A 57,671-nucleotide genomic window follows, 5' to 3' on the forward strand; every position below is an offset into this window, starting at 1 on the left:
ATTTCACTAATAAATTCTACAAGCAAAGCAAGCTGGGGATCGGGGCCCCAGCAAAGAGAATTTCACTAATAAATTCTACAAGCAAAGCAAGCTGGGAATCGGAGCCCCAGCAAAGAGAATTTCATTAAGAAATTCTACAAGCAAAGCAAGCTGGGGATCGGGGCCCCAGCAAAGAGAATTTCACTAATAAATTCTACAAGCAATGCAAGCTGGGGATACAGAAATAGTCAGTCTCTACTCCCCACTCCTTAATATAAACCAATGTCCTTTTAAGTAATCCTCTAACTAAAATTAATCATTACTATAAATACTTAATTCTTTTAAGCTCTTGGGTGGAATTGATTATACATCTGTCTAATTTGAGTTTTAGAAACATGCGTATATAATTGTGTAGTCGAAATATCTGAATGACCTAACATTTCTTGAACTGCACGTAAATCTGCACCATTCTCCAATAGGTGTGTTGCAAATGAGTGTCTTAACGTATGAGGTGTCAATGTTTTATTGATATTTGCCTTTAAACCATACTGTTTAATTAGTTTCCAAATACCCTGACGTGTCAATGGTCGTCCATGCATATTTAAAAAAAGCACGTTAGTGACTGTTTTTTTAAGTAATTGAGGTCTAACAGTATTGATATATGTGTCTAGGTATTCGATTACAGTATCGCCTAATGGGATGATACGTTCTTTGTTCCCTTTACCAAACACTTTCACAAACCCCATAATTAAATTAACATCATCTATCTCGATTTGTATTAATTCAGTCACACGCATTCCAGTCGCATATAATAATTCGAGAATTGTACGGTCGCGGTATCCATTATTTTTATTTAAATCTGGTGTTTCAAGTAACTGAATCACTTCTTCAACATCTAATACATCTGGAAGTTTCTTCTCGTACTTAGGCGTTTCAATAAGAACTGTGGGATCTTTCGCTGCATATTTCTCACGTAGCGCAAATTGATGGAAACTGCGAATCGTTGAAATAAATCGCGCAATAGATTTAGCAGAAGCGCCCTGATCTATTAAATGACCTAGACATTCTTGAATCGTTTGTCTATCAATAAAATCAATATGCGCAATTTTGTTTTCTTGCATATATATGTGATATTTTTTTAAGTCTCTGCGATAGGCACCTATCGTATTCTCGCTTAAGCCTTTTTCGATTTGTATAAATTTTAAATATTCTTCAATAATTGTTTCCATTACAACACCTCTATTTGAATAGACTCACATTAAACTATGATGTGATATTAAGAAAGACTAAGACAATCATTTGAAATTGTCCTAGCCTATTATTTGTTTATTTTCCTTTTGCTTGGCATTCAGCACAAACACCGTGAAACGTTAATCTGTGATCTAAAATTTTGAAGTTATATTCTGTTTCGACTCTTTCTTCAACTTGTGGTAGTAAATCTTCATGGATTTCATCTACTTTACCACATTCCATGCACACTAAATGATGATGGAAATGTTTAGCGCCCTCTTTTCTTAAATCGAAACGAGCAACACCATCACCAAAATTAATTTTATCGACGACTTTTATTTCGGCTAGAAGTTCTAAAGTTCTATAGACAGTAGCTAAACCTATTTCAGGTGCTTTGTCTTTTACTTTCAAATATACATCTTCAGCACTAAGATGGTCTTTTTCATTTTCAATTAGAACACGGACAGTAGCTTCTCTTTGTGGTGTTAATTTATATGAAGATTGTTGTAATTGTTGTTTTACGCGATTTAATCGTTCTTCCATGGGAGCGACACTCCTCTATTAATAATTATAATCATTTTAAATTGAAAATATTTCAATTACTAAATTACCAATATTTTCAATTAAATGCAAGCTATTTACAGTACTTAATTAGAATGATTATAATTTAATAATATATGCTGCAACCCAATGATTGTTTTAGCATCCTCGATTTCATGATTATCAAGTAATGCTTTTATTTCTGAAATAGGCACTTTATGCAATTCTACAAACTCATCTTCATCTAAATTAAGTTGACCTTCACTTAGGTTACTGCTGAAATAAATCGTAAGTTTCTCATTGGTAAACCCAGGGCAACCATACATGTCAGTAACAAATTCTAAGTTATTTGCAACATAACCTGTTTCTTCTTCTAATTCGCGTTTAGCAGCTTCTTCACGTATTTCATCTTGTTCTAATTTTCCAGCTGGAATTTCTAATAATGCTTTTTCAACTGGTTTACGAAATTGTTTAACAAGTAATACCTCATCATTTGGCGTTATTGCACAAACTGCTACCGCACCGTTATGATAAACTAATTCTCTTCTAGATGTATTCCCATCAGGCAATTCTACATCATGTATTTCTAAATCAATAATTTTACCATTGTAAATAACAGTTCTATCGAAAGTTTTCTCATTAAATTCCAAAAAATTCACGTCCCTTTTAATTCAGTATATAAATTGGTAAGATGAATGCGTTACTTAAAGTGTATCGAAAGGAGATTGGACATGCAAAAGAATATTTTAAAGAGTGGCATCGAAATTTCAGAATTAGGATTAGGATGTATGAGTCTAGGCACAGATTTTGCCAATGCTGAACCTATCATTGAAAAAGCAATTGAAAGTGGTATTACGTATTTTGATACTGCAGATATTTATGACAGAGGCATTAACGAAGAAATTGTAGGCAAAGCTTTAAAAAAATATCAAAATCGGGATGATATTATAATTGGAACGAAGGTAGGAAATCGTCCTACTGAAGATGGCGGGACTACATGGGATCCATCTAAACAATATATTAAGGAAAGTGTTAAAGGTTCCTTACAACGATTAGGATTGGACCATATCGATTTATATCAATTACATGGTGGAACGATAGATGATCCATTAGATGAAACGATCAGTGCATTTAATGAGTTAAAACAAGAAGGTATTATTAAAGCCTATGGTATTTCTTCAATCCGTCCTAATGTTATCGATTATTATTTAAAACATAGTGAAATCGAGACAATTATGTCTCAATTCAATTTAATTGATAATCGACCAGAACAATTATTAAATGATATACATGCCAATGGTGTTAAAGTATTAGCACGTGGCCCTGTGTTTAAAGGGCTGTTAACTTCTAATAGTATTGATGCCCTAGATCATAAATTCAGTGAGGGCATATTTGATTATACACATCATGATTTAGGCGAAACGATTGCTTCAGTTAAAGAAATAGAAAGTAATCTTAGTGCTTTATCTTTTGAATATTTAAAATCTCACGATGCACTTGGTGCAATCATCGTTGGCGCTAGCTCACCACAACAATTAGAAGAAAATGTTAATAATTACAATAAACATGTAAGCCTTGATCAAGTAAAAGCAGCTCGTGACAGAGTGAAAAACTTAGAATACACACAGCATTTAAAATAATGTAGTTATAATACAGAAGCGTTTGAGACATAAATGATGTAAAAATACTGTTTTGCTAAACCACAGTGCGGGATGGGTCTAAGAATTCATAAAAGAATTTTGACCCACTCCCGCCTTTTTATTACAACTCAAATATAACTCTAATACTGCTTATAGTAAGTGTAATAACCATTGTGATTTTCGTCTTTGATAGTCACATTCATGATCTCACCTCTCAAAATTAATTCATGAAATTTGAAATCTATGAATGATTGTTCGTCAGCATTTAGTAAGTCATAATTATTCTCCCTTATTAAATCTGCAATTGTAAAAATGGAATGTGGTGGTAATGCATTCATATTCTCAATACATTGTTTAACGTTATGGTTTACACAACATAACATACAATCACTCCTATCTATTGTTTGTTTTTGAATAAAAATGGAAAAAGTGATTCAAGCAACCTAGGGAATAATTGATATACTTTTAAAGTGGTGTGCATCCATTTAGGTTGATTGATTTCACATTTACGTTCAATTATCCCTTTAATAACATCATTAGCTAATAAAGTTGGATCTAACATCATTGCGTCATACTTGTGTGCATAAGCGAGACTTGGGTCTGCCTTTTTATGAAATGCTGTTCTAATAGGACCAGTATTCACAGACATTACATGAAAAGAAGGGTGTTCCAGTCGTAGTGCATTTAATACCGCATTCAGTGCCGCTTTAGATGCACCGTAATGCGCGGCATTAGCTTGTGTGACAAAGGCAGCTTGACTAGAGATTCCAACAATACTCGCGTGTGGAGACAATTGGTTCATTAAAGTATGTAATAATAAATTAAACCCGATAATATTAACTTCATATGTTTCAGTCATTTCATCAGGTGTGTGTTGGTTGATTGATTTAAAATACCCTAAACCAGAACTATAAATAATGCCATCTATTTGCGTATCGATATATTGAGGTAATTGGCTAATTGCATGTTTGTCTTGCATATCACACGGAATCATTTGGACATTATGTTCATATGGTGAGAAGTCAATGTGTTTATATTTTTGTTTGCTTCTAGCAAGTAATGTAACATGCGCGCCCTTTTGAATAAGTTGTTTAGTGATTTCGAGACCTAAGCCACTTGTACCACCAGTTACAACATAGTGTTTACCTATCATAGACATTTCCTCTCTAACTTTGAATAATTTTATATTACCTTAAAATATTTAGTGTATAAAGTTTTCTAGTAATTGAGTTTAAATCTAATTGCATGCACTAACTTTTTTTTAAAAATCACCCTAAGGATCACCTAAGCTAAAGCTTATGCGTAAAAAATGAAGATATAAATGATACAATGATACTATTTTGATATTCGCAGTAGCTGACTGAACTGAAAAGACGCTTAAATCAAGCTTTTTTCAGTCCTAGTCATCCTTGCGGGGGTGGGACGACGAATTGTAAAAAATTCTGTCCCACTCCCTTATATGTTACTATGGGTTTATAAATTAAAGAGTGAGGATGATGTTGTCAATGAAATTAGTTTTTTATGGTGCAGGTAATATGGCACAAGCAATTTTTAAAGGAATTATTAACTCTAAAAAATTAAAGTCACATGATATCTACTTAACGAATAAATCTAATGAGGAAGCTTTGAAAAATTTCGCTGAAGAATTAGGTGTTGAATATAGTTATGATGATGAAAAGTTACTCCAAGATGCCGATTATGTATTTTTAGGATCTAAACCTTATGATTTCGAAAAAGTAGCTCAACGTATTCAACCGTTTATTAATGAAAACAATCGTTTTATTTCTATCATGGCTGGTTTACCTATTAACTATATCCAAGAACAATTACAAGTTGAAAATCCAATCGCTCGAATCATGCCTAATACGAATGCTCAAGTGGGTCATTCAGTGACAGGTATTAGTTTTTCTGGAAATTTCGGACCAAAATCAAAGGAAGAAGTTATTGATTTAGTTAACGCGTTTGGTTCGGTAATTGAAGTAAACGAAGACCATTTACACCAAGTAACAGCCATTACAGGAAGCGGTCCAGCTTTCTTATATCATGTTTTTGAACAGTATGTTAAAGCAGGAACAGATTTAGGGCTTGGAAAAGATCAAGTTGAAGAATCAATTAAAAATTTAATTATCGGTACAAGTAAGATGATTGAAAGATCAGATTTAAGTATGGAACAATTACGTAAAAATATTACCTCTAAAGGTGGAACGACACAGGCAGGTTTAAATGCCCTAGCACAACATGATATTGAGGCAATATTTAAAGATTGTTTAAATGCAACAGTTCAACGTAGTGTTGAATTATCAAAAAATGAAGATAATTAAATATATATATAGTAAAAAGACTGAGGCATTACATTGCCCCAGTCTTTTATATAAAATAAAATTGCACCTAGTATTTTAAAAATATATTGTTTTAAATTTTGAAAGTATCAAAATCTTTAACAAATTCAAAGTGAGGGACATTTTCATTAGCTTTTAATTGATGTCTAATAGTATCTATCTCATCATAATTATAACGATTACTCAAATGCGTAATTAAACTTCTCTTAACATTAGCTTGCTTTATCAAACAAAATACATCATCAATATGACTATGGTGATAGTTATTGGCTAATGTTTTTTCGCCTTCAATATAAGTAGCCTCATGAATCATTACATCAGAATCTCTTGCTATGCTTAACTCTGATTGACAAGGTTTCGTATCTCCAAAGATAGAGATGATTGGTCCAGGTTTAGCTGGTCCTTTGAAATCTTCAGAATTGTAAATTTGGCCTTCATGTTCAAAATTATCATAAGCTTTTACTTCTTGGTACTTAGGCCCAGGATATAAACCTATTGATTTGAGTGCTTCGACATCAATAGTCCCTGGCGTTGTTGGTGATTCAATGCGATAACCATAAGAAGGAATACCATGATTTAATAATTTGGCACTAACTGTAAAGCCTTTATGATGATATGTAAACTGATTATCAATTTCAATATATGTGATTGGATAATTTAGATGAGATTCGGATAATCTTAAAGAAGTCTCAATGTATTGTTGTAATCCTTTAGGGCCAATAACTGTTAATGGTTTATCTTCCCCACCTTGAAAAGAACGACTCGTTAATAAACCAGGTAATCCGAAAATGTGATCTCCGTGCATATGCGTTATAAAAATGTGGTCAACTTTTCCAAGTTTAATTGAATGATGTAAAATTTGATGTTGTGTGCCCTCTCCGACATCAAATAGCCATATACTATTCGAAAAAGGTTCAAGGTTTAAAGCAATCGCTTGCGTATTTCTCTCTTTAGTAGGTAACCCCGCACTTGTTCCGAAGAATGTAACTTCCATGCATATGCCTCCTCTTCTTTCATTATATTTTATCATATGTGATTTATTTTGCTATAAAAAGTCATAAAATAAATGCATGTGTTTCATTTTGAGTTATAATGATATTAAATTGTGCATCATTCCATAATTCAAGTGCCTTTGTAGAAACAATAAAATTAGGCAAATAAGTTTGAAGCGGTGCAAATATATTTTATAATAATACAATCATAGTATTAAAAGAATTGAGGTTTTGAACTTGAGTAAACATTCTAAATATATTCCTTGTTTAATTACTATTTTCGGTGCAACCGGAGATTTAAGTCATAGAAAGCTATTTCCATCATTATTTCACTTATTTCAACAAGATAATTTAGACGAACATATCGCTATCATTGGAATTGGACGTAGAGATTACACGAATGAAGTATTTCGTGAACAAGTTAAAAGTTCTATTCAAAAGCATGTTAAAGATACATCACAGATCGATGCCTTTATGGAACACGTATACTATTTTAAACATGACGTAAGTGATGAACAAAGCTACAATTCATTATTGAACTTCTCTAATGAATTAGATTCAAAATATCAATTAAAAGGTAATCGCTTATTTTACTTAGCAATGGCACCTCAATTCTTCGGTATTATTTCAGATTACTTAAAATCATCAGGTTTAACTGATACAAATGGATTTAAACGATTAGTCATAGAAAAACCATTTGGCAGTGATTTGAAATCAGCTGAGCAATTAAATAATCAATTAAGACGATCATTTAAAGAAGAAGAAATTTATAGAATAGACCATTACTTAGGTAAAGATATGGTGCAAAACATTGAAGTTTTACGTTTTTCAAATGCGATGTTTGAACCGTTATGGAACAACAAATATATTTCAAATATTCAAGTAACGTCTTCAGAGGTGCTCGGAGTTGAGGATCGTGGAGGTTATTATGAATCTAGTGGTGCATTAAAGGACATGGTTCAAAACCATATGTTACAAATGGTTGCGCTTCTTGCGATGGAAGCGCCAATTAGTTTGAACAGTGAAGATATTCGTGCTGAAAAAGTTAAAGTATTGAAGTCACTTAGACAACTAGACCCACAAGAAGTAAAACAAAATTTCGTACGCGGTCAATACGATGAAGGGTTTATTGATGGTCAAAAAGTGATCGCTTATCGAGATGAAGATCGTGTTGCTGAAGATTCAAACACACCTACATTTGTTTCAGGCCGATTAACTATTGATAATTTCCGTTGGGCAGGCGTACCATTCTATATTAGAACTGGTAAACGTATGAAGTCGAAATCGATTCAAGTTGTAGTTGAATTTAAAGAAGTGCCAATGAACCTGTATTATCAAACAGATAAGTTATTAGACTCGAACTTATTAGTTATCAATATTCAACCTAATGAAGGCATATCTTTACATTTAAACGCGAAAAAGAATATTCAAGGTATTGATACTGAACCTGTACAACTATCTTATGCTATGAGTGCTCAAGATAAAATGAACACAGTAGACGCCTATGAAAATTTACTTTTTGACTGTTTAAAAGGTGATGCAACAAACTTTACACATTGGGAAGAATTAAAATCAACTTGGAAATTTGTGGATGTTATTCAAGATGAATGGACAATGAATGAACCTAATTTCCCTAACTATGCGTCTGGTACAAATGGCCCATTAGAAAGTGATTTATTGTTAAGTAGAGACGGTAATCACTGGTGGGATGATATTCAATAAATTATCAATTTATAACTATGACTATGCGTCTGGAGCAAAGATAATATTTTGACATTTCTGAGCAAATACTCAGAGTTGAGAATGTACTTAAACTAGGCTTTTTCTCGGTTCTCAGCAACTGTGCGCGCGAGAGTTTAGGCATATAGCCATTTATTTAATAAGCAAGTTGGGAGTGGATGAATGAATTTATCTAGAATTCTGTCCGCTCCCCTTTTCTATTCTTCTCAAAAAATTTTTTATATAGCACATGTTAAGATGTATATTTTCAAAAAATAAGGTAAAATAAAAGTTAATGATTGTATATTTATTGGAGTGAGAGTTTTGGACGTTATCAAGCAGATACAACAGGCAATTGTATTTATCGAAGATCGTTTGTTAGAGCCGTTTAATTTGCAAGATTTGAGTGATTACGTTGGTCTTTCTCCTTACCATCTTGATCAATCATTTAAAATGATTGTTGGACAATCACCTGAACACTATGCGCATGCAAGAAAAATGACTGCAGCTGCTAAAGAAATGGTTCAAAGTTCTTCAAGGTTAGTAGATGTCGCAAAAAAGTATAACTACAATAGTTCTAATGATTTTGCGAATGACTTTAGTGATTTCCATGGCATTTCACCAATTCAAGCATCTACCAAAAAAGATGAATTAAAATTACAAGAACGTTTATATATAAAGTTAACAACGACTGAACGAGCGCCTTATCCATATAGACTAGATACTACAGAAGATATAGCATTAGTAGGTTACGTACGTTATATTGAAGCAAACGATTTATCTAATCCTTATAAAGTTCCCGATTTTTTAGAAGATTTAATTCTTGATGGTAAAATTAAAGATTTGAAAAGGTATAATAATATAAGTCCATATGAGTTATTTGTAATTACTTGCCCATTAGATCGTGGTTTAGAATTATTCATAGGTGTTCCAAGTGATAGATACCCTTCTCATTTAGAAAGTAGAGTGTTGCCTGGTAGACATTATGCAAAATTTAATCTTCAAGGCGAAATCGATTATGCTGTAAATGAAGCTTGGTATTATATTGAATCCAGTCTACAACTCACTTTACCATATGAAAGAGATAGCTTATATGTAGAGATTTATCCTTTTGATATCTCATTTGAGGACCCATTCACTAAAATTCAATTATGGTTGCCTATTGAACAAGAAACTTATGACATGTAAGTAATGCGATGATAAGTATTAATGAGTACTTTTTATCTACTTACATTTCTTAAATAACGAGGAATATAGTCTAATTAAAAAGACGAGGAAAAGACAGTATACTATTATTGTCTTTTCTTCGTCTTTATTAAATTATATTTCTGCGACAAATGCTTCAAATGGTTTGAGTGCTGTTACGTCTAATTGACTCGTGTAATTGTGTAGTTTGATTGCTTCGTCATCGATAGCAAAAGGTAATGTTAATGAACTTTGTTTATCAGTTAAATTACCTGCAACTACTACAGTTTTGCCATCTAATTGTCTTGTATATGCAAATACATTTTCATTATCAGCATCAATCAAATCAAATTGGCCATACGTATAGATATCATGAGATTTTTTTAATTGTATTAATTGTTTGTAGAAGTTAAGTACAGAGTCCGCATCTTCTAATTGCTGAGCGACATTGATTTGTTTATAATTCGGGTTAACTGGGAACCAAGGTTCACCTTCCGTGAATCCAGCATTTGGACTATCATCCCATTGCATAGGTGTACGTGAGTTATCTCGATTTTCCATTCTATATTTATCTAGTAATTGATCAACATCTCCACCTTGCGCTTTGACAATTTGATATTCATTTCTAACAGCAACATCATTAAATGTTTCAATACTTTCGAAAGGATAATTAGTCATACCGATTTCTTGTCCTTGATAGATAAATGGTGTACCTTGTTGTAAGAAATAGACAACTGCATGACTTGTAGCAGATTCAAACCAGTAATCTTTATCGTTACCCCAAGTAGACACACGACGAGGTTGATCATGGTTTTCTATGAAGAGTGCATTCCAACCAATTCCTTCTAGTCTCTTTTGCCAACGATTTAAAACCGCTTTATATGATTTAACATCAAATTGAGAATCACCAGTACTCCACAAGCCTAAATGTTCAAATTGGAAAATCATATTGAATTTCCCTTTATCTTCTCCTACCCAGTCTTCTGCATTATCTGGATTAACACCATTCGCTTCTCCAACGGTCATAATGTCATATTTACTAAGTGATGCATCTTTCATTTCTTGTAACCAATTCTGAATACCTGGTTGATTCATATCTACATCAAAGGCTGGAGCATATGTCTTTCCTTCTGGTACAGGTAAGTCGCCAGCTTCAAATGTTTTCTTAATATGGGTTATAGCATCGACACGGAAGCCGTCAATGCCTTTTTCAAACCACCAATTCATCATGTTAAATACGGCTTCACGAACATCTGGGTTATCCCAATTTAAGTCTGGTTGTTTTTTACTAAATAAGTGGAAGTAATATTGGTTCGTTGTCTCATCAAATTGCCAAGTTGACCCATTAAAGATACTCTCCCAATTATTAGGTTCAGAACCATTCTCTTTAGGGTCTGCCCAAATGTACCAGTCTCTTTTCGGATTATCTTTACTAGATTTAGATTCAATAAACCATGGATGCTCATCAGATGTATGGTTAACGACTAAATCTAATATGAGTTTCATACCACGATCATGTACCCCTTTTAATAAGCGGTCAAAATCTTCCATTGTACCAAATTCATCCATAATATCTTGATAATCACTGATATCATAACCATTATCATCGTTAGGCGATTTATACATTGGACTTAGCCAAATAACATCTATACCTAAGTCTTTGAGATAGTCTAATTTTTCGATTACACCTGGTAAATCACCAATACCATCATTATTACTATCATTAAAACTTCTTGGATAAACTTGATACGCTACTGCTTCTTTCCACCAATTTTTTGTCATAAGTATGCTCCTTTATCGTTTAGTAGTTGATACCCCTTCAACTATTTGAGTTGAAATCATTTTTGCAGTAAAAGAAATAGCTTTATTTCCTAATACATCAATGATTGTATTACCTGCTGTTAGGCCTAATATATCTGGGTTAATGTTTACACTTGTTTGTGATGGCGTTGCATTTTCAGTGAGAAAAGATGTATTAAATGTAGCAGTTTGTATATCATCTGGAATGCGGATTTGATATTCATACAGCACATTTAATAATTGCATATTTAACATAGCATCAGACGTTATAATCACTGTAGGCTTATGACGAACATCAATACAATAGTGTTTTATACAATCACGCAAATCTTTCATAGACGCTATTACGGCGTAGTTAATAGGAATGTTAACGTCGTTACAGTATTGTTTAAATCCTTCTGTACGATCTTCTGTAACTGCATAATGTCCAGATTCTTGTAAAAATAACATTGACCGATGACCTAATTGATACAAATACTTTGCTAATTGATAAGCTGCATCGACATTATCATTATCGATGTGTATGACTTGATCATAGTTTAAAGATTTCCCAATGATCAGATAAGGCACATTAAACTCATGAAGTAGGCGTTCTACAGGATCATCTTGCAAAGAATACAAAAGAATAAAGCCATCTACACTTTTAGATTGAATCATTGTCTTTACTTCTTCGTATAGGTCAGCGCTTTTCTCTGATACAGTCATTCTAGTTGAATAACCTCTTCTATTACATGCCTGATTGATACCGTTGAGAACATCGCTATTAAAGGGATTTTGACGTATTTCAGGTGCAGAACTTTTTTGTATTAATCCAATAGTCAATGTTTTATTTGTTATTAATGTTCTCGCCGCTTGATTAGGAATGTAACCTAATTTAGCCATAGCTGCTTTAACTTTAATAGTAGTCGAATCACTAATTTTCGGATTGTTTTGAATGACTCTTGATACTGTAGATGTAGCTACATTAGCCTCTTTTGCAACGTCTTTAATTGTAACCGTCGTATATCACCTCACTAAGATTTTATAGTAAACGCTTTCATATTCATCTATATTTTTATCGTATAGAATTCATTATTGGAAGTCAATCATTTTGTGCAATCGTTTGCACAAACTGCAAAAAAGAAGGGAGTGAAACAGAAATAGTATTGTTTCAAAATTTATTTCTGTCTCACTCCTAGCTTGCTTAGCTTGTCGCATATCTTGATGAAATGCTATTTTCAAGAGCCTCGAGTTGGTTTGAAAGAAGCGTGTTACAAGTTCATTGTTAATACAGTCAGCTACTATGAATTTGCAAAATAGCATCATTATATTATATATGTCTTAGGCGCTTCTCTAGAGCATTAGTGGTTATTCCTCAACCCATTGTGTATGGAAGATACCTTCTTTATCTTTACGTTCATACATATGTGCACCGAAATAGTCACGTTGGGCTTGAATTAAGTTTGCTGGTAAATCTTCAGAACGATAACTATCATAGTAGTTTACGCTGGCAGAGAAGCCGGGTGTTGGTACACCGTTACGCACACCTGTTGCCACTACGTCTCTCAACGCATCTTGATATTCTGTGACAATACCTTTGAAATAAGGATCTAATAAAAGGTTTTGTAATTCTGAGTTATTATCATAAGCGTCTTTAATTTTTTGTAAGAATTGAGCACGAATAATACAACCCTCACGCCATATCATTGCTAAATCGCCCAATTTTAAATTCCATTCATTTTCTTCGCTAGCTTTACGCATTTGCGCAAATCCTTGTGCGTATGAACAAATTTTACTCATATATAAAGCTTTACGGATTTTTTCTAAGAATGCTTCTTTATCACCAGTAAATTCTGCTTTAGGGCCATTTAATTCTTTAGATGCATTCACGCGTTCTTGTTTAATTGATGAAATGAAACGCGCAAATACAGATTCAGTAATAATTGTTAAAGGAATACCTAATTCTAAAGCATTGATAGAAGTCCATTTACCTGTACCTTTTTGACCTGCAGTATCTAAGATTTTTTCAACAAGTGCTTCATTGTCATTGTCTAATTTAGTAAAGATATCACCTGTGATTTCAATTAAATAACTTTCTAACTCACCGGCATTCCATTCTTTAAACGTTTTAGAGATGTCTTCATGTGACATGCCTAATAAATCTTTCATCATTGCATAACTTTCTGCGATAAGTTGCATATCTGCATATTCAATACCATTATGAACCATTTTAACATAGTGGCCTGCTCCATTAGGTCCTATATATTCTACACATGATGCACCATCTTTAGCTTTTGCAGCTATGGCATCTAATATATCACTTACTTTATTGTAAGCTGCTTCTTGACCACCTGGCATTAACGAAGGACCAGTAAGGGCACCTACTTCACCACCAGATACGCCCATACCGATAAAGTTAATACCACTTTCAGCTAAGGCTTTATTTCGACGGATTGTATCTTGATAATTAGTGTTACCACCATCAATTAAAATGTCATCATCATCTAATAATGGCAGTAAACTGTCAATTGTTGCATCTGTTGCAGGACCAGCTTTGACCATTAATAAAATTTTACGTGGTTTTTCTAATGAATTCACAAATTCTTCCAAAGAATATGTTGGGTGGATTTGTTTACCTTTAGATTCATTCACCATCTCATCTGTTTTTTCACTTGAACGGTTGAATACAGATACACTATAACCACGTGATTCGATATTCCAAGCCAGGTTTTTTCCCATTACAGCTAAACCTACTACACCTATTTGTTGAGTCATATTACTTACCTCTCTCATTCAATTTTTCAATAGTATTGTATCATAAAACTAGAATGTACTTCACTAAACTAAATTACGATTTAGCTACTAATTCAATAATTTTGACAATTTGTGTTGCTAAGTCGTTGAGAGACTTAATTGAAATGCGTTCTGATGTAGTGTGAATGTCTTCATAGCCCACACCTAAAATGACTGTAGGGATTCCAAATGTGTTAATAATACTACCATCTGAGCCACCTCCAGCAATAACAGTATTACCAGTTAATCCTAATTCTTTCGCACTATTTATAGCATATTGCGTAACTTTTTCTTCATCATTTAATTTAAAGCCAGGATAGCTTTTCTCAATTATTACTTTGGCTTCTCCACCAAATTCTTGCGCAGTTGACTCAAATGTTTCTTTCATATGTGCTACTTGTTGTTCAATACTTTGATCATTATGAGAACGTGCTTCAGCTTCTAACACGACTTCATCTGCAACAATATTAGTTGCAGAACCACCGTGAAATTTACCTATATTTGCAGTTGTATATTGATCAATTTGACCTAATTTCATGCGACTTATTGCTTTTGCAGCAATATTAATTGCACTAATTCCTTCTGAAGGCGTACTAGCATGAGCAGTTTTACCTAAAATAGTCGAATTGATAACCATTTGAGTTGGTGCACCTACGACTGTTGTACCAACAGGTTGACTAGCATCGACAGCATAGCCAAATTCAGCGTCTATGAGTGATTTATCTAATTCTTTCGCACCTTTAAGACCTGACTCTTCACCAACAGTAATTATGAATTGAATTTGACCATGTGGTATTTTATTGTCATTAAGATACTGTATTGTCTCAATAATTGCTGCTAATCCTGCTTTGTCATCCGCACCTAAGATGGTTGTTCCATCTGAGTATATATAGCCATCATCATTAATTTGAGGTTGAATATTTAAGCCTGGCACTACGGTATCCATATGGCTCGTGAAATAAATTTTAGCTACATCTTCGTTATCACTTGTTGCGGGCAATGTACATATAAGATTATTAGCACCTAACCATGACTTTTCTGAGGCTCTGTCTTCAACAACATGTAAACCTAATTCTTCAAATTTCTTTTTTAGAATGGGTTGGATGACTTCCTCATGACCTGTTTCAGAATTTATTTTCACTAATTCTAGAAATGTTTCAAGTAATCGTTGACTGTTTATCATTGTGATAAAACCCCTTTCTTATTTGATTTCTATTTTAACTAACTTTCTACAATATCAAAAATAAATTGATTGCCATTTGTATTAAAATCATTTATGGTTAATTTATATATTTGGTAAAGTACATGTTACTAAGTACTTTAATAAGGAGCGTCAAATAGTGAATAATAAAGTACTAAGAATTATAATTATTGTAATGTTAGTCGCTATTATAGCAGCATTACTACTTACAAGTTTAGTGCCATTGATGCATTAATCTTTAAAGAAAAGAGGCTAAGACGAACATCTCGTCTTAGCCTCTTTTCTATTCAATAACTTATTATAATTCATTATGCAATCTTAATGAACCAAACTGAGATTTAATATTTAGATATTCTTCTAACTCATTTAATATTTGCATCATACTTGAACGTGATTTTAAAGATTGATGAGATTTAGGAAGTGGTAATTCATCTAATGACAAACGGATTTCATATAATGAATGTAAACGGAGTGCAGTATAGTCGTTACTATTTACATTATTACCAATTTCTGTCATTAAATGTGATACATCTGCCAATAGAGGATCGTCGACAGTAACTTGATTTAATAAAGGTTTAATTCTACGAAGTAATTCAAGTTGTTCTTGTCTCATATCAAAGTAGTGATAATAAGAGTTTTCATTTCGAATATAGTGATTTTTAACATCTCTAAATGCAATAGATTTCGCTTTACGAATATCCAACTGAAGTTTCTCGAAAGATAATGACAAATCATTACTATAATCCGAGCACGCTTCACTGTATGCCATAAATATGTCTTTAAATCCTTTTTCAATTTCTTTCTTGAAAGAAACGAGTGTTTTATCTAAACTCGGCATAATTAAATTCATAATGAATGCAATTCCTAGCCCAATAGTTAATAAGAGTAGTTCGTTGATGATTAAATGTAAATTAATCGTTGTTGCATTAAAAACATGTAATAATATAACGCAACTCGTTACAACACCCTCTTGAACCTTGAGCATGACAGTTATAGGAATAAATAATAAAACAATTAATCCTAGAACAAGTGCACTCTGGCCTAATAGGCTAAATACAAGTGAACCGAATAGTAGAATTAAAATACAAGATACAAATCGTGATACGATAGCTTGTATTGAATGAACTTTTGTATGTTTGATACACAATACAATGAGGATAGCACTTGATGCATAATTATCAAGTCCTATCCATTTGGCTAAAATGACACCTAGCGTTATACCTACCGCAGTTTTAAGTGTTCTAAATCCAATCTTATACGGATTTAACTTTAGCATCGGTAAATCCTCTTATCTTTCGTCGCAATACTTATCAAATAGGCTTTGTAATTGATTAATAACATCCATTACATCATGGCCTTCTATTTGATGACGTTCGATCATTTCGGTAATTTTACCATCTTTAATTAGAGCAAAAGATGGGCTTGAAGGTGCATATCCTTCAAAGTAATCTCTAGCCTGTTGCGTAGCTTCTTTATCTTGACCAGCAAATACAGTAACTAATCGATCTGGTAACTTATCATAATGTAATGCATGTGATGCTGCTGGACGCGCAATTCCACCTGCACACCCACATACAGAATTAACCATTACTAATGATGTACCATTTTGTTGTAAGACTTTATCAACGTCTTCTGCTGATGTTAATTGCTCGTATCCTGCACTTTCAATTTCGTTACGAGCTTGTTCAACCACACCATTCATATATAAATCAAAATTTAAATCCATTTTGAATCACCTTTCAATCTTTTATTTATTCAATGTTATTCTACTAATTTAAACGATAGAGTTCAAATAGGTTGTCCAAGGCTATGCCATCTTATTAAATACTAATAAATACTTGTATTATCAACTGTAAATTGCTCAATTCGTTGTTTTACTTGCGACATGAAGCGACCTGTTTGGACACCATCTAATATACGGTGATCAATCGAAATACATAAATTAACCATGCTTCTAATTGCTACCATGTCATCAATCACGACAGGTTTTTTTACAATTGATTCTACTTGTAATATTGCAGCTTGAGGATGATTAATAATACCCATTGACGAAACAGAACCAAATGTACCAGTATTATTAACCGTAAACGTTCCACCTGACATGTCCTCTTGAGTTAATTGTTTATTTCTAGCTTTTCGTGCTAATTCATTGATTTCTCTAGCAATGCCTTTAATAGATTTCTCATCAGCATGTTTGATAACTGGAACATATAATTTATCTTCATCTGCAACTGCAATCGAAATATTAATGTCTTTATGAAGGATAATTTCCTCACCGTCCCAACTACTATTTAAGAGTGGGTTTGATTTGAGCGCTTCTGCAACTGCTTTTACAAAGAATGCAAAGAAGGTTAAATTATATCCTTCATTCTCTTTGAATGTGTTTTTATGATGGTTTCTCGTTTTAACCAAGTTAGTTGCATCAACTTCAACCATCATCCATCCATGTGGAATTTCAGTAACACTTGTTACCATGTTTTGGGCAATTGCTTTTCGTACGCCTTTTACTGGAATAGACTGACCTGATTGCGTGTGATTTGAATCAGTGCTGGCCACTTGATTTTCAAAAGATGGCTCTGGTTTTTTATTAAGTTTAGAATTTTGTTTCTCAGAATGCACATAAGCTTCAATATCTTTTTTAGTTACTCTTCCTTCGAAACCTGTACCACGCACACGTGATAAATCAACATTATTTTCAGAAGCAATTTTAAATACGACAGGAGAATAGCGACCATTATTAAGTGGTGTTGATGCTGATTCTGTATTTAATTGTTCATTTTGACGAACGTTCTGATCAGTGGGAACACTTGAGTCTGATTTTGACGTTTTATCAGTTAAGGCATCCATATTATTTGTATTTACAGTTGTTTCATTCTTATTATCATCTGTTCCTTGTTTATTATTATGAGTGTTCGTTGATTGATTTGACTCAGTAGATTCAATTTTACATATAACATGATCTATTTGAACTGTTTCTCCTTCAGAAACTAAGATTTCAGTAATAGTACCAGAAACCGTTGAAGGTACCTCAGCGGTTACTTTATCAGTAACTACTTCACATAACGGCTCATATTCGTCTACATAGTCTCCTACAGAAATAAGCCATTGCTCGATTGTACCTTCATGAACACTTTCGCCTAGTTTAGGCATTTTAACATCCATAATTTTGCCTCCTTAAAATTGTGCAAGCTCTCTCATTTTTTCTAAGATTTTATCAGGATTCATCATAACTTCATTTTCTAAATTCGGAGAAAATGGCATTGAAGGTACATCTGGTCCAGCTAACCTCATAATCGGTGCATCAAGTTCAAATAAACAGTTTTCAGCAATAATTGCTGAAACTTCTGACATGATACTACCTTCAAGATTATCTTCAGTAACGAGTAAAATCTTGCCATTGATTTTGGCGCGTTCAATAATTGTTTCTTTATCTAAAGGGTAAACTGTTCTTAAATCGACAATTTCTACACTGATACCATCAGCGGCTAAAATATCAGCAGCTTGCATACAATAATTTACACATAATCCATATGTAAATACTGTAATATCGTTGCCTTCTCGTTTAACATCAGCTTTTCCAAGAGGAACTGTATAATATTCTTCTGGTACTTCTTCTTTTAAGAAACGATAGGCCTTTTTATGTTCAAAAAATAATACTGGATCATTAGATTCAATAGAAGATAATAATAACCCTTTAGCATCATAAGGTGATGAAGGAATGACGATTGTAAGTCCAGGTGTAGAAGCGAAAATACTTTCGATACTTTGAGAATGGTATAAACCACCATGAACACCACCACCAAAAGGTGCTCTTATTGTAATCGGGCATTGCCAGTCATTATTTGAACGATAACGCATTTTTGCTGCTTCACTTATAATTTGATTAACTGCTGGTAAGATAAAATCTGCAAATTGAATTTCTGCAATTGGTCGTTTGCCAATCATTGCAGCGCCAATAGCAGTGCCAACGATATTAGATTCGGCTAACGGGGTATCAATTACTCTTTCAACACCGAATTTTTCTTGTAAACCACGTGTAGCACCAAATACGCCACCTTTTTTCCCAACATCTTCACCAAGTATAAATACATTGTTATCTTGTTCCATGGCTAAATCTTGTGCTTGTTGTATCGCTTCAATATACGTCATTTTACTCATTGCCAATACCTCCTTCTGGATCATACACAAATTGATATGTTTCATCTACAGATGGATATGGCGCTTGCTCCGCGTCTTTTGTGGCTTTGGTAATAATTTCTTTATGTGCTTGCTCTAATTGATCTAACCATGCTTGATCGATGATACCTTGTTCGAGTAAATAATCTTTAAATTTAAGATTGCAATCATACGTTTTTAAAGCTTCTCGCTCTTCTTTAGTACGATATGTATCATCGTCATCCGATGAATGTGGTGTCATACGATTTGTAACAGCTTCAATTAGGGTAGCACCTTCACCATTTAATGCACGTGTTCTAGCTTCTTTCATCGCTTTATACATAGCAATAGGATCGTTACCATCTACAGTTTCACCGTGGATACCATAGCCTAAAGCTCTATCAGAAAGTTTTTCGGCGGCATACTGTAGTGAATTTGGAACTGATATCGCGTATTTATTATTAATAATGACACAAACAAATGGCAGTTTGTGTACACCTGCAAAGTTTAAGCCTTCGTGAAAATCTCCTTGATTTGAACTTCCTTCACCTACAGTGGCTGTAGCGATATTAGGTTTTTTATCCATTTTCAAAGCTAAAGCAGCACCTACTGAATGCGGTATTTGAGTTGCAACAGGAGAACTTTGAGATAATATACCTTTTTCACGATGACTGAAGTGAGATGGCATCTGCTTGCCACCAGAATTAATATCATCCTTTTTACCGAATGAAGCTAGCATTGTATCATAAGGAGAAATACCCATATAAGTTACAAATGCTAAATCTCTATAATATGGAGATGAAATATCTCCTTCTTTCATAGCATAAGCCATTCCTATTTGAGTGGCTTCCTGTCCTTGTCCACTTACGACAAAGGGAATTTTACCCGCACGGTTTAGTAACCATAATCGTTCATCTACTTTTCTGCCTAAATCCATCCATTTATAGATTTCTTTGAGGTCATCTTCTGAAAGTCCGACAGATTTATAATCAATCATTTTAAATATTCCTCCTATTAAACATGTATCGCTCTATTTTCTACTTTCAATCCCAATTCCATTAATACTTCAGATATTGAAGGATGTGCGTGTGTTGTCAGACCTAATTCAATTGCAGAGCCATTCATAAATTGTAATAATGACGCTTCATTGATTAATTCAGTAACCTGTGGTCCTATCATGCTAATACCGATAATTTCATTTGTTTCTTGATCAATAACCATTTCGCAAAATCCTTTATCCTTAGCATTAGTCTCTATCACAGCTTTACCTATTGCATTAAACCCTACTTTAAATGATTTAGATTTAATATTTTGTGCTTTGGCAGACTCCTTATTATAACCAATTGAAGCAACTTCTGGATGTGTATATATACATTTTGGCATTTTGTCATAGTTTAAAGGTAAGCTAGATCCATTAAACATATGTTCGACAGCTAAAATACCTTCTTTTGAAGACACATGAGCTAATTGTAATTTGCCTATACAATCACCGGCAGCATAGATATGTTTATCTTCTGTTTGTAAGTATTCATTAACTAAAATGTTACCTAATTGATCTGTTTGAATTTTAGTATTATTCAACCCAATATCATTGGTGTTAGGAGTACGTCCAATCGCTACTAAAACTTTGTCTAATTCTAACGTTTTTTCACCATTGACTTGAATGGTTACGGAATTAGCATTAACGGTTACTGATGCATCACTTAAGGCACAATTTTCATAAAATGCAACGCCTCTTTCGCTAAGAGCGGTTTTAAGACATTTTGCAATTTGAGCACTTTCAGCAGGTAGAATTCGTTCGCCAGCCTCAATTACACTAACCTCTACACCTAAGTCTATTAATAAAGAAGCAAATTCAAGTCCAATCACACCACCGCCTATGATTGCTATCTTTGAGGGTAAATCAGTGAGTTCGAGCATGTCACTGCTAGATAATACTGTTTTATGATTGAAAGGTAAAAATGGTAATTGAGTTGGGTATGATCCTGTAGCAATTAAGACATATTGATTAGGTAAAAGATCAGATTCACCATCTTCGTATTCAACTGAGATTGTACCACTTTGTGGTGAAAAAATAGATGTACCCATTATTCTTCCAGTACCATTAAAAACATCAATGTGATTTTTTTGCATTAAACTATCTATACCATGATGCATTTGGCTAACAATATTGTCTTTACGTTCCATCATAGTTTTTAAGTCAAATGAAAAATGATCTATATTTACCCCAAAGTCAGCGGATTCTTTCACCGTTCTTAATACTTCAGCAGATTTTAATAATGCTTTTGTAGGGATACACCCTTTATGTAAACAAGTTCCACCTAATAATGATTTCTCTACAATAGCTACCTTTTTACCCAGTTGAGATGCTCGTATGGCCGCCACATATCCAGCGGTTCCTCCACCTAAAACGACTAGGTCATATTGCTTTTCACTCATTTTTTTACTCCTAACGCATTTACAATTTATTTATCAATAGTATGATGCAACAATATTCAATATAAATAGATTTTAAATGTCTAATGTCATTTATAACGCAATGAGCATAGCTCATAAAAATCAATTTATTTAAATTAGTGATTTATTATACATTTTACATCAAAATTTAATAGTAATAAAACTAATGAATTACATAAGAGGTTGGGACAAAATATAAGTCTCAGCCTAATTTATTATTTTAGCAGTAGCCGACTCGTTTGAAAACGCGAGAAAATCAAGTTTTTTTCAAACCTAGACATTCTTACCTATGCGTTGCCAAGCAAAGAGAATTTTATCAAAAATTTCTACAAGCTAAGCATGCTGGGGCGGGACAACGATTAACTTTAATTGCTGTACCGCACCCTATTTTTTTCTTTGATTTTGGCTAATCATTTCTTTTGCATTTTCTCTAGTTAATTCCGTCACACTAGCGCCAGAAATCATGCGTGCAATTTCATCAATTTTATCATCATCTTTTAATTCTTTAACTTGAGTTGTTGTACGGTCATCATTGGAAGCTTTGCTTATTAATAAATGATGATCACTCATTGATGCGACTTGTGGTAAGTGAGAGATACAAATGACTTGGATATATTCTGCGATATCTCTCATTTTTTCAGCCATTTTTTGGGCAGCTTGACCAGACACACCCGAATCAACCTCATCAAATAGAATTGCTGTTTGTCCTCGTGATTGTACAAATATACTTTTTAAAGCGAGCATAATACGAGATAGCTCACCACCAGAGGCAATTTTATTTAAACTCTTAAGTGGTTCTCCTTTATTTGGACTTATTAGGAACTCAACGAATTCTATACCATCAATCGTTGGCTTTTCTAATAATTGGAAAGAAATTTCTAAATTAGCATCTTTCATTTGTAAATTTTGAATTTCGGAAACGATATGGTCTCTTAATGTGCGTGCTACGGTACGACGCGCCTTAGATAATAACTTGCCTTGAGACATGACTTCTTCATATAATCGATTAATTTCCTCACGTAATTGAGATGTACTTTCCTCATAATTTTCAATTTTAGCAATTTCATTTTGGAGCTTGTCTTTGTAAGTCATTAATTCATTAATATCTTTGCCATATTTTCTTTTGAGATTATTTAATAGATTCATTCGGGATTCTAATTCATTGAGCATTTGTTCATCAAATTCGTTGTTCGACATTTCATCATATATCTCGTGTTTAGCATCCTCAAGCGTATAATAAAATTGGTCGATATCCTCTTTAAGTTTACTATATTTATCCGGCAGAATTTCATCAATGGATTGTAAATGATTACTTAATTCGTAAAGTCTATCTGTAATCGCGTGTTCATCGGTTAAAGTAACATGGGCATTATTGAGCGCTAAGCTTAGCTTCTCAGAATTTTGAATTCTACGAATATCAACTTCTAATTGTTCAATTTCGCCTTCTTTTAAAGAAGCTTCTTCTAGTTCTTCATATTGAAATTTCATTAAATCTAAACGTTGAAGTAACGCTTGATCTGCAGACTCTAGATCTTCTAATTCCTTTGTTTTACTTTTATATTGATTAAACACGTTTTGATATTGTTCTTTTGTAGTTGAATATTTATCCTCTGCATAGTCATCTAATAATTTTAAATGGTATTTTTGTTTAAGAAGTGTTTGAGTTTCATGTTGACCATGAATATCTAATAACTCTTGCATGACTTTACGTAAATCTTGAAGTGTTACGATTTGATTGTTTAATCTACAAATACTTTTACCAGTACTAAAAATTTCTCTTTTTACTAATAAAAAGTCTTCATCAATATCTATATCTAGGTCCTGAAGGATATGAATAACATCTTTACTTTCGTCTATGTCAAAGATACCTTCAATAATTGCCTTTTTTTCACCATGTCTAACATAGTCTGATGAAGCACGTACCCCAATTAACTGGCCAATAGCATCTATGATGATTGACTTGCCTGAACCAGTTTCACCACTCAGTACTGTAAGGCCATCTGAAAAATGAATTTCTAATTCATCAATAATTGCAAATTGTTTTATTGATAAGGTTTGTAACATGAATTCATCGCATCCTTATAATAAATTGAAAATTCTAGTTTTAATTGTATTACTTGCTTCTTCATCTTTACAAATTAAAAGACAAGTGTCATCTCCACAAATAGTACCGAGCACTTCGTCCCAATCGATTTGGTCTAATATAGCACCTATAGATTGAGCGTTACCTGGTAATGTTTTTAAGACTAATAAATTTCCAGTTCCTTCAATGTTAACAAATGAGTCCATAAGATAACGTCCCAATTTTTCAAGTGGATGATATTTTCGATCATTCGGCAAGCTATAAACATATTGACCTGTTGGTGCGGGTACTTTGATTAATTGTAATTCTTTAATATCACGAGATACAGTTGCTTGAGTCACATTAAGGTCGTATTCATTTAGACGTTTGACGAGTTCGTCTTGCGTTTCTATCTTTTCGCTTGAGATAATTTCTCTTATTTTTATGTGTCTCACTGATTTTTTTGCCATTATGAACACTCCTAGTTTCGAATAATTATACAATGATTTTAACACAACATAATTTTTACTACTACTATTGCTATTATGCATAAGTAACTGATAACTCAATAATCGTAAATTGTTTAAATTAATGACATAGCGCTATTATTGAATGATTTTGTTTGAAAAAATGTATATATTTATAAATAATTATGTAAATTTTTAATAATAATGATAACGAGCGCCTAGTCATTAAAATAAAGTATTAAAACACCCTTCAAAGCTGCTGTTTAAAACAATAACTTTAAAGGGTTCTTATTCGTTCAACTTAATGATCACGAGTGTAAAATAAATCAACGACATCTAGTAAAGGCTTAATATCGTATTGCTCAGAGAGCTTTTCAATTGATTCAGTGGCAGCATTTTTATGAAAATCAAGTTTTTCTTCTGCACCTTGTTTTCCTAATAATGAAACATAAGTGCTTTTGTGATTTTCAATATCACTACCTACTTTTTTACCTAACTTAGATTCATCACCATACACATCTAGTAAATCATCTTTAATCTGGAACATTAGACCTAGATGATCGCTAAATGATTCAAGTAATTGTGACGTCGATTGATCGACTTTTGCAATATCGGCAGCACTTAATATCGCAAATTTTAATAATGCACCTGTTTTAGCTTTATGTATTTGTTCAAGGGTTTCCAAATCAACAGGTTTATCCTCGCTTTGCATGTCTAATGTTTGGCCACCCACCATACCTAAGTGACCGCTATTGTGAGCTAATCTTGAAAGCACCTTTACTTTAACCTCTGGTTCTAATAAATCGTCGTCAGCAACGATTTCAAAAGCCTTCGTTAAAAGTGCGTCTCCAGCTAAAATAGCTTTCCATTCACCATAAACTTTATGATTTGTTAATTTTCCACGACGATAATCATCATTATCCATAGGAGGTAAATCATCATGTATTAAAGAATATGTGTGAATCATTTCCAATGCTAAAGCCGTTTGTTTACCTTTGATATAATCTTGATTTAATACATCCAACGTTAAGAAAACAAGTAGTGGTCTTATTCTTTTACCACCTGCATTAAGTGAATACTGCATACTTTCTTCAAGATTGGTATTTAATGGTGAAGGTTTAATTACACCGTCAAGAGCGCTATTAATTTGTTCAATTAACTCATTCATTGACATCTTTGTCATTATCTTCATCCTCTGCTTCATCTTTAATAAGTTGATTAACTTTATTTTCTGCATCTTTCAGCGTTGCATCACATGTGGCTGAAAGTTTCATTCCTCGCTGATATAACTCTAGTGATTCTTCAAGAGATACAGTTTCATTATCTAACTTTTGAACGATTTTTTCCAATTCTTGCATCATTTCTTCAAAACTTTGTTGATCTTTACTCATGTTCACACCTAACCTTTTTAACAATAGCATCAACGCTACCATCTTTCATTGCTAATGTAATTTCATCATTTTCATTTAAGTCTTGTGTACTTGTAACCACTTGGTCGTTCTTATTAATAATAGTATAGCCTCTTAGCATTGTATTAGTCGGACTTAAGTTATTTAATAGTTCAATTTTATTTTTGAGCTCTAATTGATTATTTTGAATACTTTTCTTGGTTAAGTTTGTTAATCGACTATTAATGTTCATTAAGTGTTTATTATTTTGCGTAATGGATTGCTTTAAAGCTTTTAAATTAAAATTTTGACGAAGTACTTTAATTTGATACTTTTTACTTTCAATTTTAGATGATATTAATTGAGATAATTGCTTTTCTAAATCATCTTTTCGTTGAATTTGTTGATCATATAATAATGAGGGTTGTTTAAATTTATAATACGATGATAAATGGTCGAGCTGTTTATGTTGTTTTTCAAGATATTGTTTTATATATCTTGAAAGCGAAAACTGATATTGTTTAATTTGTTGCATCAATTCGTACTGATCGGGTGTAGCGATGACCGCAGCTTGAGTAGGTGTTGCTGCCCTTACATCAGCGACAAAATCACTTAAAGTAAAATCAGTTTCATGTCCGACAGCTGAAATAATAGGTGTTTGACATTCAAAGATTGCTTTCACAACATCCTCTTCGTTAAAGTTCCATAAGTCTTCTATAGAACCACCACCACGACCAACTATAATGGTATCGACGCCAAGCGCGTCAGTGTGTTTTATTTTTTCGATAATATCTTCTTTTGCTTGAGTTCCTTGCACCAAAGTACTTAATTGAATTTTTTCAACTAAAGGATATCTGCTATTGATTGTAGACACAATATCCCTAATTGCTGCACCGGTACTTGCAGTTAAGATCGCAATTTTTTTAGGGAATCGGGGAATAGGCTTTTTATATTCATTACTAAAATAGCCTTCTTTTTTTAATTTTATCTTTAATTGTTCTAACTTTTGATACAAGTTCCCTATACCATCTAATTCCATCTTATTTACATAAATTTGATAGTTTCCACGTCGCTCATATACAGAAACACGTGCTTCTAAGAGAACTTCGTCACCTTCTTTAGGATCAAAAGTAAGTTTGCTAGCATTGCCCTTAAACATCATTGCACTAATGACGCTATCTTTATCTTTAACATTGAAATAAAGGTGTCCGCTAGAATGCCTTTTAAAGTTAGATAGTTCGCCTTTAAGCAAAATAGACTGTAAATGTGGGTCTTGGTCAAATTTGTATTTAATATATTTTGTTAATGTTGTTACACTTAAGTATTCAGACATAGTCATCACTCAAATTAATTATTTTATGTTACTTAGCACACCGTTAATAAATTTATAATGTTCATCGTCACTAAACTGTTTTGCCAATTCTACAGCTTCATTGATGATTACTTTTGGTGGTGTATCACTGTGTAATAATTCAAATGTAGCCATACGTAGTATAATTCGGTCTGTTTTTAGCAAACGTTGAAGTGACCAATCTTTAAGATATGGTTTGATCGTATCATCTAAAACCGGTTCATGATCTTTTACACCAGTCACTAACCAGTGTATAAATTCAAAGTCTAAATCTGGCTCATCATCTTTAATAAAATTGATTGCTTCATTGATAGTTAATTCTGTATCTTTCATTTCTAACTGAAACAAAGTTTGAAATGATTGCTTTCTTGATTCTTTTCGACTCATAAATAACTCCTTGTTAATGTAATCTTTATATTATTCGACAGTGATATGCATGATATGAACGTTAATTTCTTTAGGTTCGATTGCAGTCATTGTTTTAATTGAGTTGAAAATGGATGTTTGAATTTTGCTCGCAAACTTAGAAATATTTATACCATGTTTAATAGAGCAATATACATCAATTTGAATGCCATCTTCTTTAACATCAATTTTTAAATTTCTATTGAGATTTTTTCGACTCATTTTCTCAATATTACTATTTTTTAATTCTGCAAAATGTCCGGTAACACCGTTTACCTCTGATACTGCAATACTTGCAACTACAGAGATAACTTCTGGTGCAATTTCAATTTTACCTAAATTTGAATTTGAATAATCTGCCACTTTAACCATTTAGACTACCTCCTACTCATTGTCATTCATAATATTATATTGCTCTAAGAAATTTGTATTAAATGATCCACTTCTAAAAATATCATTATTCATTAATTTCAAGTGGAACGGAATTGTTGTATCGATTCCTAAAATTAAATACTCGCTTAATGCTCTGATTCCAGTCATAATCGCTTCTTCACGAGTAGGTTCATGTACAATTAACTTAGCAACCATAGAATCGTAATATGGAGGGATTGTATAATTCGTATAGCAAGCTGATTCAATTCTCACACCATAACCTCCAGGCGCAAGGTATTGGGTAATTTTACCGGGAGAAGGCATGAAATTCTTATATGGATTTTCAGCATTTATACGATATTCAATCGCATGCCCATTAATAGTAATATCATCTTGCGTATATGGTAATGTTTCACCCATCGCAACTTTTAATTGCAATTTAACTAAGTCTATTCCCGTAACCATTTCAGTAACCGGATGTTCAACTTGGATACGCGTGTTCATTTCCATAAAGTAAAATTGATTATCATTTAAGTCATAAATAAATTCAATTGTACCTGCGTTCTCATAATTTACTGCTTTAGCAGCTCTAATTGCAGCATTTCCCATTTCTTCACGTTGTTCATTCGTTAATATAGGTGATGGTGATTCTTCAACTAACTTTTGCATACGTCTCTGAATCGTGCAATCCCTCTCTCCGAGATGAATTACATTTCCGTATTGGTCACCAATTATTTGAATTTCTATATGGCGGAAGTTCTCGATAAATTTTTCAAGATAAAGTCCCCCATTACCGAAAGCAGTTTCTGCTTCTTGTTGGGTCATTCGATAGCCATTTTCAAGTTCTTTCTCTGTTCTGGCCACTCGAATCCCTTTACCGCCACCGCCTGCTGTCGCTTTAATAATTACAGGATAGCCGATTTCTTCAGCGATTTGTTTAGCATCCTCTATAGATGTTACAAGACCATCGCTTCCTGGTACAACTGGTACATTGGCAGCAATCATTTCAGCTTTTGCAACGTCTTTAATACCCATTTTTTGAATAGATTCATAGCTAGGACCAATGAATTTCAATTGGCAAGCTTCACATAGTTCGGCAAAGTCACCGTTCTCAGCTAAAAAGCCATAACCCGGATGAATGCCGTCACACCCTGTTGACGTTGCTATAGATAAGATATTAGGAATATTTAAATATGAATCTTTAGACTGAGTAGGACCAACGCAATATGCTTCATCAGCAATTTGAGTATGTAATGCGTCTTTATCTCCCTCAGAATAAATAGCAACGGTTTGTATGCCTAAATCATGGCAAGCTCTGATAATTCTAACCGCAATTTCTCCACGATTAGCGATTAAGATTTTTTTCATTATTTCACCTTAAATAACGGTTGGCCATACTCTACCATTTGTCCGTCTTCTACTAATATTTCAACGATTTCTCCAGAAACTTCTGCTTGAATTTCATTAAATAATTTCATTGCTTCTAAAATACATACAGTTGATTCATTTGTAACTTTATCACCAACTTGAACATAAGCATCTTCCTCAGGTGATGGAGATTTATAAAATGTACCGACCATTGGTGCATTAATCGTTTGATATGATGATTCATCATCTTGACTTTTATTTTCTTCAACAGGTGCTTCTGATACACTTTGATTTGGTGTTGACATTGTTGGTGCAGCAGGTGCTAAAGGTGCTTGTTGTGTATATTGTGGTGTAATTATTTCAGTTTCTTTTTGTTTTTTTAGATTAACTACACTACCTTTATTATCTTCAATATTAATTTCAGTTAAACTTGATTGATCAAGAATTTCGATTAATTCTTTTATTTCTTTAAAATTCATAAGTTACTGACTCCTCGACTTAGTTTTCATCTACCAATCTATTTTACTTGACTCAACTTGCCAATTCAAGCATGTGTCATTTTATGGCAAATAGTTGGGAGTGGGACAGAATTCCTTTTGAATTCGTCGTCTCTCTCCCAACTTGCTTTGCTTGTAGAATTTCTTAGTGAAATTCTCTTTGTTGGGGCCCCGCCCGCAAGGGTGACTAGAACTGAGAAAAGATTGAATTAAGCGCCTTCTCAGTTCAGTCAGCTACTGCGAATTTGCAAAATAGCTCCATTATATTATTTATGTCCCAGCCTCCTGATATTTTATAATTTTTTATATGCATGATTTGAGTATTAAAAAAAGTCTTTCTAATTGGTAATCAGAAAGACTCTAGTTATCGTTCATAATAAATTAAGCTCTTGAAATATAGCTTCCATCACCAGTATTAATTACTAATACATCACCTTCATTAACAAATAAAGGTACATTTAATGTATAACCAGTTTCAACTGTAGCTGATTTAGTTGCACCAGTAGCAGTATCACCTTTAATACCAGGTTCAGTTTCAGTAACTTCTAATTCAACTGTCTTAGGCAATTCAACACCGATTGTTTCACCTTCGTATGATTGAATTTGAACTTCCATGTTTGCTTTTAAGAATTTTAATTCATCTTTTAAATAATCTGCTGATAATTCAGTTTGATCAAACGTTTCATTATCCATGAACACATGATTATCACCATCTGCATATAAATATTGCATACGACGGTTTTCAATCATTGCTTGTTCAACTTTTTCTCCAGCTCTAAATGTTTTTTCTTGTATTGCACCTGTTCTTAAATTACGTAATTTAGAACGAACAAAGGCAGAACCTTTACCTGGTTTTACATGTTGGAAATCAATAACTTTCCAAATGCCATTATCTACAGAAATTGTTAAACCTGTTTTAAAATCATTAACCGAAATCATTCAGTTTCCTCCTCAAATATGCGCTTTCTATAAAATAATAAGGTCTTTTGTACATTTAGTAAAGACTTCGCAGCCATTTTCAGTGATTAAAATATCATCTTCTATACGTACACCACCAAGACCATCTACATAAATACCTGGTTCAATAGTAACACAATTATTTACTTGAATCGTTCCCTTTGCATTTTTAGACAATAATGGTCCTTCGTGTATATCTAATCCAATACCATGACCGAGTGAATGACCAAATGCTTCTCCATATCCATGAGACGCAATATAATCTCTTGATAAAGCGTCTGCTTCTGCCACAGTCATGCCAGCTTTGATTTCATTGATGGCTTTTATTTGGGATTCAAGAACAATATTATAAATGTCTTTCATCTTTGGATCAGGTTCACCTATAGCAAATGTTCTTGTAATATCAGAGCAATATCCTCTGTAGTATGCACCAAAGTCTAATGTGATCATATCCCCTTGTTCAATAACTTTATCACTTGCTACGCCGTGTGGTAAGGCGCCTCTATAACCTGATGCTACAATTGTGTCGAATGAAGGTCCATCTGCACCTAATTCTAGCATTTTGCTCTCTAATTTCGCCTTTAATGTTCTTTCAGTCATGCCAGCCTCGGTAATTTCTAAGATATAATTATATGTATCATCAACTATTTTAGCAGCATATCTAATTTTCTCAATTTCCTCTGGTGTTTTTACTTCTCTAATTTTTTCAATGTCGTCACCAATTGAAACTAAATTTGCGCTTGATTGATTTAACGTTTGGTAAGTATCGTAACTTACTAAGTGACCTTCAAACCCAATTGACTTAAATTGGTTATGATTGATAATTTCAACGATTTCTTCAATTAATCCACCACTGCGCTTGATAATTTCGAAATGAGTAGCCTGTTCGGTAGCTTGTTCAATATAACGGAAGTCTGTTATTAATTGATAACGATCTTTTGAAATAACTAATGCACCACTTGTACCAGTAAAATCAGATAAATATCTTCGATTATAATCTGATAAGATAACTAAAGCATCTATTTGATGATGATTTAGTAGTTCTTGAACTTTTGCTAATTTATTCATACAAATCACTCCTAGTATAACGTTTGTACATTTGCTCTATTTACATTAAAATAATAGCATAATTATTTTAGAAATAAAGAGATTTTGGTTTAGGGAGATTTTAATGAAAAAATTAATCGTTATTCTAGGAGCTTCATGTTTATTGGTTGGTTGTGGCTCTCAAAATTTAGGACCTTTGGAAGACAAGACAACCAAATTAAGAGATGAAAACCATAACTTGAAGTTAGATATCCAACAGCTAAATCAAGATATTAGTAATCAAAAAGCACAAGTTGAAGCTCTTAATAAAGATAAAAAGAATGTATCTAAAACTGTTGATAACAATAAAGAAGCTAAATTTCTAGATGCTTCTTCAAAATATTATCAAGATATTACTAAAGTGATTAGTAATTATAATCAACTAGATTTAACTAAAAAGAAAAAAGAGGATAAAAAGCAAAATCTTGAAAAATTAAATACTATAACAAACGATATTGATGATGCGTATAGTAAATATAAAGGCACGATTTCAACTAAAGATTTATCAAGTGCCAATAAAAACGAAGATAAGAATATTAGACAAATGAATAAAGAATTACAATCAGCATTTAAAGATATAAAGAGTGGATATGAAACTAACAATTCTAATAAATTAAATAAAGGTAAGACAAAGCTATCTCAAGTTAACATGTCCAATAATTCATAAATATAGGAGTTTTTGTATTGAAAAATATATTGTTTTATTTAGTATTAATTATTGCAGCAATTGGCTTAATCTTAAATCTGAATGCGTTTATGATGTCATTTGCTAAAACTATTTTTACTTTTATAATCATCGCAATCATTATTTATTTAATATACTATTTCTTCTTCTTAACTGAAGATCAACGTAAATATAAAAGAGCTGCAAGAAAATATAAAAAGAAACATCGTAAATAATACGAGGCTGGGACATAAATAATATCATAATGCTATTTTGCAAATTCGCAGTAGCTGACTGAACTGAGAAGGCAATTAAATCAAGCTTTTCTCAGTTCTAGTTATCTTTGAAGGCGGGCCCCAACACAAAAAATCACGAAAGTGATTTTACAAGCTAAGCAAGTTGGGGTCAGGGCCCCAGTAAAGAGAATTTCACTAAGAAATTTTACAAGCAAAGCAAGCTGGGAGTGGACAACGAATTTAAAATGAATTCTGTCCCACTCCCTATAAATATATATTGGCAGTAGTTGACTAAAATAAAAGTGCACCCTATAAAGTTAGAATTTAATTCTAATTTTTAGAGTGCACATCAATTTAAAAACACATTTACTGGCTTTTTATTTTTTATATAACCATTCATCAGAACGATATTTTTCTTCTAATTCTTTTACTTCTTCCATTTGCTTATCAGATAAAATAAGTGGTTTAAATTCAATATTTAATCCTTTTTTAAAGCCCTCTTCAAATGCTTTTTCCATTTCCTCAATTGTTATATGTCTATCAGCAATATCGTTGATTGCCACTGCTTTATCTACAAATGCTTTTTTCATTTTATCTTTAAGACGATCATTTTTAAAAGTGAACATGTCGAAAAGTTCATCAACATCAACATCTTGTAATAAAGAACCATGCTGTAAAATGACGCCTTTTTGTCTAGTTTGAGCACTTCCTGCAATTTTTCTACCCTCAACAACTAATTCATACCAACTAGGCGCATCAAAACATACGGCGCTTCTTGGTTGTTTTAATTTTTCTCGTTCTTCTTTTGACCGCGGAATCGCAAAATATGCTTCAAACCCTAGTAATTTAAATCCTTCAAGTAACCCTTCAGAAATAACACGATACGCTTCAGTTACAGTAGAAGGCATATTAGGATGTTCTTCAGACACAATAACACTATATGTTAATTCTTTATCATGAAGTACACCTCTACCACCCGTTTGTCTTCGAACTAACCCGAATCCTTTTTCTTTTACTTTATCAATGTCGATTTCTTTTTTTAATCTTTGAAAATATCCCACTGATAATGTTGCGGGATTCCAAGTGTAAAATCTAACAACAGGATCGATTTCCCCTCTTGATACAAAGTTTAAAAGCGCTTCATCCATTGCCATATTATAATATGGATCGTGACTTCCTGTATTTATAAAATTCCATGTCTCTGTCATAAAACAAACTCCAATCACAATATTTAATTAACTAAAGAAAATATTAAATTTTACATATAAAACTTTGATAAAAATAGCTAATAAAAAATTTTGATAAATTTAGCTAACAGTCTTATAATTATAATATCGGTTAATTAGGGAGGATGCAATATGAATGTATCTTTGATTATAGCTTTAGCTATTATAGTCATTATTATTTTATATATGCTTGGAAATTGGTTTATGAATAAACGAGCAGTAACTGAACTTGAGCAAAATGAATTTCATAAAGGTTTAAGAAAAGCTCAAGTGATTGATGTTCGTGAAAAAGTAGACTATGATTACGGCCATATAAACGGCGCTCGTAACATTCCAATATCAATGTTTAGTCAAAGATATCAAGGTTTACGTAAAGATCAACCAATTTATCTTTGTGATGCAAATGGTGTTGCAGGTTATCGTGCAGCTCGTATTCTTAAAAAGAATGGCTATAAAGATATTTATATGTTAAAAGGCGGATACAAAAAATGGACTGGTAAGATTAAAACAAAAAAATAATCGCATGTCTGTTATGAACTCTTAAAGATAAAACCTTTAAGAGTTTTTTTACGCCTTTAATGGATCAAATCCATGCGTATTACAATAATATCTCTTAAATTGTGTTAACAATACGTATAATTTCAAAGTACAAATTTATGTATATAAATAGTCCCTATAACCATTTATAAGGTTACAGGGACAAGAATTGAATATTATTCTTTTTCTTCGTGAAGGTTTTCAAATTTCAATACAGGCTTACGCGCAGCAGTAGTTTCATCTAATCTATCAATGATTGTACTGTGTGGTGCTTCTAAGACTGTATCAGGTTCATTTTTAGCTTCTTCAGCAATTTGAATCATTGAATCAATAAAGTAATCTAATGTTTCTTTAGATTCTGTTTCAGTTGGTTCAATCATCATACCTTCCTCTACATTTAATGGGAAGTAAATTGTTGGTGGATGTACGCCGAAGTCTAATAAACGTTTAGCCATATCTAAAGTACGAACACCATGTTCTTTTTGTTTAGATCCACTTAATACGAATTCATGTTTACAATATTGTTCATAAGGAATTTCGTAGTGGTCTTTTAAGCTAGCTTTAATATAGTTAGCATTTAGAACTGCTGCTTCAGAAACCTCTCTTAAACCTTCCGCACCCATTGTTCTAATATATGTGTATGCTCTTAAATAGATACCAAAGTTACCATAGAATGGTTTAACTCTTCCGATAGAGTTTTTAATATCATTATCATATTTAAATGTATCTCCATCTTTGATTACCATTGGTTTTGGTAAATAACTAGCTAATTCTTTTTTTACACCAACTGGTCCTGAACCAGGGCCACCGCCACCGTGAGGGCCAGTGAATGTTTTGTGTAAGTTTAAGTGTACTGCGTCAAATCCCATGTCTCCTGGACGTACTTTATCCATGATGGCATTTAAGTTCGCACCATCATAGTATAATAATCCGCCAGCTTCATGCACAATTTCTCGGATTTCCATGATGTTTTTCTCGAAAATACCTAGTGTATTTGGGTTTGTTAACATGATCGCAGCAGTGTTTTCGTTAACAACACGTTTTAAGTCTTCGATATCAACTTCGCCACGTTCATTTGATTTAACAGTAACAGCTTTAAATCCAGCAAATGACGCAGATGCAGGGTTTGTACCGTGTGCTGAGTCAGGAACAATTACTTCATCACGGTGACCTTCACCATTATCTAAATGGTATGCTTTGAAAATCATTAAAGCCGTCCATTCACCATGCGCACCTGCTGCTGGTTGTAATGTCACTTCATCCATACCAGTAATTTCTTTAAGTTCTTCTTGTAAACTATATACAACTTCTAAAGAACCTTGAACTTGATCTTCTTCTTGTAATGGATGTGATTCAGCAAATCCAGGAATACGAGCTACTTTCTCGTTGATTTTTGGATTATATTTCATAGTACATGATCCTAATGGATAGAAACCTGAATCAACACCGAAATTTTTATTGGATAATTCAGTATAGTGACGTACTAAATCTAATTCAGCAACTTCAGGGAATTCCGCTTTGTTTTTACGGATAAATTTATCGTCAAGAATACTCTCAACTGAATCTGTTTTAATATCGCTTTGAGGTAATGAGTATGCATATCTACCTGCTCTTGATCTTTCAAAAATTAATGGACTTGATTTACTTACTACCATTTAGCTCACCAGCTTTCTTAACAAATGTATCAATTTCATCTTTAGTTCTTAATTCAGTAACAGCAATTAGCATATGGTTTTCGAAGTCTGTTGAAGCTTCTCCTAAGTCAAAGCCTCCAATGAAACCTTCCTCAGCTAGCTTTTTATTTATATCTTTGATTGGTTGGTCGAATTTAACAACAAATTCATTGAATGAAGTACCATCAAGAACTTCAAAACCGTTGTCTTTAAATTGTTTTTTAGCATAATTTGCGTGTTCTAAGTTTTGAACTGCAATATCATAAATACCTTGTTTACCAAGTGCTGACATAGCAATTGATGATGCAAGTGCGTTTAAAGCTTGGTTAGAACAAATATTTGAAGTAGCTTTATCACGACGGATATGTTGTTCACGAGCTTGTAAAGTAAGAACAAATCCGCGGTTACCTTCATCATCTTGAGTTTGTCCTACTAATCTACCAGGAACTTTACGCATTAATTTTTTAGTTGTAGCAAAGTAACCACAATGAGGTCCACCAAATTGTGTTGGGATACCAAATGGTTGTGTGTCTCCAACTACGATATCTGCTCCGAATGAACCTGGAGGTGTTAATAATCCTAAAGCTAATGGATTAGCATAAACGATAAATAATGCTTTTTTACCTTCGATAAATGATTGGATTTTTTCTAAATCTTCAATAGAACCATAGAAGTTTGGATATTGAACTGCAACTGCTGCAGTTTCATCATCTACTGCTTGTTCTAATTTTTCTAAGTCTGTGATTGTACCATCTAAGTCAACTTCTACTATTTCAAATTCTTCTCTAACTTTAACGTAAGTTTTTAGTACTTGAAGTGCTTGATAATGAAGTCCTTTAGAAACTACGATTTTATTTTTCTTAGTGTGATTAAATGCTAAGATACAAGCCTCAGCAAAACTTGTGATGCCGTCATACATAGATGAGTTTGCTACATCCATATCTGTTAATTCACAAATTAATGTTTGGAATTCAAAAATAGCTTGTAACTCACCTTGAGATATTTCAGGTTGATATGGCGTATAAGCTGTATAGAATTCTGAACGAGAAATCATAGCATCTACAACTGCTGGAGCATAGTGATCATACACACCTGCACCTAAGAAAGACGTATGAGTTTCTTTAGTTACGTTTTTATTAGCAATTGTATTCAATCTTCTTAAAAGTGAAGTTTCAGCTTCACCACTAGCAATATTTAAGTCTCTATTTAATAAGATATCCTCTGGCACATCTCCAAATAATTCATTAATTGAATTAGCACCAATTTTATCTAACATTTCTTTTTTATCTTTTTCTGTTAATGGTATATAACGATGACTCACAATACACACCCCTTAATTATTTTTCAATTTGGTTTTTCTTAACAATTTTAGCTTTGAGTTGTCTTTTACGTACTTGAACTAATAGTTCACGACCCATTTCAAACTCATCTCGCTTAATGATTGCCATTGCGATAGATTTACCTGAAGATGGTGCTTGTGTACCTGAAGTAACTTCACCAATTTCATTACCGTCAAGGTCTAATACTGGATAGCCAGTTCTAGCAATACCTTTATCAAGTAATTCTAAACCAACAGTTCTACGTTCTGAACCATTTTCTTTTTGGTCTTTTAATACTGATTTACCAATGAAATCTTCTTCGATTAATGGTTTAGCAGCAAAGGCAATTCCACCTTCATAAGGTGTAATAGATTCAGTTAAATCTTGACCGTGTAAAGGTAAGCCAGCTTCTAATCTTAAAGTATCACGTGCACCAAGACCACATGGTACTACTTTATGTTCAATAAAGCCGTTCCAAATATCTACAGTATCTTTTGCATCACAGTAAATTTCGAATCCGTCTTCACCTGTATAACCAGATTGAGATAAAATAACATTTTTTCCAAATAAAGTAACATCTTGTTGGAAATCAAATGGTTTCATTTCACTTACATCAATATCGACTAATTCACTAACTAAATCTCTTGCTTTAGGTCCTTGAACTGCTAATTGGCCAAATTGATCAGAAACGTTTGACACTTCAACATCGAATTTAGATGCATGTTTTTCAACCCAAGCAAAGTCTTTATCTGTGTTAGCAGCATTAACGATTAATAAATAATCATTATCGCCAACTTTATATGTTACTAAATCATCAATAATACCACCCTCTTCATTACATAAAGCAGTATATTGAGCTTTAGTGTCAGTTAGGTTATTAGTATCGTTTGAAAGTAAGTATTGGACAAATTTACTAGCATCATTGCCTTTAATAGAGATTTCTCCCATGTGGCTTACATCGAACATACCTATTTCATATCTAACTGCGTTATGTTCTTCTTTGATACTTGTAAATTGAACAGGCATTGCCCATCCACCGAATTCTACAATTTTTGCACCACTATCTACATAATTTTGATACAATGGTGTTTTTTTTAATTCGCTTGTCATTAGAAAACCCCCTATATTTTTTATAAAAAACAGAGTAGCAAATAGCTACCCTGTTTATACACTTAATCCAGGAATGCGTAACAGTATTATCCTTTTGCCTGAGAGTTTAGTAGTTAACTTGCACCTTCGGCGATAAAAATGATGATACTTTAATTTAAGTAAAATATTTTTATTCTCTCTAATACTGATCAACCGCAAGATAGATAATTTATAATATCATTATAAATTTCTTTGATTGTTTTATCACTATTCACTTTCATGAATGCGATTTCATTATATCTTGAAATCCTTGATAAATACAAGTTATTTAACTGTTTTTTAGATTTATCAATTGCATTTGGTCTATGTTTATCGTTCAAAACTCTTTTGAAGATAATATCTATGTCACAATCTAGCCAAAAAATGTATTTATATTGTTTTAAATAATTTAATGATTTAGAGTATTCGATTATACCTCCACCAGTAGCAATGACATCATATTTTTGTGTACATTCCGATAAATATTTATACTCTAATTCTCTAAATCCTATTTCTCCGACTTCTTTAAAAATGTCAGGTATTGTTTTATTTTCTCTGATTTCAATGTAAATATCTAAATCTATGAAACTCAATTGTTCCTCTAATGATAAATATTCTCCTATAGTGCTTTTACCTGTCCCCATAAAGCCAATAAGTATTATTGGTGAATTTTTCTTATTCAATAGCCTCACCTTTTTTCAAATAGTTGATTAATTTTATGGTCATAATAACTACTCATGTTATGAATTGTCTTCAATTTTAAACTATATTGAGTTGTATAAAAAGTGATGAATGACAAATAAATAATAAAAATTAGCAAAGTGTAAGTGCTCATGAACCCTCTAAACTTATATAAAGAGTGTTTTGTCATAATAATTCACCCCATTTCCAATTCTTAAAATTACTTCTATAATTCCTCGCTGCCTAGATATAAAATTCGCGTCTAGTACATTATTTAAGAGCGTGATATTTCCTTTACTATTGCTTTCAAAAATAATCTTATGATTGTGGAACTTAATATAGTCATTTTGATGTTGTCGTTGAATCATAATAGTATGATTGTTTATCAATTTCATAGTAATTGTTTTAGAATTAGTCATTTTATTCAGGTCTACTTGAAAAAATGAATATTCTGACTGATCAAATTCATAAGCGTTAATTAAATATGTATCGGTCAAACGAATTAAATTTGGCATTACAGTTAAAATGAGGATCGTAATGAATAAAGAAATAAGCATTTCAATAAATGTAAAACCTTTAATTACTAAGTCGGATGCAAACTTTTCTCTTTGCTGAATTATTGTTATTACATATCGTATTTTTGTAAAGTTTAATTTCATATTTCCCTATGTTAATTCCTTTTTTTAGTTCATTAAGGCTGTAATATTTATGACTAGTCATGATTGCATGTTTCATATCTAGCATATCGTATTGGTTTCGCAAATTGACATTGAATTGTTGTAATAGTGGCAAAAAAGTTAAAGTGATGACTGACATCACCATAAAACTAAATAAACTATCAATTAATAGACTTCCTTTAACTTGATAATTTGACAAAACGTATCCTTCCTTTATCTATATGGAAAATTATTCTGTAAATGTGTGTTTTATACTTTAAAATAATTGATCCAAAATGATTTATTTTCCCTTCATTATTAAATGTGAGTGTTTGTACTTTTACAACAGAGGTTATCTTTGCTCCAAATAAACTTAATGTGTACTTTTTTCCGTTCTGTTCTATCACTTTTATTTCTGAAGCATTCTTATTAAGTACTATTGTGATAGATTGATTTTCGGCAATTGCTTTTGATTTAAGATATTCAAATTGGGCAATAATATTATTAATTTTTAATCTACTCTCAAATAAATTTAAATGATTTGTTTTATAAATATATGGGGAAACGTTTAAGAAAATGATTAAAATAATTAAAGTGAGTAATGTTTCAAGTAGTGTAAATCCAGGCAATTTATTAATTCGCAATTGCCTCACCATTTGATATAGAAATAGTTTCTCCAGAGCGACATTGTTTTTGTCCGTCTTTTATTAAACCTTCTGCAACAAGTTCATTTATGTTAGTTGGGGCACGATTATGCTTTAGAGTATAGGCTTCTATCTGACTATTGACCATTTTTACTTGTGCTTCACAGCCAGTGGACTGTATATGAGCAGTTTGTTTAGCAATATTGGGAATGATTAATATTAATAGAACGCTAATAATGAGCAATACTAATAACATTTCAATAAGTGTAAAGGCTTTTAACTTCTTCATATTTTTAACGGTTATCTTCATATAAAACTCCTTATTATTTAATATTTTGCATTAATTGAAACATAGGTAGCATTATAACTAAGTACAAACTAACAATGAATATGCCTAAGAATAGAAAAATAATGGGTTGAATCACTTTAGTATGTTGAACGGATTTTTCTTGAAATCGGTTAATTAGTATAGTTGCGTATATTTTTAGTTCAACATCTAATTTGCCACTTTTTTCTCCCTGCTGTATAAATTTAATCAAGTCATCTTGAAAGCAAGGCATCATAGCCAAGCTATTTGCCAAAGAAACGCCATTGTTAGTTTTATCCATTAGAAACCCTCCCAGATAAGTTAAATATTCATTCTCTTTTTGAGCTAAGTAAGTTGTAACGATGTCCTGTAAACTCACACCGTTCTTATAAAATAAGCTTAAATCATTAGAGAGTTGATACGTTTTAAAAATTTTATAATAATTGTTGATTAATGGTAATGACGATAAAATAAGTACTTTTTTGGAGGTATTCAAGCGAAATAGAATGATGATAAACGATGAAATCGTTATAAGTAAGATGATGAAACTTATGAAGATAATTGTTGGTAAAGAGGTAATCATAGATGTTAAAAATCTTTGATAAAATGATAAATTGACATCCATAGATACGTATAATTGTTCAAATTGAGGGATTACAGTATAATTCAAAACAATAATCATGCACGTGAAAACGGTGCATAGTAACAATGGGTATTGAACAGCTTTTATCACTTTTTGTTTTGCAGATAAGTTCGTTTTCATATATTTTATAGACTCCTCTAGAGCATCTTCTAGGGTTCCATATTTTTGTGAAAAATATACTTGAGTGGTGATTGAATTAGGATAACCTATTAATTGTAAAATATCATAGCATGTTTTACCTGTTTTAATAGATGTCATAATTTTACTATTTAATTCTTTATCTCTGTATTTAAAATATAAATTGATAAATTCAAAACTTTCAAGTAATGTAAACCCACTTTTTAATAAGTTCGTCAGCGTTTCTAGTAAATGTATCATTTGAGCACTAGTTAAATTCTTTGATGGAAAATTAAAAATATTTGTTTGCAGTATCTTCACAAATCGTTCCTTCTTTGGATAATAAATTTAATTGATGTTCTAGATTATTAAAATTATGCGGTAAAGTTTGTTTATGATCAAAAAAATATTCAATTTGATGCCTATCAATCGTTTCACAAATCAGACGTCGTTCGTTCTGTGTTGTTGTAATTAACCTTTGATTTGAAATAATATTGATAGATTGCGTTAATTCTTGTTTTGAAATTCCCATTTCAATTAACCTTAATAGAGCGCCTTTGCAATTAGCAGAATGCATTGTCGATAGAACTAGGTGACCGCTTAAACTTGCTTGAATTACACATTTAGCTACTTCAGCATCTCGTATTTCCCCTATTAAAATTATATCTGGATCACACCTTAATATTGCTTTGAATGAACTAACATAATCAATTCCTGCTTTTTTATTAATGGATACTTGAGTAATGCCTTTAAGTAATTGTTCTACCGGGTTTTCAATAGTGATGACGTTCAAATTTAGTTCTTTATAAGCGTGTAGCACCATCTGATACATCAATGTACTTTTACCAGATCCTGTTGGACCAGTGAATAAAATTAAACCTTGCTTCTTATTTACTAAATGTTTAAAATCTTCAAACGCTTTATATTCTTTCTTAGCTTTAAAATATTGAGGAATTATCCTTATTACACAGCTTTCTAGCCCTAATGATAATGGTAAAGTTGAAATTCTTAAATAGTAAGTAGATTTTGCTTGATAGGTATATCGACCACTTTGAGCAATTTGTTGTGAAGAAACATCTAAACCAGATCTGAATTTCATAAATACGAGTAATTTCTGGTATACATCTAAGTTAAAGGTTTCATATAGTTCAAGAGAGTCATTAATTCTAAATTTAATATGTACTTCATCTACTGAAGGGATGAAATGTATATCACTCGCATTTCTTGAAATGGCCTTATTTACAATTTCTCTGAATAGTAATTTCAAAAAAACACCTCCTACATATATAAACGTAGGAGGAAAAGAAATTACTTTATTTTATTGTCCATCTAAAAATGGATTTAACTGTTCATCATCCACAGTTGTATACGGACCATGACCAGGGAATAATGGCAAATCACCTTCTAATTCAAATAATTTATCTTTAATTGAATCAACAAGTGTTTCATAATCGCCACGATATAAATCTGTACGTCCAATTCCATTATTGAACAAAGTATCACCAACTACTGCAAATTCCTTAAACACATACGTCAAACTTCCTGGAGAATGACCAGGTGTATGAAGTACATTAAACTCAAAATTAGCAATGTGATGTTTTCCTTCGTCTAATTCTAATGGTTTAGCTTTGCTAGTGATTAAAGGCATACCATACTGTTTGAACTTAGCAGAACCATTTTTTTCAGAATCAGTCAGAAAACTGAATTCTTCTTTATGCATGTATAATGGAACATCATATTTATTAATTACTTCATCTAAAGCTGCAATGTGATCAAAGTGCGCATGTGTTAATAAAATTGCTTTTAATGGCTTGTTAATTTGATTTAATTTTTTAAAGATTTTATCTGATTCACCAGCCGGATCAATTAAAATAACGCTGTCTTCATTCTCGACAAAGTACGCATTAGTATCTACTAATCCTAAACTCAAGCTTGAGATTCTCATATTATTCTCCTTGTTTATCGATATGTTTCTGCACAGACTTTAATTTATCGTTCATTTTACGTGTTTTGTCTCGTCTATCGTCTATTCGCAAGTTTGTGCATACTCTATCTATACCTTTGTTAAATGGTAATTCATGAATTGCTTGTACTACTTCAAACAAGTCTTTTAAATCGCCTTCAATAAGTGTATTCATAGGTGTTAATTGATAATCAATTTTACCTTCTTGCTTAAATGATTCAAGTTTCATTTGTATTTCTGCAATATATTTACTAACACTTGGACCTTCAGTTCCAACTGGAATAATAACAACATCGACAATTGCCATTATTTAACACCATCCTTTTCTAATATATATGTTTTAATAAGTCCTGCTGCACCAGTGATGCCAGCGTCGTTACCTAGTTGTGCTTGTACAATTTCTGTATCCTTCTGAGCAGGAGTGAATGTTAAGTTGTGATACTCTGTTTTAATATTTTCAATTAAAATTAATCCAGCAGTAGACATACCACCACCTAAAACAATATATTTCGGATTGCTTGTTGCGCTAATAATACTACATAAGTATGCAATATGATTTGCAACTTTTTCAGTAATAAAAATACAGAATTGGTCTCCTGCTTTAGCCGCATCAAATACAGCTTTAGCTGTCACTTTATTTTCTTTAATTAACGGTAATATTGATGATTTAAATGTTAATTTAGGATAATAGAAATCAATTAAATTAACTACACCCGTAGCTGAGGCAACGGTCTCTATACAACCAGATTTACCACAATTACAATTGAATCGTTGGTCAAAATCAGTTCGGATATGACCTATTTCTGCGCCAGAACCATTATGACCATGTACAAGTTCACCGTTTGAGATAATACCGCCACCTAAACCTGTACCTAAAGTGATTGCAACGACGTCATCAGCACCTTGACCTGCGCCTTTATGCTTTTCTCCTAAGGCTGCTACGTTAGCATCATTATCTACATAAACTGGACAGTTAACAAATTCACTAAATATTTGACGAACATTAACATTTCCAGGCCAATGTAAATTGACTGCCCCATTAACAATACCTGTTTCGAAATCAACAGGACCAGGCACACCTATCCCGACACCGATCACATCATCGATATTTAATTGATGTGTTGCAAGTGTTTCTATAAATGAATCATAGATATTCTTTAATAAGGTTTTACCCGTATGATCAGACGTATCTGTTTTGATTGACCATTTGTGTAGTTGCTCAAGCTCACCGTCGAATATACCAAGTTTACAAGTTGTCCCACCAATATCAGCTGCTAAAATAATATTTTTCATTTATGCTCATTCCTTCTTTGGTTAATTAGTAAAATACATTTTAGATATTCATCTTTAGATAATAATTCGTAATGATGTAATGATTTGATTTCTTGTAACATCATTTCATACATATCGTTTGGATTTTTAAAATAAATTATAAAACCATAACGTTTCAGAAGTTGTAATACATCATAGAAATTATTAATTTCTCGATTCATTTGTCTTTTCCAACTCTTTTTTTAAATTTTTATAATTATTATTATTAGAATCAATAGCTATAGCTTTTTTTACATAAGTGAGTGCTTTTTCATTATCATCAAGCGCTCTATTAGCTATTGCCAATTCATAATTTAAAAGACCGGAATTAGGATGATTTTTTAGTCCGCGTTCCCAATCTGCCATTCCTTCTGCTCTTGAACTTGTTGTAGCTGTTATTAATCCTTTTAAATAATAAGTTCGATCATCATCATAACCTTTATCAATCGTATGATTAACGATTGAACTAGCCTCTTTATAATCATAATCTAAGATGGCATCTTCGATTAATTTATCATATATATTTTGTTCTTTAATAGTAAAAATTCTTACTTGTAAAGCTACAAATAAAACAAGCAATATAATTAAGAAAACCCAAAATAAATTTCGATTTGTCCAAAAATAATAGCCAATTAAGGTAATTAAAACGCCACCAATCAATCCGCCTAGATGCGCCATTATATTAATATTAGACATAAATAATGATAAGACTATCAACACTAATAAGGCGATTAACATTTGGCCAATTACCTTTCGAGTAAACGTCTTACTAACAAACATCATCGCGAAAATAGCGCCTATTAGACCAAAAATTGCGCCACTCGCTCCAACTGAAACAGTATGAATATTAAATGATAGGGATATAAAATTCCCAAGTAAACCAGAAATAATATAGATGCCTACCATTTTCAATGGACCAACGATTGATTCAACAATTTTCCCGAAAATAAATAATGACAACATATTCATTAAAATATGTTCAAAATTAAAATGTAAAAACATGGAGGTAATCAGTCGATACCATTCGCCATGAACAACATTAAAGTGTACTAAACCACCTAAATCTAATAATTTAACGTCTGAAAAATGGTTTAAATAGAGTATCATAATTAACCATATCAATACATTGACTGTGATTAAGCCATATGTCATTGGGGTGAAACGTAACATATGTTTATCAATTGGATTATTTGATAATACGCGCCTTTTATAATAAGTAGAAAGCTTGTTATCTTTTTTGAATAATAACTTAGTTAATAAATGATGATGAATCAATTTGTGTAAATCATTGTTATTAGCGATGCGTAGACACTCTATTTTAATTGGGCTAGATTCAACAAATTCATCATAGTGAAATGCTTGTTCAGTAAAATAATAGTATTTAATGTTTTTTAGTTTACAATTAAGCTCATTTTGAAATTGCTTGTAATTATCAATCATTTTCGCTTTATCAAACTGAATTTCTTGGTTAGAGACGATCTCTTTTCTGAATATCGCTAACGTATTCTTTTTTTTATGTATTAGCCAGACTTCACTATCATTTTTATCAATATTAACAAGGTCAAAGTTATAATATTTAATAAAATAATAGATAGACTTCCAGAAGTATTTTTCTGTATCCATTAATTCCTCCAAATATAATTAAGTATTAAAGATGATTAGTTCGTCAACAGGTTGGTCATGAGACTCAATATCGAACTGTGATAGTTGCAAGTCATAGAGTAAGCTAACAGTACTAGCTTCAGACTGACTTAAAAACCGATCATAATATCCCCCACCATAGCCTATACGATAGCCATCATTTCTAAATGCTACACCAGGAACAACTATCAAATCTAGTTTATCAGTAATTTCAGTATCTTCATTAACAAATAATAAGCCTTTTTCATCTTTTTCAAGACTATTAAAAGATAATATTTCTTTAAAATTCATTTCTTTCAACTTATAGTTTGTGTCAGGAACGAAGATATGTTTATTATCAGCTAACATCGATTCGATAATTGGGTATGTATCAACCTCATGAGGCATAGATAAGACAATACCTATCCTATTAGCATTTTGATATACTTGACTATTAATCAATTGATCTTTTAACCAAGTGTCTGCTTGTTGTTTGTGTTCTTTGTTTAAATGTTTCATTCGAGATAATATATCTTTTCTAATCTCTTTTTTACTCATAAAATCCCCACCCTTTTAACACTATATATATTATAACGTTATTAAAAGGTGATGTCATTTAGATGAAATAAAAAAGGAGGTAGACGGCATTCTTATGAATGATTATCTTTCCTCCTTAAAGTAAAAAAGCTGATAAAAACTCTCAACAAGTTCTTATCAGCTTAGTTAGCTACTACAAATTTGCATTGTAGCCTTAAATTATTTTTATAAAGCTTTAGTTAGCTATTATTTAGTTTCACGGTGTAAAGTATGTTTATTATCACGTGAACAATATTTTTTCATTTCAACACGTTCAGGATTAGTTCTTTTGTTTTTAGTAGAAATATAGTTTCTATCTCCACATTCTGTACAAGCTAATGTTACATTTACGCGCATGTTAAATCCTCCTTACCTTTTCTAAATACGACTTTATTATCATACCACTTAGTACAATAATTGAAAAGTATTATTTTTTATACATTAATAATTTCAATCAATTAAAAGTGAATTGGTTACTTTTTATCATCAAAATAATAATTAATGACGTCTCTACCTAAATCTCCGCCATTTAACCATGGTGGTGGAACGGGTTGATTCGTGTATACAATTGAAAATGATAGTTTAGGATTTTTGATTGGTGCATAACCTATATAAGTTGAATTAACTCTTGATTCACCATCTTGGAATACTTCGGCAGTACCAGTTTTCCCTGCAGAAGGTACTTTTGTTTTGTGGAAACTTGAATAGCCTGTTCCATCTTTTTCATTGAATGCCATTTCAAATCCTTTTTGTACTTCTTTGATTTCATCCTCTGAATTATTTACTTTATTTAAGACATTGCCTTTAATTTTTTGTTTAACTGGACCGATGTCATCACTATTTGTAGCATCATGAATTGCCAATCCTATATGTGGTTGGATTCTGTATCCATCATTCGCAATTGTAGAAACGTATTGTGATAACTGGATTGGACTATACGTATCATATTGTCCAATTGACAAATCAAGGTAATTTCCTGAATTATTAGTTAAAGGTTCAATTTGACCTATTGTTTCATTCGGTAAATCAATACCTGTCTTAACACCTAATCCAACTTGGTTTAACCCTTTTCTTAATTTCTGACCAGCTTCCCTTATATCTGAAGGTAAGCCCATACCACTATAATAAGGATCACCAGCTAATTTCAGTGCGGTTTTAAACATATAAACGTTAGATGAATGCATTAAAGCCTCCTTATCATTAATTCTGACTTTATCATTTTTATTAAAGTATGAACGTTTAGTTAATCCGCCTTTGAAATGCAATGGCTCATCTATCATTTCTTCGCCTACTTTTATAGCGTTATTTTGATATCCTGCTAGTAATGTTCCACCTTTGACAGAAGATCCAACTGCAAATTGGCCGGTAAAGTTACCTAAATCATAATCAGTAAGATTACCATTTTTATCAATTTGTTTTCCTGCCATTGCTAAAATATCACCATTTTTAGGATTTTGGACCACAATTAGCGCATTATCCATATCTTTAGCACCTTGGCTACGTAACGTTTTAATTTGATTTTCTAATAATGATTCAACTTTTTTCTGTAAATCTATATCGATTGTTAATTGTAAATCATCACCTCTAGAACCAGGATTGATGACTTCAGAATTGATAACTTTGCCAGATTTATCAGTTGTATATTTCATTTCTTTCTTTTTACCACGTAAAATATCTTCATATTGATACTCTAAATAAGATTTACCGACTCTGTCATTTCTAGAATAGCCTTTAGCTAAATATTGTTCAGTTAATTCTTTTGGAATACCTTCACTAGACGTAGAGACGCTTCCAAATATACTTCTCAAAGTATCTCCATATGGATAGCGACGATCCCAATCCATTGTTGTATTGACACCTGGAAGATTATCTAACTGTTGTGATACTGCAGCATATTCTTTTTCACTTACATCTTCGTTTTTAATTGTTTGTGGATTCATTGTAGAACCGGCAGCCATTTCACGATAAATTGCTAAAATCTGTAAGTCTTTTTTTGATAAACTTTCAATTTGTTTATCGCCGACTTTCTTATATAACTGTTTATCATATTGATCTTGAGTGATACTGCCTTCATTTAGCATCGACATTTCTTTTTTCATCAATGTATCAACTTCATCAGGATGTTTCTGAATCCAAAAATCTTGTTTATCTCTTTCAGTGATTTTATTTGTCTTCATAGAAATTAACGATGACAATTTTTTAGCAGTATCTAACATATCTTTTTGACTTGTTTTTCGAGATCTAGTGTATGTAATCGTTAGTTTAGATGCGTTATCTACTAAGACTTTTCCATTTCTATCTAGAATTCGCCCTCTAGGTACGGATTCATTTACAGTTATGTTCTCGTCATTTTTAACTAATTGACTGTAATGTGAACCTTGTGCAATCTGTAAATATCCTAATCTTAAAACTATAATTCCAAATATAACTATAATAGCACCAAATACGAAGCTAACTCGTTTATTCATTGTGTGCTTTATTTTTTCATCATTTGACTTTTCTTTTAATCTTTTAAGCAAGATAACCTACCTCAATTATTAAACATGTTTACTCATAAATGATATATGAAAATGAGACATATTACCATCATTTTCATAAAAAAAGTGGCCTCATAAAGAGACCACTTGCTAAATTGAAAAAGCAGAATTATTTTGTTGCATTATATAATTCGTCAACTTTTTCCCAGTTAACAACATTCCAGAAAGCACTGATATAATCTGGACGTTTGTTTTGATATTTAAGGTAATAAGCATGTTCCCAAACATCTAAGCCTAAGATAGGTGTTTTACCTTCAGTTAATGGGTTATCTTGGTTTGGTGTAGTAACAATTTCTAATTGACCATTATTAACTACTAACCAAGCCCAACCTGAACCGAAACGAGCTGCTGCTTTATCAGCAAATTCTTTTTTGAATTCGTCTAAAGAGCCCCATTGTTCTTTAATTTTATCAACAACAGTACCTTTTTCTTCAGAATTAGGAGTTAATAATTCCCAGAATAATGAGTGATTTAAGTGTCCGCCACCATTATTACGAACAGCTGTTTGAATATCTTCAGGTACACTATCTAAGTTAGCAACAATTTCTTCAATTGATTTAGATTCAAGATCTGTACCCTCAACTGCAGAATTTAATTTAGTAACATAAGTGTTGTGGTGTTTGTCATGATGGATTTCCATAGTTTGTTTGTCAATGTGTGGTTCTAATGCATCTGCTGCATATGGTAAATTTGGTAATTCAAAAGCCATATTTAATCATCCTCCTAAAAATTCGTTACATTTATAATAACAAGTTATTAACAAAGCAACAAAATATTTGCTTGCAACTAATATTAATACGCTTATTATCAACTTACTTATATAATATATCTCAAAAAGGTAGCTTTTAAACATAATACGAGTCAATATTTCGTCATTTTTAGATAAATCCTACTTTTGACCTATATTTCAATTGGTTTCCCACTTAAATAGATTAAAAAAACGGAGTGGACAGAATTTTTTCAATTCGTCGTCCACTCCCGGCTCGCTTAGTTTGTAGAATGTATTAATTTAAAATTTATTTTGATTTTTGACATGCTTCACACACACCATAAACTTCTAACTTATGCGTATGAATATCAACATTTGGTAAATAGGATTTAATTTGATCGATTGGGCAATAGTCAATAACTTTAGTGTCACCACAATTTTCACAAATAAAATGATGATGATGATGATTCATGCAAGCGATTCTAAATTTCATTTCTCCATCTAATTCAGTACTTTCAATAATTTTCAAATCTTTAAATAAGTGTAAGTTACGGTAAATAGTATCAAAAGATATGCCTGGATAATCTTTATCTAATTGTTTTTGTATATGCTTAGCATTGATATATTTATCTTCATTAACAAAAATATTTATCATATCTTCACGTTTTTTTGTATATTTCAAACCGTTATCTTTTAAAATTTTAATTGCATCATTTGTATTCATAAGTTATTTCCCCTTTTTAAGTCTTACGGTTGATTTTTGGAATAACATTGTAAGTCCTAATAATAAAACTAATAGTACTACAATAACACCACCAGGTGAAATATTCATATAAAATGCAAGTATAAGTCCTAATATTACTGAGAATTCACCAATTATAACACTTAAAATGATTAATTGTTTGAAACCTTTAGTAATTCGCATAGCTATAGCAATTGGTAACGTTATTAAAGCACTGACTAATAAAATGCCAACGACTCTCATTGAAGCTGAAATAACCATAGCAACGATAACTATAAATAGGAATTGAATCCATTTGGGAATATTTATAACTTTGCTATACTCTTCATCAAATGAAAGAATAAATAGTTCTTTATAGAATAATACGATGAATAACACGACAACTATAGCGATAACGACAACTGTTAATAAATCGCTAAGACTTACTGCACTTATTGAACCAAATAATAAGCCTACGATCTCTTGGTTGAATCCGTCAGCAAGAGAGATGAAAATGGCACTGAGCGCTATCCCAGCACTCATAATAATAGGAATAGCAATCTCTTGATAATTAGAGTATGATGTTCTTAAATTTTCGATTAGTATTGCACCTATAATGGCAAATAATATTCCAAACCACATTGGATTGATAATAGCGAGTGCAGGTGATAATGTCAATACAAACATACCAAATGAAATGCCGCCTAGTGTGACGTGACTTAATGCGTCTGCAATCAAAGATAATCTTCTTACAACAATAAAAGCACCAATCAAAGGTGCAATAAACCCTATTAAAATCCCACTAAGTAATGAATATCTCATGAAATCAAAATTTAATAACGCATCAATCATGGATATCACCACTAACTTGTTTGATAAAACTGTTCATTTTTAAACTCCTAATATATTAAATTTTAAGCTTCGCAACATTCTCTATTATGTTGATGATCTACAAATTTAACGGGATGACCATATATTTTCGAAATTTCAACTTCATCTAACTTTTTAAATTCTTCAGTCGATCCATGGAAATGTAAATGTTTATTTAAGCATGCTACTTCTGTTGCTGTATCTGCTACAACACCAATGTCATGCGTAACTAGTATAATTGTAATGCCCTCATGCTTTAATTGCTCAAGTGTTTCATAGAATTCACTAACATGTTTAGCATCGATACCATTTGTAGGTTCGTCTAATACAAGTACTGAGGGATTAGATATTAATGCTCTAGCAATTAATACACGTTGTTGTTGTCCACCTGAAAGTTCTGCAATATTTTTATTGATAAGATGTTGAATATTCAATCTCGTTAATACGGTATCAACTAATGCCTCATCCTTTTTATTGAATCTTTGAAATAACTTCTTCGTTTTTGTAAGTCCACTGAGAACAACTTCTTTAACGCTAGCTGGAAATCCAGCATTGAAAGCTGTGGCTTTTTGTGACACATAACTAATTTTTAATTCCGATTGATTTTGCTTCTTATAGGATTTGCCATCAATATATATTTCGCCTTTTTGTAAAGGTAGTAATCCTAATATGATTTTAAGTAAAGTTGACTTACCAGCACCATTCGGGCCGACAATTGCCAAAAATTCACCTTTATTTATGTGAATGTTGATGTTATCTAATACTTGCTTATTTTCAAAGTAATAATCTATGTTTTTTAATTCAAATACAGGTTGGCTCATTATTTCACCTCGTTTAATACTATACAATTAAGTTCATATATTGTAAATAGTAATGTTTACGACTTGTTTTTGTTATTTAGAAAAGGGTGATACAAAATTCATTTAGAATTAATTGTACCACCCATATGGCTTACTAGGACAATGAAGTTTTATTTTTAGAGTTAGTTAGGTGCTAAGCAATGACAAAGTAATTGCTTAATACTATCGCTAACTACTATTCAGTATAAAACAACTATTGTTGAAGAATTTTATTTTTTAACTCAGAATCGAATTGTTGTGCCTTTAACATTTCAATTTCAAATTTATAAGGTGCTTTCTTATTTTTCTTATCTTCACCGACATAAGGCGTTTCTAGAATTTTAGGAATATCTTTAAAAGCATCATGATGCACTACATAATTAAGTGCATCGAAACCAATGTGTCCGAAACCAATATTTTCATGTCTATCTTTATGCGCACCTTGTTCATTTTTACTGTCATTGACATGAACCACTTTTATTCGGTCTAAACCAATAATTTTATCAAATTCATTTAATACACCATCAAAATCATCTTTGATATTATACCCTGCATCATGCGTATGACATGTATCAAAACAGATTGATAATCGATCATTATGTGTGACACCATCAATGATTTGAGCAATTTCTTCGAACGTGCGTCCCACTTCAGAACCTTTTCCAGCCATAGTTTCTAATGCAATACGCACATCATTATCATGAGTTAAAACTTCATTTAACCCTTTGATAATTTGTTGAATGCCCTTCTCAGCACCAGCACCAACATGGGCACCTGGATGCAGAACGATATCTTTGGCACCAAGTGCTTGTGTACGTTCTATTTCATTTTGAAGGAAGTCTACACCTAACTGAAAAACTTCGGGCTTTGTAGTGTTTGCAATGTTGATAATGTATGGTGCATGAACAACTAGATTAGATAAACCATATTTATTCATAACTTCGTGGCCTTTTTCAATATTTAGATCTTCAATGCTTTTTCGTCGCGTGTTTTGAGGTGCACCTGTATAAATCATAAATGTTGATTCACCTAATTTATGCGCTTCTTCAGCAGAGCCTTCTAACATTTTTTTTCCACTCATTGATACATGTGATCCAATTAACATGATGTTCACCTAACCTTTTTTATTATTTTTTCGTTGTTGTCTATTTTGTCTCTTACTAAATTGTTTTCTTTCTTGTCTTTTCATTCTTTCAACTTCTTGTTTAAATTTCTTCTTATAACCTGGTTTTACTTTATTTTTAGTCTTACTACGTACTTTATGTTTGACTTCGTTTGTTAAGTGGTCATCTTTTCTTTCACGTTTACGTCGTGTGTTATGCGCTTTAATTGGTGTTAATTCATTATGTTTTACATCAACATTTTCAAAATGGTAGCCTTTATCCTCAATTAACGTAATTAGATTCTCTTCATCAGGACTATAAAGTGTGATTGCTACACCTTTATAGTTACCTCTACCTGTTCTACCAACGCGGTGAGTGAAAAAGTCAATATCTTTAGGTACGTCAAAATTAATAACATGACTAACGCCTTCAATGTCTATACCTCGAGAAGCTAAATCACTTGCGATTACAAATTGAAACTCTAAATTACGTATACGTTTCATTTGTTGCTTACGCTCTCTTGGTGTTAAACCTCCGTGTATCATACCAACTTTAATTCCAGCAGCATTGAGTGAATTTGCCAGCTCATCCGCATTATCTCTACTATTACAGAAAACGATACATAAGTATGGATTTAAAATATCGATTAATTGAAGTGTTTTATCTACTTTTTCAGTTCCTTTAGTTGGAATTAAATAGAATTCAATATTTTTTTTATTTTGAGACTTGGAATCCACTTCTACATATTCCGGATTGCTTAGATATTTATTTAAAAATGGTTGTAATGATTTAGGGATCGTAGCACTGAAAACTGCTATATGCGCATTTTCATCTAAGCGTGAAGCAATTAAATCTACATCTTCGATAAGGCCTAAGTCAATCATTAAATCAGCCTCGTCAACAATGAGATATGATGCCAAATGCGCATGTAGATGCCCACTTTGAGCTAAATCATTAATTCTAGTCGGTGTTCCAATGACTAATTGAGGTTGATTATTAGTTCGTTGTCTATCTTTTTCAATATCTGTACCACCTATAAAAAGGCTTACCTTAACCCCTTGTTTAAAACGAGCTAAATGACTAGCTGCTTGATATAATTGCTGCGCTAATTCTCTTGTTGGCGCTACCACAATAGATTGAGGTTCTTTGTTTTTTTCGTCTATTTTATCCATAAGTGGTAATAAAAATGCATGTGATTTTCCTGTACCTGTTTGGGATTGACCTATTAAATTTACGCCTTTTTTAATTCTTGGAATTATTCTATTTTGTATTTCAGTTGGTTTATTAAATTTTAAATCTTTAATTGCTTCTATAAGTTTTGAGTCTAAATTAAATAATTCAAATGGGTGAGTTGCCATCGATTTGGCCTCCTTAAAATATTCAGTTGAAGTTGTTTTAGTTCAATTTACATGTAGTTGAATGGATCGGTATTGATATTAGAAGCATCAATTGGGAAATCTATACTTTCATCATATAGCCATTGTTCTAATAATTCTTTAAGTCCCTCTCTCATCACATACTCACTGTAATGATTGATATCTAAAATGGTCATACCATACGTTTGTGCATCAAGTGCATCGTGATGTTTAACATCTCCAGTTATAAAAATGTCCGCACCTTTGTTAAATGCAAGTGCCTCATAACCAATTCCGGCACCACCGATGATAGCTACTTTTTGGATACGTTTATTAGCATCGCCTGTGTATCGAACACTTGGGATATCAAGTTCATGTTTCACAAATTTTACAAAGTCTGTTAATGACATCGCATCTTCTAAAGTGCCAATTTTGCCAAGACCATAATTTGCCGTTTTAGTCATTTTAATTAAATCATAGACAGGCGTTTCATAAGGATGATTGTCGATAATTGCTTTTTCAGCTAATGCATACTGGCTAGCTTTAATCATGAATTCAATTTTAACTTCATTTACATATTCTATGTTATTAAGCTGACCTAAATGTGGATTAGCATTTCCTACAGGTTTAAATTGGCCTTTACCTTCAGTTTCATAAAAACAATACTCATAATCACCTTCTTTGGCAAGTCCATGTTGATCAAGACGATCTTTAAAGTTTTCTACATTATCCTTAGGTATATATGTTTGAACTTTATAATACGTTTCATTCTCTTGATTTAAAAATTGTATATCTTGCAATTTTAATTTATTAGCCAACATTTGGTTAACACCGTAAACGTAATTGTCAAGATTTGTGTGCAACGCAATAAGGTTGATATTGTGACGAATTATTTTTTGAATTAATTGACCATAGCCATCATCAATGATTGACTTTACCCCTTTAAAAATTAAAGGATGGTGAGCGATAATCGTATTATAGCCTTTGTCGATAGCTTGATTAACAATTGCATCTGTACAATCCAACGTCGTTAATATACCATTGATTTCAGATTCATGATTACCTATAAGTAATCCAACATTGTCCCAATTCTCAGCTGTCTCTAATGGCACATGTGTATCGATAATAGACATTAATTGTTTAATTTTCATTATTTAACACCTCTGTAATTAATGATATATCCTTATCTATCTCTTTAAGTCTCTCATGATGTAACTCTGAATTCAATTGATTACGAATGTGATTTAAAGCTTCTAATTCATGACGCCATTTTTTATAAAATATTTCATTTTTATTTTGTAATAATTTCGGCCCAAATTTTAATTCTTTTTTGTCTAAATGATCCTGATGACCCATATGCGCTGCAACCACAATTTCATAGATATGTCCTTTCTCTTCCATAATGACTTCTTCTATGATTTGGTAATTCAGTGTCATGAGCGTGTATCTTAATACTTCAGTTTGAATATTACTTTGTAAGATTAATCTAGGACCATTTGCTAAATGAATGCGCCCTTCATTCAATATTCTTGCTATAAGCGGACCACCCATGCCACAAATTGTTATATTTTGAATAGATTCATTCTGACGAAGTACACTTAATCCGTCCCCTAATCGAACATCAATAACATCATTGAGCTGATTTTCTGACACATTCTTTTTCGCTGCTTCAAAAGGCCCTTTTATGACTTCACCTGCAATAGCATGTGTAATTAGACCATGTTGAATCGCATAGATAGGAAGATAGGCATGGTCTGAACCAATGTCGGCTAAGTTTCCTGGAACAAGATAGTTGCACACAGTAGTTAATCTTTGGTTTAAAGTTATCATAGATATCTCCTTTACTATAAAAAGAGACTGGGACAAAGTTAAGTGTCTCAGTCTAGCATTTTTCTAAAGCACATTATAGTAACACCTATAACAAAGTGTAATCATTACTAATCCGACTCGTAGATAAGTGTTCAATCTATAATGAGCAATGAAAAATAAATCAATTTAAACTCGAATTATTTTATTTATTAATCCATAAAGTCTTTTAGTCGCTTGCTACGACTTGGATGTCTAAGCTTTCTTAAAGCTTTCGCTTCAATTTGACGAATTCTTTCACGCGTAACACCAAAGACTTTACCAACTTCTTCAAGTGTTCGCGTTCTACCATCATCTAATCCGAAACGTAGTCGTAGAACATTCTCTTCACGATCAGTAAGTGTATCTAATACATCTTCAAGTTGTTCTTTTAATAGTTCATATGCAGCATGATCAGATGGACTTTGC

The 57,671-nt window shown here is 32.2% G+C and carries 60 protein-coding genes, 1 pseudogene and 1 riboswitch (1 of these 62 running past the window's edge); of the genes and pseudogenes, 8 read left to right on the forward strand and 53 right to left on the reverse strand.

All coding sequences use genetic code 11. The features are described 5' to 3' along the window. Positions 1 to 320 precede the first annotated feature (320 nt). From xerD to KA858_RS01110, 3 genes are all read right to left on the reverse strand, one after another. Complete coding sequence (gene xerD, locus KA858_RS01100) at positions 321 to 1,208, reverse strand: site-specific tyrosine recombinase XerD (RefSeq protein WP_210134787.1); 888 nt, start codon at positions 1,206 to 1,208, stop codon at positions 321 to 323. A gap of 97 nt (positions 1,209 to 1,305) precedes the next feature. Further along, the gene (fur, locus tag KA858_RS01105) at positions 1,306 to 1,752 is read right to left on the reverse strand and encodes a ferric iron uptake transcriptional regulator (protein ID WP_011275714.1); all 447 of its coding nucleotides are present in this window, start codon (positions 1,750 to 1,752) and stop codon (positions 1,306 to 1,308) included. 104 nt (positions 1,753 to 1,856) lie between these two features. After that, positions 1,857 to 2,399, reverse strand: a complete 543-nt coding sequence (locus KA858_RS01110) for an NUDIX domain-containing protein (RefSeq protein WP_053029458.1) — start codon at positions 2,397 to 2,399, stop codon at positions 1,857 to 1,859. Positions 2,400 to 2,480: 81 nt separating this feature from the next. On the opposite strand from KA858_RS01110, the gene KA858_RS01115 reads away from it, so the two are divergent. Further along, a complete protein-coding gene (locus tag KA858_RS01115) occupies positions 2,481 to 3,389 on the forward strand; it encodes an aldo/keto reductase (protein WP_210134788.1) in 909 nt (302 codons plus the stop codon). Positions 3,390 to 3,529: 140 nt separating this feature from the next. On the opposite strand, the gene KA858_RS01120 is transcribed toward KA858_RS01115, so the two are convergent. Together KA858_RS01120 and KA858_RS01125 are read right to left on the reverse strand one after the other, a co-directional pair. Beyond that, positions 3,530 to 3,772 carry a hypothetical protein gene (locus KA858_RS01120; RefSeq protein WP_210134789.1) on the reverse strand — a complete coding sequence of 81 codons (243 nt, stop codon included), beginning with the start codon at positions 3,770 to 3,772 and terminating at the stop codon, positions 3,530 to 3,532. 14 nt (positions 3,773 to 3,786) lie between these two features. Then, entirely contained in the window at positions 3,787 to 4,542 is a 756-nt protein-coding gene (locus KA858_RS01125; protein ID WP_210134790.1) for an SDR family NAD(P)-dependent oxidoreductase, read from the reverse strand. Between the two features lie 352 nt (positions 4,543 to 4,894). Between KA858_RS01125 and proC the strand changes: the two genes are divergently transcribed. Continuing rightward, complete coding sequence (gene proC / locus KA858_RS01130) at positions 4,895 to 5,710, forward strand: pyrroline-5-carboxylate reductase (protein WP_210134791.1); 816 nt, start codon at positions 4,895 to 4,897, stop codon at positions 5,708 to 5,710. A gap of 91 nt (positions 5,711 to 5,801) precedes the next feature. Here proC and rnz read toward each other — a convergent pair whose 3' ends face one another. After that, positions 5,802 to 6,722 carry a ribonuclease Z gene (gene rnz, locus KA858_RS01135; protein WP_107629497.1) on the reverse strand — a complete coding sequence of 307 codons (921 nt, stop codon included), beginning with the start codon at positions 6,720 to 6,722 and terminating at the stop codon, positions 5,802 to 5,804. Positions 6,723 to 6,957: 235 nt separating this feature from the next. Here rnz and zwf point away from each other — a divergent pair, with 235 nt between their 5' ends. Then, positions 6,958 to 8,442 carry a glucose-6-phosphate dehydrogenase gene (zwf, locus tag KA858_RS01140; protein ID WP_210134792.1) on the forward strand — a complete coding sequence of 495 codons (1,485 nt, stop codon included), beginning with the start codon at positions 6,958 to 6,960 and terminating at the stop codon, positions 8,440 to 8,442. Positions 8,443 to 8,763: 321 nt separating this feature from the next. Next, positions 8,764 to 9,627, forward strand: a complete 864-nt coding sequence (locus tag KA858_RS01145; protein ID WP_053029464.1) for an AraC family transcriptional regulator — start codon at positions 8,764 to 8,766, stop codon at positions 9,625 to 9,627. 132 nt (positions 9,628 to 9,759) lie between these two features. Here KA858_RS01145 and KA858_RS01150 read toward each other — a convergent pair whose 3' ends face one another. The 4 genes from KA858_RS01150 to KA858_RS01165 form a co-directional block, all read right to left on the reverse strand. After that, positions 9,760 to 11,406 carry a glycoside hydrolase family 13 protein gene (locus tag KA858_RS01150; protein ID WP_210134793.1) on the reverse strand — a complete coding sequence of 549 codons (1,647 nt, stop codon included), beginning with the start codon at positions 11,404 to 11,406 and terminating at the stop codon, positions 9,760 to 9,762. 12 nt (positions 11,407 to 11,418) lie between these two features. Beyond that, positions 11,419 to 12,414, reverse strand: a complete 996-nt coding sequence (locus tag KA858_RS01155) for a LacI family DNA-binding transcriptional regulator (protein WP_210134814.1) — start codon at positions 12,412 to 12,414, stop codon at positions 11,419 to 11,421. Positions 12,415 to 12,771: 357 nt separating this feature from the next. Next, positions 12,772 to 14,178: an NADP-dependent phosphogluconate dehydrogenase gene (gene gndA / locus KA858_RS01160; RefSeq protein WP_210134794.1), complete on the reverse strand. Its 1,407-nt coding sequence runs from the start codon at positions 14,176 to 14,178 to the stop codon at positions 12,772 to 12,774. A gap of 73 nt (positions 14,179 to 14,251) precedes the next feature. After that, positions 14,252 to 15,379, reverse strand: coding sequence for a M20/M25/M40 family metallo-hydrolase (locus tag KA858_RS01165; protein WP_210134795.1), 1,128 nt, complete (start codon positions 15,377 to 15,379; stop codon positions 14,252 to 14,254). A gap of 157 nt (positions 15,380 to 15,536) precedes the next feature. Between KA858_RS01165 and prli42 the strand changes: the two genes are divergently transcribed. Continuing rightward, positions 15,537 to 15,632, forward strand: a complete 96-nt coding sequence (prli42, locus tag KA858_RS01170; RefSeq protein WP_154392014.1) for a stressosome-associated protein Prli42 — start codon at positions 15,537 to 15,539, stop codon at positions 15,630 to 15,632. A 63-nt stretch (positions 15,633 to 15,695) separates the two neighbouring features. Here prli42 and KA858_RS01175 read toward each other — a convergent pair whose 3' ends face one another. The 17 genes from KA858_RS01175 to KA858_RS01255 form a co-directional block, all read right to left on the reverse strand. Next, entirely contained in the window at positions 15,696 to 16,673 is a 978-nt protein-coding gene (locus tag KA858_RS01175) for an aromatic acid exporter family protein (RefSeq protein WP_210134796.1), read from the reverse strand. 12 nt (positions 16,674 to 16,685) lie between these two features. Next, positions 16,686 to 17,123, reverse strand: a complete 438-nt coding sequence (gene brxB, locus KA858_RS01180) for a bacilliredoxin BrxB (RefSeq protein ID WP_070854986.1) — start codon at positions 17,121 to 17,123, stop codon at positions 16,686 to 16,688. Positions 17,124 to 17,224: 101 nt separating this feature from the next. After that, positions 17,225 to 18,559 (reverse strand): dihydrolipoamide acetyltransferase family protein, encoded by a 1,335-nt coding sequence (locus KA858_RS01185; protein WP_210134797.1) that lies wholly within the window; start codon positions 18,557 to 18,559, stop codon positions 17,225 to 17,227. Between the two features lie 12 nt (positions 18,560 to 18,571). After that, positions 18,572 to 19,555, reverse strand: a complete 984-nt coding sequence (locus tag KA858_RS01190; protein WP_210134798.1) for an alpha-ketoacid dehydrogenase subunit beta — start codon at positions 19,553 to 19,555, stop codon at positions 18,572 to 18,574. Continuing rightward, positions 19,548 to 20,549 (reverse strand): thiamine pyrophosphate-dependent dehydrogenase E1 component subunit alpha, encoded by a 1,002-nt coding sequence (locus KA858_RS01195; protein WP_070854983.1) that lies wholly within the window; start codon positions 20,547 to 20,549, stop codon positions 19,548 to 19,550. Before KA858_RS01195 ends, KA858_RS01190 begins: the two co-directional genes overlap by 8 nt. 17 nt (positions 20,550 to 20,566) lie before the next feature. Beyond that, positions 20,567 to 21,991 (reverse strand): dihydrolipoyl dehydrogenase, encoded by a 1,425-nt coding sequence (gene lpdA, locus KA858_RS01200; RefSeq protein ID WP_210134799.1) that lies wholly within the window; start codon positions 21,989 to 21,991, stop codon positions 20,567 to 20,569. A gap of 402 nt (positions 21,992 to 22,393) precedes the next feature. Further along, on the reverse strand, positions 22,394 to 24,073 hold the full coding sequence (recN, locus tag KA858_RS01205) for a DNA repair protein RecN (protein ID WP_107629508.1): 1,680 nt from the start codon (positions 24,071 to 24,073) through the stop codon (positions 22,394 to 22,396). A gap of 15 nt (positions 24,074 to 24,088) precedes the next feature. Next, positions 24,089 to 24,541 carry a transcriptional regulator AhrC/ArgR gene (gene ahrC, locus KA858_RS01210; protein ID WP_053029476.1) on the reverse strand — a complete coding sequence of 151 codons (453 nt, stop codon included), beginning with the start codon at positions 24,539 to 24,541 and terminating at the stop codon, positions 24,089 to 24,091. A 298-nt stretch (positions 24,542 to 24,839) separates the two neighbouring features. After that, complete coding sequence (locus KA858_RS01215; protein WP_210134800.1) at positions 24,840 to 25,721, reverse strand: polyprenyl synthetase family protein; 882 nt, start codon at positions 25,719 to 25,721, stop codon at positions 24,840 to 24,842. Beyond that, complete coding sequence (locus tag KA858_RS01220; RefSeq protein ID WP_053029478.1) at positions 25,699 to 25,929, reverse strand: exodeoxyribonuclease VII small subunit; 231 nt, start codon at positions 25,927 to 25,929, stop codon at positions 25,699 to 25,701. Before KA858_RS01220 ends, KA858_RS01215 begins: the two co-directional genes overlap by 23 nt. Continuing rightward, positions 25,922 to 27,259 carry an exodeoxyribonuclease VII large subunit gene (xseA, locus tag KA858_RS01225; protein ID WP_210134801.1) on the reverse strand — a complete coding sequence of 446 codons (1,338 nt, stop codon included), beginning with the start codon at positions 27,257 to 27,259 and terminating at the stop codon, positions 25,922 to 25,924. The genes KA858_RS01220 and xseA overlap by 8 nt, the downstream gene beginning before the upstream one ends. Before the next feature lie 18 nt (positions 27,260 to 27,277). Then, complete coding sequence (gene nusB / locus KA858_RS01230) at positions 27,278 to 27,664, reverse strand: transcription antitermination factor NusB (RefSeq protein WP_053029480.1); 387 nt, start codon at positions 27,662 to 27,664, stop codon at positions 27,278 to 27,280. A gap of 30 nt (positions 27,665 to 27,694) precedes the next feature. Next, positions 27,695 to 28,054 (reverse strand): Asp23/Gls24 family envelope stress response protein, encoded by a 360-nt coding sequence (locus KA858_RS01235; protein ID WP_053029481.1) that lies wholly within the window; start codon positions 28,052 to 28,054, stop codon positions 27,695 to 27,697. 12 nt (positions 28,055 to 28,066) lie between these two features. Continuing rightward, the gene (accC, locus tag KA858_RS01240; RefSeq protein WP_053029482.1) at positions 28,067 to 29,422 is read right to left on the reverse strand and encodes an acetyl-CoA carboxylase biotin carboxylase subunit; all 1,356 of its coding nucleotides are present in this window, start codon (positions 29,420 to 29,422) and stop codon (positions 28,067 to 28,069) included. After that, positions 29,422 to 29,901 (reverse strand): acetyl-CoA carboxylase biotin carboxyl carrier protein, encoded by a 480-nt coding sequence (gene accB, locus KA858_RS01245; protein WP_070854978.1) that lies wholly within the window; start codon positions 29,899 to 29,901, stop codon positions 29,422 to 29,424. The genes accC and accB overlap by 1 nt, the downstream gene beginning before the upstream one ends. 399 nt (positions 29,902 to 30,300) lie before the next feature. After that, on the reverse strand, positions 30,301 to 30,858 hold the full coding sequence (efp, locus tag KA858_RS01250; RefSeq protein ID WP_053029484.1) for an elongation factor P: 558 nt from the start codon (positions 30,856 to 30,858) through the stop codon (positions 30,301 to 30,303). A 27-nt stretch (positions 30,859 to 30,885) separates the two neighbouring features. Continuing rightward, complete coding sequence (locus KA858_RS01255) at positions 30,886 to 31,944, reverse strand: M24 family metallopeptidase (RefSeq protein ID WP_210134802.1); 1,059 nt, start codon at positions 31,942 to 31,944, stop codon at positions 30,886 to 30,888. A gap of 103 nt (positions 31,945 to 32,047) precedes the next feature. Between KA858_RS01255 and KA858_RS01260 the strand changes: the two genes are divergently transcribed. Next, on the forward strand, positions 32,048 to 32,629 hold the full coding sequence (locus tag KA858_RS01260) for a putative periplasmic lipoprotein (protein ID WP_053029486.1): 582 nt from the start codon (positions 32,048 to 32,050) through the stop codon (positions 32,627 to 32,629). A gap of 17 nt (positions 32,630 to 32,646) precedes the next feature. Beyond that, positions 32,647 to 32,862, forward strand: a complete 216-nt coding sequence (locus tag KA858_RS01265) for an SA1362 family protein (RefSeq protein WP_107629514.1) — start codon at positions 32,647 to 32,649, stop codon at positions 32,860 to 32,862. Between the two features lie 377 nt (positions 32,863 to 33,239). Here the strand turns inward: KA858_RS01265 and KA858_RS01270 are convergent, their stop codons facing one another. Continuing rightward, positions 33,240 to 34,070 carry a lipoate--protein ligase family protein gene (locus KA858_RS01270; protein ID WP_053029488.1) on the reverse strand — a complete coding sequence of 277 codons (831 nt, stop codon included), beginning with the start codon at positions 34,068 to 34,070 and terminating at the stop codon, positions 33,240 to 33,242. A gap of 150 nt (positions 34,071 to 34,220) precedes the next feature. On the opposite strand from KA858_RS01270, the gene KA858_RS01275 reads away from it, so the two are divergent. Continuing rightward, on the forward strand, positions 34,221 to 34,607 hold the full coding sequence (locus KA858_RS01275; RefSeq protein WP_011275678.1) for a rhodanese-like domain-containing protein: 387 nt from the start codon (positions 34,221 to 34,223) through the stop codon (positions 34,605 to 34,607). 194 nt (positions 34,608 to 34,801) lie between these two features. Here the strand turns inward: KA858_RS01275 and gcvPB are convergent, their stop codons facing one another. The 25 genes and pseudogenes from gcvPB to rpoD form a co-directional block, all read right to left on the reverse strand. Continuing rightward, positions 34,802 to 36,280: an aminomethyl-transferring glycine dehydrogenase subunit GcvPB gene (gene gcvPB / locus KA858_RS01280; RefSeq protein ID WP_053029489.1), complete on the reverse strand. Its 1,479-nt coding sequence runs from the start codon at positions 36,278 to 36,280 to the stop codon at positions 34,802 to 34,804. Next, on the reverse strand, positions 36,267 to 37,619 hold the full coding sequence (gene gcvPA, locus KA858_RS01285; protein ID WP_210134803.1) for an aminomethyl-transferring glycine dehydrogenase subunit GcvPA: 1,353 nt from the start codon (positions 37,617 to 37,619) through the stop codon (positions 36,267 to 36,269). The genes gcvPB and gcvPA overlap by 14 nt, the downstream gene beginning before the upstream one ends. Positions 37,620 to 37,635: 16 nt before the next feature. Continuing rightward, positions 37,636 to 38,727, reverse strand: a complete 1,092-nt coding sequence (gene gcvT, locus KA858_RS01290; RefSeq protein WP_053029491.1) for a glycine cleavage system aminomethyltransferase GcvT — start codon at positions 38,725 to 38,727, stop codon at positions 37,636 to 37,638. Between the two features lie 76 nt (positions 38,728 to 38,803). Then, positions 38,804 to 38,919: riboswitch (glycine riboswitch) on the reverse strand. Then, the gene (locus KA858_RS01295) at positions 38,916 to 39,389 is read right to left on the reverse strand and encodes a shikimate kinase (RefSeq protein WP_053029646.1); all 474 of its coding nucleotides are present in this window, start codon (positions 39,387 to 39,389) and stop codon (positions 38,916 to 38,918) included. (Overlaps the previous riboswitch by 4 nt.) Before the next feature lie 893 nt (positions 39,390 to 40,282). Next, positions 40,283 to 40,735 carry a competence type IV pilus minor pilin ComGD gene (gene comGD / locus KA858_RS01300; protein ID WP_348634745.1) on the reverse strand — a complete coding sequence of 151 codons (453 nt, stop codon included), beginning with the start codon at positions 40,733 to 40,735 and terminating at the stop codon, positions 40,283 to 40,285. After that, positions 40,716 to 41,036: a competence type IV pilus major pilin ComGC gene (gene comGC / locus KA858_RS01305; RefSeq protein WP_210134805.1), complete on the reverse strand. Its 321-nt coding sequence runs from the start codon at positions 41,034 to 41,036 to the stop codon at positions 40,716 to 40,718. The genes comGD and comGC overlap by 20 nt, the downstream gene beginning before the upstream one ends. Before the next feature lie 13 nt (positions 41,037 to 41,049). Then, positions 41,050 to 42,114 (reverse strand): competence type IV pilus assembly protein ComGB, encoded by a 1,065-nt coding sequence (gene comGB, locus KA858_RS01310; RefSeq protein ID WP_481906460.1) that lies wholly within the window; start codon positions 42,112 to 42,114, stop codon positions 41,050 to 41,052. Further along, positions 42,086 to 43,060 carry a competence type IV pilus ATPase ComGA gene (gene comGA, locus KA858_RS01315; RefSeq protein ID WP_107629525.1) on the reverse strand — a complete coding sequence of 325 codons (975 nt, stop codon included), beginning with the start codon at positions 43,058 to 43,060 and terminating at the stop codon, positions 42,086 to 42,088. The genes comGB and comGA overlap by 29 nt, the downstream gene beginning before the upstream one ends. A gap of 51 nt (positions 43,061 to 43,111) precedes the next feature. Next, positions 43,112 to 43,738 (reverse strand): MBL fold metallo-hydrolase, encoded by a 627-nt coding sequence (locus KA858_RS01320; protein ID WP_210134806.1) that lies wholly within the window; start codon positions 43,736 to 43,738, stop codon positions 43,112 to 43,114. A 1-nt stretch (position 43,739) separates the two neighbouring features. Then, entirely contained in the window at positions 43,740 to 44,063 is a 324-nt protein-coding gene (locus KA858_RS01325; RefSeq protein WP_053029498.1) for an MTH1187 family thiamine-binding protein, read from the reverse strand. Further along, positions 44,063 to 45,049 (reverse strand): ROK family glucokinase, encoded by a 987-nt coding sequence (locus KA858_RS01330; RefSeq protein ID WP_053029499.1) that lies wholly within the window; start codon positions 45,047 to 45,049, stop codon positions 44,063 to 44,065. Before KA858_RS01330 ends, KA858_RS01325 begins: the two co-directional genes overlap by 1 nt. Beyond that, positions 45,046 to 45,249, reverse strand: a complete 204-nt coding sequence (locus tag KA858_RS01335) for a YqgQ family protein (protein ID WP_053029500.1) — start codon at positions 45,247 to 45,249, stop codon at positions 45,046 to 45,048. Before KA858_RS01335 ends, KA858_RS01330 begins: the two co-directional genes overlap by 4 nt. Then, on the reverse strand, positions 45,233 to 46,690 hold the full coding sequence (locus KA858_RS01340; protein ID WP_210134807.1) for a rhomboid family protein: 1,458 nt from the start codon (positions 46,688 to 46,690) through the stop codon (positions 45,233 to 45,235). The genes KA858_RS01335 and KA858_RS01340 overlap by 17 nt, the downstream gene beginning before the upstream one ends. A gap of 18 nt (positions 46,691 to 46,708) precedes the next feature. Next, positions 46,709 to 47,245: a 5-formyltetrahydrofolate cyclo-ligase gene (locus KA858_RS01345; RefSeq protein WP_210134808.1), complete on the reverse strand. Its 537-nt coding sequence runs from the start codon at positions 47,243 to 47,245 to the stop codon at positions 46,709 to 46,711. A 225-nt stretch (positions 47,246 to 47,470) separates the two neighbouring features. Beyond that, entirely contained in the window at positions 47,471 to 47,620 is a 150-nt protein-coding gene (gene rpmG / locus KA858_RS01350) for a 50S ribosomal protein L33 (protein ID WP_011275661.1), read from the reverse strand. A 116-nt stretch (positions 47,621 to 47,736) separates the two neighbouring features. Further along, a complete protein-coding gene (locus KA858_RS01355; RefSeq protein ID WP_210134809.1) occupies positions 47,737 to 49,782 on the reverse strand; it encodes a peptidoglycan D,D-transpeptidase FtsI family protein in 2,046 nt (681 codons plus the stop codon). 127 nt (positions 49,783 to 49,909) lie between these two features. Then, positions 49,910 to 50,509 (reverse strand): superoxide dismutase, encoded by a 600-nt coding sequence (locus tag KA858_RS01360; protein ID WP_037558187.1) that lies wholly within the window; start codon positions 50,507 to 50,509, stop codon positions 49,910 to 49,912. Positions 50,510 to 50,816: 307 nt separating this feature from the next. After that, positions 50,817 to 51,233, reverse strand: a complete 417-nt coding sequence (locus tag KA858_RS01365) for a Fur family transcriptional regulator (protein WP_075108718.1) — start codon at positions 51,231 to 51,233, stop codon at positions 50,817 to 50,819. Beyond that, a pseudogene (locus tag KA858_RS01370) lies at positions 51,220 to 52,082 on the reverse strand (metal ABC transporter permease). Before KA858_RS01370 ends, KA858_RS01365 begins: the two are co-directional and overlap by 14 nt. 62 nt (positions 52,083 to 52,144) lie before the next feature. Next, positions 52,145 to 52,921 (reverse strand): metal ABC transporter ATP-binding protein, encoded by a 777-nt coding sequence (locus KA858_RS01375; protein WP_053029506.1) that lies wholly within the window; start codon positions 52,919 to 52,921, stop codon positions 52,145 to 52,147. A gap of 232 nt (positions 52,922 to 53,153) precedes the next feature. Next, a complete protein-coding gene (locus tag KA858_RS01380) occupies positions 53,154 to 54,044 on the reverse strand; it encodes a deoxyribonuclease IV (RefSeq protein WP_053029507.1) in 891 nt (296 codons plus the stop codon). Positions 54,045 to 54,053: 9 nt separating this feature from the next. Further along, on the reverse strand, positions 54,054 to 55,400 hold the full coding sequence (locus KA858_RS01385; RefSeq protein WP_210134810.1) for a DEAD/DEAH box helicase: 1,347 nt from the start codon (positions 55,398 to 55,400) through the stop codon (positions 54,054 to 54,056). 47 nt (positions 55,401 to 55,447) lie between these two features. After that, positions 55,448 to 56,548, reverse strand: a complete 1,101-nt coding sequence (locus KA858_RS01390) for a Nif3-like dinuclear metal center hexameric protein (RefSeq protein WP_210134811.1) — start codon at positions 56,546 to 56,548, stop codon at positions 55,448 to 55,450. Further along, on the reverse strand, positions 56,538 to 57,227 hold the full coding sequence (locus tag KA858_RS01395) for a tRNA (adenine(22)-N(1))-methyltransferase (RefSeq protein ID WP_053029510.1): 690 nt from the start codon (positions 57,225 to 57,227) through the stop codon (positions 56,538 to 56,540). Before KA858_RS01395 ends, KA858_RS01390 begins: the two co-directional genes overlap by 11 nt. Positions 57,228 to 57,415: 188 nt before the next feature. After that, positions 57,416 to 57,671, reverse strand: the 3' end of a protein-coding gene (gene rpoD, locus KA858_RS01400; RefSeq protein WP_053029511.1) for an RNA polymerase sigma factor RpoD. It continues 851 nt past the right edge of the window; the window shows 256 of its 1,107 coding nt (coding positions 852–1,107); its start codon lies beyond the right edge, outside the window — the gene reads right to left on this strand; it ends in the stop codon at positions 57,416 to 57,418.

It is taken from the genome of Staphylococcus sp. GDX8P80P, from assembly GCF_017893095.1.
Lineage (GTDB): Bacteria > Bacillota > Bacilli > Staphylococcales > Staphylococcaceae > Staphylococcus > Staphylococcus borealis.

Bases quoted from the DNA above. Each gene is read 5' to 3' on its own strand.
- xerD (WP_210134787.1), bottom strand. From the start codon at position 1,208: ATGGAAACAATTATTGAAGAATATTTAAAATTTATACAAATCGAAAAA.
- fur (WP_011275714.1), bottom strand. From the start codon at position 1,752: ATGGAAGAACGATTAAATCGCGTAAAACAACAATTACAACAATCTTCA.
- KA858_RS01115 (WP_210134788.1), top strand. From the start codon at position 2,481: ATGCAAAAGAATATTTTAAAGAGTGGCATCGAAATTTCAGAATTAGGA.
- KA858_RS01120 (WP_210134789.1), bottom strand. From the start codon at position 3,772: ATGTTATGTTGTGTAAACCATAACGTTAAACAATGTATTGAGAATATG.
- KA858_RS01125 (WP_210134790.1), bottom strand. From the start codon at position 4,542: ATGATAGGTAAACACTATGTTGTAACTGGTGGTACAAGTGGCTTAGGT.
- proC (WP_210134791.1), top strand. From the start codon at position 4,895: ATGAAATTAGTTTTTTATGGTGCAGGTAATATGGCACAAGCAATTTTT.
- rnz (WP_107629497.1), bottom strand. From the start codon at position 6,722: ATGGAAGTTACATTCTTCGGAACAAGTGCGGGGTTACCTACTAAAGAG.
- KA858_RS01150 (WP_210134793.1), bottom strand. From the start codon at position 11,406: ATGACAAAAAATTGGTGGAAAGAAGCAGTAGCGTATCAAGTTTATCCA.
- gndA (WP_210134794.1), bottom strand. From the start codon at position 14,178: ATGACTCAACAAATAGGTGTAGTAGGTTTAGCTGTAATGGGAAAAAAC.
- KA858_RS01165 (WP_210134795.1), bottom strand. From the start codon at position 15,379: ATGATAAACAGTCAACGATTACTTGAAACATTTCTAGAATTAGTGAAA.
- KA858_RS01175 (WP_210134796.1), bottom strand. From the start codon at position 16,673: ATGCTAAAGTTAAATCCGTATAAGATTGGATTTAGAACACTTAAAACT.
- brxB (WP_070854986.1), bottom strand. From the start codon at position 17,123: ATGGATTTAAATTTTGATTTATATATGAATGGTGTGGTTGAACAAGCT.
- KA858_RS01185 (WP_210134797.1), bottom strand. From the start codon at position 18,559: ATGGATGTTAAAATGCCTAAACTAGGCGAAAGTGTTCATGAAGGTACA.
- KA858_RS01190 (WP_210134798.1), bottom strand. From the start codon at position 19,555: ATGAGTAAAATGACGTATATTGAAGCGATACAACAAGCACAAGATTTA.
- KA858_RS01195 (WP_070854983.1), bottom strand. From the start codon at position 20,549: ATGATTGATTATAAATCTGTCGGACTTTCAGAAGATGACCTCAAAGAA.
- lpdA (WP_210134799.1), bottom strand. From the start codon at position 21,991: ATGAGTGAAAAGCAATATGACCTAGTCGTTTTAGGTGGAGGAACCGCT.
- recN (WP_107629508.1), bottom strand. From the start codon at position 24,073: ATGTTACAAACCTTATCAATAAAACAATTTGCAATTATTGATGAATTA.
- ahrC (WP_053029476.1), bottom strand. From the start codon at position 24,541: ATGGCAAAAAAATCAGTGAGACACATAAAAATAAGAGAAATTATCTCA.
- KA858_RS01215 (WP_210134800.1), bottom strand. From the start codon at position 25,721: ATGACAAAGATGTCAATGAATGAGTTAATTGAACAAATTAATAGCGCT.
- KA858_RS01220 (WP_053029478.1), bottom strand. From the start codon at position 25,929: ATGAGTAAAGATCAACAAAGTTTTGAAGAAATGATGCAAGAATTGGAA.
- xseA (WP_210134801.1), bottom strand. From the start codon at position 27,259: ATGTCTGAATACTTAAGTGTAACAACATTAACAAAATATATTAAATAC.
- nusB (WP_053029480.1), bottom strand. From the start codon at position 27,664: ATGAGTCGAAAAGAATCAAGAAAGCAATCATTTCAAACTTTGTTTCAG.
- KA858_RS01235 (WP_053029481.1), bottom strand. From the start codon at position 28,054: ATGGTTAAAGTGGCAGATTATTCAAATTCAAATTTAGGTAAAATTGAA.
- accC (WP_053029482.1), bottom strand. From the start codon at position 29,422: ATGAAAAAAATCTTAATCGCTAATCGTGGAGAAATTGCGGTTAGAATT.
- accB (WP_070854978.1), bottom strand. From the start codon at position 29,901: ATGAATTTTAAAGAAATAAAAGAATTAATCGAAATTCTTGATCAATCA.
- efp (WP_053029484.1), bottom strand. From the start codon at position 30,858: ATGATTTCGGTTAATGATTTTAAAACAGGTTTAACAATTTCTGTAGAT.
- KA858_RS01255 (WP_210134802.1), bottom strand. From the start codon at position 31,944: ATGAATAAATTAGCAAAAGTTCAAGAACTACTAAATCATCATCAAATA.
- KA858_RS01260 (WP_053029486.1), top strand. From the start codon at position 32,048: ATGAAAAAATTAATCGTTATTCTAGGAGCTTCATGTTTATTGGTTGGT.
- KA858_RS01270 (WP_053029488.1), bottom strand. From the start codon at position 34,070: ATGACAGAGACATGGAATTTTATAAATACAGGAAGTCACGATCCATAT.
- KA858_RS01275 (WP_011275678.1), top strand. From the start codon at position 34,221: ATGAATGTATCTTTGATTATAGCTTTAGCTATTATAGTCATTATTATT.
- gcvPB (WP_053029489.1), bottom strand. From the start codon at position 36,280: ATGGTAGTAAGTAAATCAAGTCCATTAATTTTTGAAAGATCAAGAGCA.
- gcvT (WP_053029491.1), bottom strand. From the start codon at position 38,727: ATGACAAGCGAATTAAAAAAAACACCATTGTATCAAAATTATGTAGAT.
- KA858_RS01295 (WP_053029646.1), bottom strand. From the start codon at position 39,389: ATGGGGACAGGTAAAAGCACTATAGGAGAATATTTATCATTAGAGGAA.
- comGC (WP_210134805.1), bottom strand. From the start codon at position 41,036: ATGAAGATAACCGTTAAAAATATGAAGAAGTTAAAAGCCTTTACACTT.
- KA858_RS01320 (WP_210134806.1), bottom strand. From the start codon at position 43,738: ATGAGAATCTCAAGCTTGAGTTTAGGATTAGTAGATACTAATGCGTAC.
- KA858_RS01325 (WP_053029498.1), bottom strand. From the start codon at position 44,063: ATGGCAATTGTCGATGTTGTTATTATTCCAGTTGGAACTGAAGGTCCA.
- KA858_RS01330 (WP_053029499.1), bottom strand. From the start codon at position 45,049: ATGAAAAATATTATTTTAGCAGCTGATATTGGTGGGACAACTTGTAAA.
- KA858_RS01335 (WP_053029500.1), bottom strand. From the start codon at position 45,249: ATGAATCGAGAAATTAATAATTTCTATGATGTATTACAACTTCTGAAA.
- KA858_RS01340 (WP_210134807.1), bottom strand. From the start codon at position 46,690: ATGGATACAGAAAAATACTTCTGGAAGTCTATCTATTATTTTATTAAA.
- KA858_RS01345 (WP_210134808.1), bottom strand. From the start codon at position 47,245: ATGAGTAAAAAAGAGATTAGAAAAGATATATTATCTCGAATGAAACAT.
- rpmG (WP_011275661.1), bottom strand. From the start codon at position 47,620: ATGCGCGTAAATGTAACATTAGCTTGTACAGAATGTGGAGATAGAAAC.
- KA858_RS01360 (WP_037558187.1), bottom strand. From the start codon at position 50,509: ATGGCTTTTGAATTACCAAATTTACCATATGCAGCAGATGCATTAGAA.
- KA858_RS01365 (WP_075108718.1), bottom strand. From the start codon at position 51,233: ATGAATACAAATGATGCAATTAAAATTTTAAAAGATAACGGTTTGAAA.
- KA858_RS01375 (WP_053029506.1), bottom strand. From the start codon at position 52,921: ATGAGCCAACCTGTATTTGAATTAAAAAACATAGATTATTACTTTGAA.
- KA858_RS01380 (WP_053029507.1), bottom strand. From the start codon at position 54,044: ATGTTAATTGGATCACATGTATCAATGAGTGGAAAAAAAATGTTAGAA.
- KA858_RS01385 (WP_210134810.1), bottom strand. From the start codon at position 55,400: ATGGCAACTCACCCATTTGAATTATTTAATTTAGACTCAAAACTTATA.
- KA858_RS01390 (WP_210134811.1), bottom strand. From the start codon at position 56,548: ATGAAAATTAAACAATTAATGTCTATTATCGATACACATGTGCCATTA.
- KA858_RS01395 (WP_053029510.1), bottom strand. From the start codon at position 57,227: ATGATAACTTTAAACCAAAGATTAACTACTGTGTGCAACTATCTTGTT.